General features: G+C 72.4%; 39 protein-coding genes and 1 tRNA gene (1 of these 40 only partly in view). 12 read left to right on the forward strand and 28 right to left on the reverse strand.

Annotated elements, in window-relative coordinates; translation table 11 throughout:
- A protein-coding gene (locus ACWCXH_RS25900; RefSeq protein WP_449803869.1) for a flavodoxin family protein crosses the window boundary here: on the forward strand, positions 1-380 show its 3' portion. Its footprint begins 217 nt before the window's first position; only the last 380 of its 597 coding nucleotides appear in the window; the start codon falls outside the window, past its left edge; its stop codon occupies positions 378-380.
- A gap of 35 nt (positions 381-415) precedes the next feature.
- Here the strand turns inward: ACWCXH_RS25900 and ACWCXH_RS25905 are convergent, their stop codons facing one another.
- From ACWCXH_RS25905 to ACWCXH_RS25915, 3 genes are all read right to left on the reverse strand, one after another.
- A complete protein-coding gene (locus ACWCXH_RS25905) occupies positions 416-1,726 on the reverse strand; it encodes an MFS transporter (protein ID WP_449803870.1) in 1,311 nt (436 codons plus the stop codon).
- A gap of 505 nt (positions 1,727-2,231) precedes the next feature.
- Entirely contained in the window at positions 2,232-3,590 is a 1,359-nt protein-coding gene (gene mycP / locus ACWCXH_RS25910) for a type VII secretion-associated serine protease mycosin (protein WP_449803871.1), read from the reverse strand.
- Between the two features lie 1,776 nt (positions 3,591-5,366).
- Positions 5,367-5,870: a hypothetical protein gene (locus ACWCXH_RS25915; RefSeq protein WP_449803872.1), complete on the reverse strand. Its 504-nt coding sequence runs from the start codon at positions 5,868-5,870 to the stop codon at positions 5,367-5,369.
- A gap of 269 nt (positions 5,871-6,139) precedes the next feature.
- Here ACWCXH_RS25915 and ACWCXH_RS25920 point away from each other — a divergent pair, with 269 nt between their 5' ends.
- Complete coding sequence (locus ACWCXH_RS25920; protein ID WP_449803873.1) at positions 6,140-7,987, forward strand: FUSC family protein; 1,848 nt, start codon at positions 6,140-6,142, stop codon at positions 7,985-7,987.
- Here the strand turns inward: ACWCXH_RS25920 and ACWCXH_RS25925 are convergent.
- The 7 genes from ACWCXH_RS25925 to rsmI all read right to left on the reverse strand — a co-directional run bounded on the left by ACWCXH_RS25925 (position 7,984) and on the right by rsmI (position 16,092).
- Positions 7,984-9,798, reverse strand: a complete 1,815-nt coding sequence (locus ACWCXH_RS25925) for an ABC-F family ATP-binding cassette domain-containing protein (RefSeq protein WP_449803874.1) — start codon at positions 9,796-9,798, stop codon at positions 7,984-7,986. The two genes, ACWCXH_RS25920 and ACWCXH_RS25925, sit on opposite strands and share 4 nt — an antisense overlap.
- Positions 9,799-9,941: 143 nt before the next feature.
- On the reverse strand, positions 9,942-10,856 hold the full coding sequence (locus ACWCXH_RS25930) for a 4-(cytidine 5'-diphospho)-2-C-methyl-D-erythritol kinase (protein ID WP_449803875.1): 915 nt from the start codon (positions 10,854-10,856) through the stop codon (positions 9,942-9,944).
- The gene (gene rsmA, locus ACWCXH_RS25935; RefSeq protein ID WP_449803876.1) at positions 10,853-11,755 is read right to left on the reverse strand and encodes a 16S rRNA (adenine(1518)-N(6)/adenine(1519)-N(6))-dimethyltransferase RsmA; all 903 of its coding nucleotides are present in this window, start codon (positions 11,753-11,755) and stop codon (positions 10,853-10,855) included. Before rsmA ends, ACWCXH_RS25930 begins: the two co-directional genes overlap by 4 nt.
- A 59-nt stretch (positions 11,756-11,814) precedes the next feature.
- A complete protein-coding gene (locus ACWCXH_RS25940; RefSeq protein ID WP_449803877.1) occupies positions 11,815-12,693 on the reverse strand; it encodes a TatD family hydrolase in 879 nt (292 codons plus the stop codon).
- Positions 12,693-14,330 carry a methionine--tRNA ligase gene (gene metG, locus ACWCXH_RS25945; RefSeq protein ID WP_449803878.1) on the reverse strand — a complete coding sequence of 546 codons (1,638 nt, stop codon included), beginning with the start codon at positions 14,328-14,330 and terminating at the stop codon, positions 12,693-12,695. Before metG ends, ACWCXH_RS25940 begins: the two co-directional genes overlap by 1 nt.
- Before the next feature lie 129 nt (positions 14,331-14,459).
- On the reverse strand, positions 14,460-14,885 hold the full coding sequence (locus tag ACWCXH_RS25950) for a hypothetical protein (protein WP_449803879.1): 426 nt from the start codon (positions 14,883-14,885) through the stop codon (positions 14,460-14,462).
- 346 nt (positions 14,886-15,231) lie between these two features.
- On the reverse strand, positions 15,232-16,092 hold the full coding sequence (gene rsmI / locus ACWCXH_RS25955) for a 16S rRNA (cytidine(1402)-2'-O)-methyltransferase (RefSeq protein WP_449803880.1): 861 nt from the start codon (positions 16,090-16,092) through the stop codon (positions 15,232-15,234).
- Positions 16,093-16,189: 97 nt separating this feature from the next.
- Between rsmI and ACWCXH_RS25960 the strand changes: the two genes are divergently transcribed.
- Together ACWCXH_RS25960 and ACWCXH_RS25965 are read left to right on the forward strand one after the other, a co-directional pair.
- Positions 16,190-18,061 carry a dolichyl-phosphate-mannose--protein mannosyltransferase gene (locus ACWCXH_RS25960; RefSeq protein WP_449803881.1) on the forward strand — a complete coding sequence of 624 codons (1,872 nt, stop codon included), beginning with the start codon at positions 16,190-16,192 and terminating at the stop codon, positions 18,059-18,061.
- 205 nt (positions 18,062-18,266) lie between these two features.
- The gene (locus ACWCXH_RS25965) at positions 18,267-20,039 is read left to right on the forward strand and encodes a penicillin-binding transpeptidase domain-containing protein (RefSeq protein WP_449803882.1); all 1,773 of its coding nucleotides are present in this window, start codon (positions 18,267-18,269) and stop codon (positions 20,037-20,039) included.
- A 52-nt stretch (positions 20,040-20,091) separates the two neighbouring features.
- Here ACWCXH_RS25965 and ACWCXH_RS25970 read toward each other — a convergent pair whose 3' ends face one another.
- From ACWCXH_RS25970 to ACWCXH_RS25995, 6 genes are all read right to left on the reverse strand, one after another.
- A complete protein-coding gene (locus tag ACWCXH_RS25970) occupies positions 20,092-21,507 on the reverse strand; it encodes a glycosyltransferase family 87 protein (protein WP_449803883.1) in 1,416 nt (471 codons plus the stop codon).
- 148 nt (positions 21,508-21,655) lie between these two features.
- Positions 21,656-23,218: an amino acid permease gene (locus tag ACWCXH_RS25975; protein WP_449803884.1), complete on the reverse strand. Its 1,563-nt coding sequence runs from the start codon at positions 23,216-23,218 to the stop codon at positions 21,656-21,658.
- A 188-nt stretch (positions 23,219-23,406) separates the two neighbouring features.
- Positions 23,407-24,918 (reverse strand): penicillin-binding transpeptidase domain-containing protein, encoded by a 1,512-nt coding sequence (locus tag ACWCXH_RS25980; protein ID WP_449803885.1) that lies wholly within the window; start codon positions 24,916-24,918, stop codon positions 23,407-23,409.
- Complete coding sequence (locus ACWCXH_RS25985) at positions 24,918-26,318, reverse strand: FtsW/RodA/SpoVE family cell cycle protein (RefSeq protein ID WP_449803886.1); 1,401 nt, start codon at positions 26,316-26,318, stop codon at positions 24,918-24,920. The genes ACWCXH_RS25980 and ACWCXH_RS25985 overlap by 1 nt, the downstream gene beginning before the upstream one ends.
- 323 nt (positions 26,319-26,641) lie before the next feature.
- Positions 26,642-27,322 (reverse strand): ABC transporter, encoded by a 681-nt coding sequence (locus ACWCXH_RS25990; protein WP_449803887.1) that lies wholly within the window; start codon positions 27,320-27,322, stop codon positions 26,642-26,644.
- Positions 27,319-28,161 (reverse strand): ATP-binding cassette domain-containing protein, encoded by an 843-nt coding sequence (locus ACWCXH_RS25995; protein ID WP_449803888.1) that lies wholly within the window; start codon positions 28,159-28,161, stop codon positions 27,319-27,321. The genes ACWCXH_RS25990 and ACWCXH_RS25995 overlap by 4 nt, the downstream gene beginning before the upstream one ends.
- Before the next feature lie 180 nt (positions 28,162-28,341).
- On the opposite strand from ACWCXH_RS25995, the gene ACWCXH_RS26000 reads away from it, so the two are divergent.
- The 3 genes from ACWCXH_RS26000 to ACWCXH_RS26010 all read left to right on the forward strand — a co-directional run bounded on the left by ACWCXH_RS26000 (position 28,342) and on the right by ACWCXH_RS26010 (position 31,046).
- Positions 28,342-29,664, forward strand: coding sequence for a VWA domain-containing protein (locus tag ACWCXH_RS26000; RefSeq protein ID WP_449803910.1), 1,323 nt, complete (start codon positions 28,342-28,344; stop codon positions 29,662-29,664).
- 2 nt (positions 29,665-29,666) lie between these two features.
- Positions 29,667-30,542 (forward strand): peptidase, encoded by an 876-nt coding sequence (locus ACWCXH_RS26005; RefSeq protein WP_449803889.1) that lies wholly within the window; start codon positions 29,667-29,669, stop codon positions 30,540-30,542.
- A 72-nt stretch (positions 30,543-30,614) separates the two neighbouring features.
- A complete protein-coding gene (locus ACWCXH_RS26010) occupies positions 30,615-31,046 on the forward strand; it encodes a universal stress protein (RefSeq protein WP_449803890.1) in 432 nt (143 codons plus the stop codon).
- Between the two features lie 3 nt (positions 31,047-31,049).
- On the opposite strand, the gene ACWCXH_RS26015 is transcribed toward ACWCXH_RS26010, so the two are convergent.
- From ACWCXH_RS26015 to ACWCXH_RS26060, 10 genes are all read right to left on the reverse strand, one after another.
- Entirely contained in the window at positions 31,050-32,660 is a 1,611-nt protein-coding gene (locus ACWCXH_RS26015; RefSeq protein ID WP_449803891.1) for a DUF2079 domain-containing protein, read from the reverse strand.
- Positions 32,661-32,662: 2 nt separating this feature from the next.
- Positions 32,663-33,970, reverse strand: a complete 1,308-nt coding sequence (locus tag ACWCXH_RS26020) for a glycosyltransferase 87 family protein (RefSeq protein ID WP_449803892.1) — start codon at positions 33,968-33,970, stop codon at positions 32,663-32,665.
- Positions 33,971-34,246: 276 nt separating this feature from the next.
- Positions 34,247-34,320: transfer RNA gene (locus ACWCXH_RS26025), tRNA-Ala, on the reverse strand.
- 82 nt (positions 34,321-34,402) lie between these two features.
- Positions 34,403-35,407, reverse strand: coding sequence for a divisome protein SepX/GlpR (gene sepX, locus ACWCXH_RS26030; RefSeq protein ID WP_449803893.1), 1,005 nt, complete (start codon positions 35,405-35,407; stop codon positions 34,403-34,405).
- Positions 35,408-35,557: 150 nt separating this feature from the next.
- Complete coding sequence (locus ACWCXH_RS26035; protein WP_449803894.1) at positions 35,558-36,166, reverse strand: GNAT family N-acetyltransferase; 609 nt, start codon at positions 36,164-36,166, stop codon at positions 35,558-35,560.
- Positions 36,167-36,180: 14 nt separating this feature from the next.
- Positions 36,181-36,684: a MogA/MoaB family molybdenum cofactor biosynthesis protein gene (locus ACWCXH_RS26040; RefSeq protein WP_449803895.1), complete on the reverse strand. Its 504-nt coding sequence runs from the start codon at positions 36,682-36,684 to the stop codon at positions 36,181-36,183.
- A gap of 100 nt (positions 36,685-36,784) precedes the next feature.
- Complete coding sequence (moaC, locus tag ACWCXH_RS26045) at positions 36,785-37,225, reverse strand: cyclic pyranopterin monophosphate synthase MoaC (RefSeq protein WP_449803911.1); 441 nt, start codon at positions 37,223-37,225, stop codon at positions 36,785-36,787.
- Positions 37,226-37,390: 165 nt separating this feature from the next.
- Complete coding sequence (glp, locus tag ACWCXH_RS26050; RefSeq protein WP_449803896.1) at positions 37,391-38,734, reverse strand: molybdotransferase-like divisome protein Glp; 1,344 nt, start codon at positions 38,732-38,734, stop codon at positions 37,391-37,393.
- Between the two features lie 25 nt (positions 38,735-38,759).
- Positions 38,760-39,680 (reverse strand): UTP--glucose-1-phosphate uridylyltransferase GalU, encoded by a 921-nt coding sequence (gene galU, locus ACWCXH_RS26055; protein WP_449803897.1) that lies wholly within the window; start codon positions 39,678-39,680, stop codon positions 38,760-38,762.
- A gap of 51 nt (positions 39,681-39,731) precedes the next feature.
- Positions 39,732-40,625: a GGDEF domain-containing protein gene (locus tag ACWCXH_RS26060; protein WP_449803898.1), complete on the reverse strand. Its 894-nt coding sequence runs from the start codon at positions 40,623-40,625 to the stop codon at positions 39,732-39,734.
- Positions 40,626-40,708: 83 nt separating this feature from the next.
- Between ACWCXH_RS26060 and ACWCXH_RS26065 the strand changes: the two genes are divergently transcribed.
- Positions 40,709-41,284 (forward strand): 5-formyltetrahydrofolate cyclo-ligase, encoded by a 576-nt coding sequence (locus tag ACWCXH_RS26065; protein WP_449803899.1) that lies wholly within the window; start codon positions 40,709-40,711, stop codon positions 41,282-41,284.
- A 52-nt stretch (positions 41,285-41,336) separates the two neighbouring features.
- Here the strand turns inward: ACWCXH_RS26065 and ACWCXH_RS26070 are convergent, their stop codons facing one another.
- Complete coding sequence (locus ACWCXH_RS26070) at positions 41,337-44,054, reverse strand: penicillin acylase family protein (protein WP_449803900.1); 2,718 nt, start codon at positions 44,052-44,054, stop codon at positions 41,337-41,339.
- A gap of 261 nt (positions 44,055-44,315) precedes the next feature.
- On the opposite strand from ACWCXH_RS26070, the gene ACWCXH_RS26075 reads away from it, so the two are divergent.
- From ACWCXH_RS26075 to mscL, 4 genes are all read left to right on the forward strand, one after another.
- Positions 44,316-45,800, forward strand: coding sequence for a potassium/proton antiporter (locus ACWCXH_RS26075; protein ID WP_449803901.1), 1,485 nt, complete (start codon positions 44,316-44,318; stop codon positions 45,798-45,800).
- 325 nt (positions 45,801-46,125) lie between these two features.
- Positions 46,126-47,469: an MFS transporter gene (locus tag ACWCXH_RS26080; RefSeq protein WP_449803902.1), complete on the forward strand. Its 1,344-nt coding sequence runs from the start codon at positions 46,126-46,128 to the stop codon at positions 47,467-47,469.
- A 146-nt stretch (positions 47,470-47,615) separates the two neighbouring features.
- On the forward strand, positions 47,616-47,924 hold the full coding sequence (locus tag ACWCXH_RS26085; RefSeq protein ID WP_449803903.1) for an FmdB family zinc ribbon protein: 309 nt from the start codon (positions 47,616-47,618) through the stop codon (positions 47,922-47,924).
- 540 nt (positions 47,925-48,464) lie between these two features.
- Positions 48,465-48,884 carry a large conductance mechanosensitive channel protein MscL gene (gene mscL / locus ACWCXH_RS26090; protein ID WP_449803904.1) on the forward strand — a complete coding sequence of 140 codons (420 nt, stop codon included), beginning with the start codon at positions 48,465-48,467 and terminating at the stop codon, positions 48,882-48,884.
- 60 nt (positions 48,885-48,944) lie between these two features.
- On the opposite strand, the gene ACWCXH_RS26095 is transcribed toward mscL, so the two are convergent.
- Positions 48,945-49,184 (reverse strand): hypothetical protein, encoded by a 240-nt coding sequence (locus ACWCXH_RS26095; RefSeq protein WP_449803905.1) that lies wholly within the window; start codon positions 49,182-49,184, stop codon positions 48,945-48,947.
- Positions 49,185-49,348: the final 164 nt, after the last annotated feature.

Consider the following 49,348-nt stretch of genomic DNA (forward strand, 5'->3'; position numbering starts at 1 on the left):
CCTTCCACGTCTTCGCCGAAGCCACCAGCAAGCGCTGGTTCGGCGACGCCTGGCTGGACAAGGTCGCCGCCGGCTTCACCAACTCCGCCTCCAAGAGCGGCGACAAGGCCAGCACCCTCGGCTTCTTCCAGACCCTCGCCGCCCAGCACGGCATGAACTGGGTCAACCTCGGCCTCAAGCCCGGCTGGAACGCCACCACCGCCAGCGAGGACGACATCAACCGCCTCGGCTTCTTCAACGGCGCCGCCGCGTCCTCCCCGTCCGACGCCGGCGCCGAGGCCGTGCACAAGGCCGACATCGCGACCGCCGAGCACCTCGGCGAGCGCGTCGCCAAGCACACCGCCGTCGTCGTGGCCGGCCGCGCCGCCCTCGCGGGCTGAGTATTTTCTTCTCTCCATCGACTACGCCCTGTCGACTACGCCGCCGGATCCGCCCCGAGGAGGGGCGCCCGGCGGCGTTCGCCGTCCAGGTCGCCCAGCTCCACGCCGGACGTCTCCGGCAGCAGCCACAGGCACAGCAATGCCACGGCACCCAGCCCCGCCGCGTACCAGCCCGCCGGCTCCGCCGTCCCGTACGCCTCGGTCAGCCGCGTCGCCACCAGCGGGGTCGTCGCGCCGCCGACCACCCCGCCGAGGTTGTACGTCAAGGCCGCGCCCGTGTAGCGCACACGAGTCGGGAACAGCTCCGGCAGGAACGCCGCCAGTGGCCCGAACAGGCACCCCAGCACGACCATCGCCCCCGCGAGCGCCACGAACACCAGCGGCCGGCGCACCGTTTCCAGCAGCGGGAACAGCACGAGCGACCACGCCATCGCGAGCCCCGTCGCCCCCATCAACGTCCGCCGCCGCCCCCAACGGTCACTACGGCGCGCGCTCACCCACACCGTCGCGCCCATCCCCACGGCGCCCACCAGCAACATCGCCAGCACCAGCGTGCTCGGCACCCCGAGCCCGGCCGTCGTGTACGCGAGCGCGTACGTGGTGGTCAGGTAGAACAGCGTGTACCCCACGGTGATGACCCCGCACCCCACGAGCACCGTGCGCCAGTGCCCCCGGAGCACCTCCACCACCGGCAGCCGTTCACGCTGTTCGGCCGGCTGAAACATCGGGCTCTCCTCAACCCTCAACCGAACGAACAACCCCACCGCCACCAACCCCAACGAGGCAACGAACGGAACCCTCCACCCCCACTCCCTGAACGCCCGTTCATCCAGCCCGAGTTGGAGGATGAGAAACCCCGCGTTCGCGAGCACGAACCCGATCGTCGGCCCCAGTTGCAGAAACGCCCCGTACCACCCCCGCCTCCCCGCCGGCGCATTCTCCGCGATCAGCAGGGCCGCCCCACCCCATTCCCCGCCCAACCCGACGCCCTGACACACCCGCAGCACCACCAACACCACGGGCGCCCACCACCCCCACATCGAGAACCCCGGCAACACCCCGACCGCCGCAGTCGCCAGCCCCATCAGCAGCAGCGACACCACCAACGTCGTCTTCCGCCCCCGCCGGTCCCCGAAGTGCCCGAACACCACGGCCCCCAACGGCCGCGCCAGGAACGCCACCGCGTACACCGAGAACGCCGCCAACAGCGCCCCCACGGACCCCAGCCCAGGAAAGAACACCTCCCCGAACACCAACGCCGCCGCAGTCCCATAAACAAAGAAGTCATAGAACTCGATCGCCGTCCCGATCAGCGCCGCACCCGCAGCCCTCCGCACACCACCCATAACCACCCACCCTGACCACCCACCCCCACCCCCGCCCAGCCCCCACCCGAGTGACCCGGGCGCACGAAGCTGAGTAGGACTACTCATGCACACGACCCGCGCCCCTGGCAGACTTCCGAAACCACAACAACAGTTCGAGCAGGGCTCATTCTGCTGGGCGGAAGGCTGCGGGCAGAGCGCCCAGTTCATCGCTAGCCAGATCCCGGCCGAGACCACGAAGATCACCGAGGCATGCAGTCAAGCCGCTTCCGGTCTGCAGGGGGCTACTTCGCCCAAGTGGTAGCCGCCTTGCCGCAGCCGGTCACCACCATTACCGAGAACGACAGCGACAGCTTCTACTTAAAGAACGACGCCCCCTCCGAGGAGGACGGTCGCGTGAACACCGGCACCGAAAAGAAGTTGTCGGGCTGCCGTTGGAGCGGCATCCAGACTACTTTGCGGCGTTCTGTTCCCAGATTGAATCCATGGGGTTCAAGCCGACCCCTGACTCCGCCCTGGCTGCCGACTACCTCGCGTCCGGGTTCTCTCCCGGCGGTACTGGCGGCTCGTACGACGGCGGAGACATCGGCACCGGCGGCACGAACTCAGCCGGCTGATCCACCACTCGGCGCTTCCGCGCCACGAGGAACACCACAACACCCACCACCAGTACCAACCCGACCAGCCCGGCGAGCGCGATCGGCAGCACCGCACTGCCCGAATCAGACGCCTTGTCCGCGCTGGACGCCGCCGACGGCGAACCGCCATTGGCGGATGCCGCCGGCGCTGCAGCGGGCGACGTGGCCGGGGCGGAAGGGGCAACGGACGACGGCGAAGCCGAGGGCAGCGGAGCCGTCTTGCTCGGAATCGGATACACATCCGCCGGCCCCGGATCGCCCGGCGCGGTCAACGCAATGCGGGGCCGTACGGTGCCATACCCGACACCGTCATTGCGGTTGGAACCGTCCGTCGGCTTACCCGCCGTGTTGATGAGTACTCGCAGGACCTGGTTTGCCGTCCAGTCGGTGTGCACAGCCCACACCAATGCCGCCGAGGCGGAGACCAACGCAGTCGCAGCGGACGTGCCATGGCCCTTGCAGTAGCCCGTAGGCTCAGTGCAGGCCTGGATGATGCCCATCCCGGGTGCCACTAGATCTACCTGCGGCCCCTGCTGGGACTCAGCAGTTGTCGTTGAGTTCTTATCGACGGCTCCAACACCGACGACGTATGGCAAACCGCCCGGATACTCGACCAGATTCCCGTCCTGTGCACTGTTCCCGACACTGGCGATGACCAGCGAGCCCTTCGCCGCCGCACGTGCAAGCACGCCGTTCAGCTTCGCCACGCTGTCGGGGGACGTCGCAGCTGCGGCCATTCCCTGTGAGATATTGATGACCTTTGCACCTTGATCGACCGCATAATCAACGGCCTGTCCAATCTGATCAAGAAAGACAGCCGAGGAAACCGCATGCCCCTGGATACCGCCGTTGATCTTCACTGGAAGGACTTTGGCGCCTGGGGCCAGGCCATAGGCACCCGTGCCCCCCATGCCCTTGCCTGACCCGGCGATAAGGCTCGCCATCGCCGTACCGTGGCCGTCGGAGTCAGCCCCAACCCCACCAGGCAATCCACTAAAGTCCTTTCCAGGCAACAGTTGCCCGACCAAGTCCGGGTGATCGAACTTGAATCCACCATCAATCACGGCAACTGTGATGCCTAGCCCGGTCGAGACCTTCCACATCTCCGGCGCATGCATCGCGTCCAGATGCCATTGATCATCACGAATCGGACCATCCGCAGCCGCTGAAGCCACGACCTGGCCAACCACAAGACTGGCTGCCAGGAACGCTCCGGCGAAGACCCGCCCGGGCACTTGTCTATTCATCCGCCGCATCACAACTCCTCGCCTGTCTCCCCGTCAGCCGAGCGCTGTGCCCCGGACAGGTCTGCCCGGCCGTCGGGATCTCCCAACGGCCGGGCAGTCACTCCAGTTCTACTCAACCACGTTCGGGTTGCTGTGCGGTGTACCGGTGGTCCAGGTCTCCTCGTCTTCACGCAGATAGTCGGCCCGCTGGCGGCGGTCGCCGCCATTCCTCCCTGCCCCGCCCCCGTGCATGCCCGGTGCCATCATGCCGTTCTGGCCGGAGCGGGCCGCCCCCTCGGCGGCCCCAGCCCGCCTGCGCAGGCCGGTTCCACCAGGAGTGAATTCACCACTGACGGATGGGCCTTTGTGTCCTCCAACAATCCCGCCAGGAGTCGAGGTCAGACCTCGGCCTCGTGTGCCCCCACCCGAACCGCCTACTCCATGGCCAGTCATCCCGGGGTGCATGCCACCCGTCCCAGGCATGCCGGATGCCCCTGCACGACCCGGCTGGGCCTCACGCGAACCGAAGACGGTCCCGGTGGGCAGCCCAGGCGTACCAGTCTTCCCAGGAAGGGAACCGCCGTCGAAGGGGGCTGGACGACCGGGAACCGAACTGCCGCTCTTACCTGTAATCGAGCCACCACTCCTCGCTGGAACCGCCCCGCTCTTCGCCGGGAAGCCACCCGCCGGAACCGGACCAGCGATCGGGAAACCGGGGTTGCCTCCGCCGCGCCCGGGCCCACCCGAGCGCCCTGGGGACCCTCCCAGACCGTCGAATGGCAGGTTCCCACCATCGACGGGACTGACCGAACCATTCTGGCCTGGCAGGGACGGAACGGTCGGCAAGCTGTCGAGGCCTGTACCAGGACGGTCGATGGGAACCGATGGGGCCGACGACGGGGTTGAGGCACCTTGCTCCTGCGGCAGCGGTCCGTATCCGCCGCCGTGCGAAGGGATCGGATCGATGTGCCCCAGCGCATCCGGTCCCTGCGTGCCCGACGCTGGCTGGCGGAGCGCCATCGAGCCGCCGCTATAGCTTCCGCCCACGGGGGAATAGGCAACACCTTCACTGCCACTGCTCCCACTCGGGCGACGGACGACGCCGCCCGGGTGTGCAGATCCCCCACCACCTCCCGAGTAGCCAACGAGGCCCTCCCGATGCTGATCTTGACCCGGCGTCCCCGGCAGGCTCGGTTCTTCCAGCGAGTTCAGCGTCGCGCCGGCGGCAGAGTACGCCTGTGCCAGCTTCTCCATCTGGCGGATGGCTTCCTGGTGTTCTCCGTCGATAGTCGCCTTTGCCATTGCGGCCCGATCGTCACTGATCCAATCTCCATCGCGCTTCAGAGACTGGCCCAAAATCGGCGAGCTCCCATCAGACGGCGGCCCATGTCGCTGACTCATGGCCGTGGCAAGCAAGGTGATTTCCACTCGCGGAGGTTCGGGAACGGCGACCTTTGCGAGGCTGAGCGCCTCACCGGCCTGGTGCATCGCATCGCCAGCCTTGCTGGAGTAGTCGCCGAGCAGTGCAGCCGACTCCTGAAGGTTGCCGGCCCAGGTCTTGAAGCTCTCTGCAGCAGGCCCTTCCCAGCTGACCTTCTCGACGTGCGACTTGAGCGCTGCGCTGAGGTCCTTCAGGACCTGACCAGCCTCCTTCAGCTGATGGCCACGGCTCCACACCACCGACGCATCCGCATTCCGGACCATGTCCCTGAGCTGGGCGTGGTCATAGCCGTCGAAGTTCGTTACGCCTGCCACTACTTGCTCCCGCCGTCAGTCAATCTGGCGCCTGCATTGCCGTCACAGCCCCTGGGTGCTCTTGAGCGCCGACCTGCCTGCCTCCGCCGCCTGGGCGCCGCCGCCCAGGTTCGTCGCCGCAGCCTTGTGTGCGGCAGCGGTTGTCTCCTCGTTGCCCGCGTAACTGCCGACTGTCTTCGCGACCGCCGTCTTCATCGCCTCGATCTGGGCGGCGAAGTCCGTGTGGAGCTTGACGAGTTGGGTGTGCACCTTGTCGTAGGCAGCCATCAGCGCGACCGACTCCACCACATGGTCGCTGTACGCGCCGCTGATCAGAACCTTCCCCGTCAGCTTCTGCTCCTGCAGCTTGCCGGGCGCCGCCGCCGATCCTTCCATCGTCTGCAGCAGCGCCTCGATCTTGTTCGCGAACGTCGTGAGCGTGTCGAGCTCCACCTTGACGTCGTGCTTACCGAAGGCAGTCACCAGGTCGGGAACGCTGGGCAACTCCAGCGGTACAGCAGGATCGTCCGACTTCGGCCTCGGGCCCGGCGGAACCTCACCCGGCACAGCACACCACCTCTTCCCCCGCTGCGGATGGCGATCCGCAACACATCGTCAACTTCCCTGCCTCGCAGTCGCAGTCGGTAACCAGGCGACCCCGTTTCGCAGCTTACCGGCGGGGCGATCGTAGCCAGGACCCCTGTCAGCCTTGCCCCGCCTGGACGCGATCGGTACGAACGGGCCCCGCCCGACCCGGTAGACTCGCGGCGTACGCCCCGATCTGCCGCGCAATGTCGCACAGCAGCGACCCCCGGCCGCAGAACGGACGTGATCGCATGCCGTCGCAGACCCCCGCCACCGCCTGGTGGGCTCGCGCCGTCCGCCCCTCCCGGCCTCCGCTCCCCCTCGCGCTGATGGTGCGCGCCGCCCTCGGGATGGCGGTGCCGCTCACCGCCGGCCTCCTGGCCCACCGGCTCGACCTCGGGGTGTTCGCCGGGCTCGGCGCGATGCACGCCACGATGAACGACCGCGCCGAACCGAACGGCCTCCGGGCTCGGCGGATCGGGACGGCCGTCCTCGCGTCCGCGCTCGGGATGCTGATCGGAACGGCCCTCCAACGCGCACACGTGGACGCCGCCGCCCTCGGCATCGCGCTGACCGTCACCGCCTTCGCCGCCGGCGCCCTGAGCGCCACCGGCCCGCGCGGCTCTGCCGCCGGGATGCTGCTGCTGGTGTCGGCGGCGCTCGGCAGCGGCATGCCGCTGCCCCGTCCCTGGTGGGCGGCGGGGCCGATGATGCTCACGGGCGCGGCATTCATCTTCGCCCTCGGCCTGCGCCCCGCCGCCGACCCGCGCAACCGCGCGCTCGCCGCCGCGTACGACGCGCTCGCCCGCATGCTGGCCGATCTCGGCACGCCACAGGGTGCGGTCTCACGCCGGGTGTTGACGGCACGGCTGAATCAGGTTCAGGACCTGATGACGAAGAAGGAGACCGATCCGCGGTACGACGCCGCCCTCGCCGCCACCGAGGCGGCAACCGGCCTGCTCTGGGCCCGTCGCCCCGTCCCGCCCGAAGTCGCCGACGTCCCTGCCCGCCTCGCGCGCGCCATGGAGCACAACGGCGGCGAGGTCGACGTCCCGGCCTGGCACCCCGACACCCCCGCCCGCCAGGCCCTGGACGCCGCCCTCCGCACCGCCGCGGACACGGTGGCCGGACGGGACGTGGAGATCAGCACCGCGCCCGCACCCCCGCCCGACCCGTGGCGGCTGCGGGCGAAGCTGCTGTCCCGTGCCTCGACCGGGTACGGCCTGCGCGTGGCGCTCTGCATCGCCGTCGGCCAGGCCGTCACCGCCAACTACCCGCTCAGCAAGAGCTACTGGCTCCCGATGACGATCGCGTTCGTACTCAAGCCGGATCTCGGCTCGGTGTTCCTTCGCGCGGTGAGCCGCTCGATCGGCACCGTGCTCGGCGTCGCGCTGACCGCGGCCGTCGTGAGCGCCACCACCGACCAGTGGATCCTCACCGCCATCGCCGCGCTCTGCGTGGCCCTGCTCCCGTACGCGACGGCGGCGCACTACGGGCTGACCACCATCGCCATGACCCCGATGGCGCTGATCCTGCTCCAGCTCGGCGGCCAGAGCAGCGCGGCCGAGTTCTGGCCGCGGGTGCTGGACACGGCCCTCGCGAGCGCGATCGTGCTGCTCTTCGGCTACCTGCTGTGGCCGGAGCGCCCGCGCCACCGCATCGAGCCCCGCCTGGTCGACGCGGCGACCGCGCTCCGGGCCTACCTGGACTCGGTGGCCGGTGACGCCCGCCGCGCCGAGGTGTGGCTGCGCCGTACTGCCTACCGGTCGCTCGCGGACGCCCGCCAGGAGGTGCTGCAGGGGCTCGCCGAACCGCCGCCCACCGGCCGGCTCGCCGAGCAGTGGCTGCCGGCGACGGCGGCGCTGGAGCGGCTGGCGGGCGCGGTGGCGGCGTACGCGGCGCAGATCCGGTACGGCGGCCGGGTACCCGACCAGGAAGAGGTCGACCGGGTCCGCCGGGCCCTGGACGACCTGACCGCCGCAGCCCGCGCGCACCGCCCGCCGACGGCCGCGGCACCCGGCCCCACAAAGCCGCACGACCCGACGCGAAGCGCGCTGGGTCGTGCGGCGGACGAGCTCGAAGTCCTACTCGCCGGCTAAACCTGCTCGGCCAGCTCCAGCCAGCTCATCTCCAGCTCCTCCTTCTCCTCCCGGACGGCGCGCAGCTGCGCGTCCAGCTCCGCGACCTTGGAGAAGTCGGCGGCGTGCTCGGCGAGTTGGGCGTGCAGCTTGGACTCCTTCTCGTCCAGCTTGGCGATCTGCCGCTCCAGCTTCTGCATCTCCTTCTTCGCCGCCCGCAGGTCCCCGCCGGACAGCCCGGAAGCAGCGGGGGCGGCCTCAACCACGGGAGCAGCCGCGACCGGAGCAGCGGAGGCTGCCATCCGGGCCCGGCGCTCCAGGTACTCGTCGACTCCCCCCGGCAGCATCCGCATCCGCTTGTCGCCGAGCAGCGCGTGCACGACGTCCGTGGTCCGCTCGATGAAGAACCGGTCGTGGCTGATGACGATCATCGAGCCGGGCCAGCCGTCGAGCAGGTCCTCCAGCTGGTTGAGCGTCTCGATGTCGAGGTCGTTCGTCGGCTCGTCCAGGAACAGCACGTTGGGCTCGTCCATGAGCAGCCGGAGCAGCTGGAGCCGCCGCCGCTCGCCGCCGGAGAGGTCGCCGACCGGCGTCCACTGCTTGTCCTTGCCGAAGCCGAACTGCTCGCACAGCTGGCCGGCGCTCATCTCCCGGCCCTTGCCGAGGTCGACGCGCGATCGCACCTGCTCGACGGCCTGGAGCACGCGGGTCTCCGGGTCCAGCTCCGCGACCTCCTGGGACAGGTAGGCGAGCCGGACGGTCTTGCCGACCTTGATCACACCGGAGTCCGGCTGCACGTCGCCCTCGGAGGCGTACGCGTCGCGCAGGGCGCGCAGCAGCGAGGTCTTGCCGGCGCCGTTGACGCCGAGCAGGCCGATCCGGTCGCCGGGGCCGAGCTGCCAGGTGAGGTTCTCCAGGAGCAGTTTCGGGCCGGCCTTGACGGTCACGCCCTCCAGGTCGAAGACGGTCTTCCCGAGGCGCGCGTTCGCGAACTTCATCAGCTCGGACTTGTCCCGGGGCTCCGGCACGTCGGCGATCAGGGTGTTGGCCGCCTCGATCCGGTAGCGCGGCTTGGAGGTGCGGGCGGGGGCGCCGCGGCGCAGCCAGGCGAGCTCCTTGCGGGCCAGGTTCTGGCGCTTCTGCTCCTCGACGGCCTCGATCCGGGAGCGCTCGGCGCGCGCGAAGACGTAGTCGGAGTAGCCGCCCTCGTACTCGTGCACGGTGCCGCCCTGGACGTCCCACATCCGGGTGCAGACCTGGTCCAGGAACCAGCGGTCGTGGGTGACGCAGACCAGGGCCGAGCGGCGCTTCTGCAGGTGCTCGGCGAGCCAGTTGATGCCCTCGACGTCGAGGTGGTTGGTGGGCTCGTCGAGGACGATCAGGTCGGGTGAGCCGAGCAGCAGCTTCGCGAGGGCGATCCGGCGGCGCTCGCCGCCGGAGAGCGGGCCGATGACGGTGTCCAGGCCGTCGGCGAAGCCGGGCAGGTCGAGGCCGCCGAAGAGGCCCTCGATGATGTCGCGGATGCGGGCGTCGCCGAGCCACTCGTGGTCGGCCCGGTCGGCGATCACCTCGTGCCGGATGGTGGCCTCGGGGTCGAGCGAGTCGTGCTGGGTGAGGACGGCCAGCTGGAGGCCGCCGTTCCAGGTGATCCGGCCGCCGTCGGGTTCCTCCAGCTTGGCGAGCATCCGGATCAGCGTGGTCTTGCCGTCGCCGTTGCGCCCGACGACGCCGATCCGGTCGCCCTCACTGACGCCGAGGCTGACCCCGTCCAACAGGGCGCGGGTGCCGTAGACCTTCGTGACGGACTCGATGGTGGCGAGGTTGACGGCCACGTGTGCTGCGCTCCTGGGTTCGGCGGTCGCGGGGCGGTCCGCCGTTCACGGCCGGGCGCCCCTGTCGGGGACGCCCCGATCTCCCCAGCCTAATAGGCCGGAACGAGCACCCTCACCCCCGTTTGCGCGACCGCCGCCCCCGTTTACGCGACCGCCGCCCCCGGCACGGGCCCGTACGTCGCGTGTGCCGTCCGGCAGGTACCGGACGCGCGCAGCGCCGCGGCGACGGCAGCGGCGCCGTCCGCGTCCTTGGCGAGGAAGGCGCAGGTCGGCCCGGAGCCCGAGACGAGCGCGCCGAGCGCGCCGGCATCGGTGCCCGCCCGCAGCGTGTCCGCGAGCGCGGGCCGCAGCGAGAGGGCGGCCGGCTGGAGGTCGTTGGCGAGCGCGGCGGCGAGGGCGACGGCGTCCCCCTCGGCCAGGGCCGCGAGCAGCGCCGGGTCGGCGTCGGGGGTGGGGACGTCGGTGGCGCTGGACCCGGTGCCGGCCTCGTCGCGGAGGCGGTCGCACTCGCGGAAGACCGCCGGAGTGGAGAGACCGCCGTCGGCGACGGCGAAGACCCAGTGGAAGGTGCCCTCGACCGGGAGCGACTCCAGGATCTCGCCCCGGCCGCGGCCCAGCGCGACGCCGCCGAGCAGGGCGAAGGGCACGTCCGAGCCGAGTTCGGCGGCCAGCTCCAGCAGCGTTTCGAAAGGCGTGTCCAGCTTCCACAGGGCGTCGCAGGCGACCAGTGCCGCCGCGCCGTCCGCGCTCCCGCCCGCCATGCCGCCGGCGACCGGGATGGCCTTGGCGATGTGCAGGTGCACCCCGGGGTCGGCGATGCCGTGGTGGGCGGCGAGCAGCCGGGCGGCGCGGGCCGCGAGGTTGCTGTCGTCCAGCGGGACGACGGCGGCGTCCGGCCCGGAGCAGGTCAGCGTGACGCCCTCGCCCGGGGCGGCCGTGACCTCGTCACCGAGCGCGACGGCGAAGAACACGTTGGCCAGGTCGTGGAAGCCGTCGGCGCGCAGCCCGCCGACCCCCAGCTGGACGTTGACCTTGGCCGGCACCCGTACGGTGATCACGCGGAGTCCTTCTCGCTCTGCTGGGGCTTGTGCTCGGCGATCGCGGCGAACTGTTCCACCGTCAGCATCTCGCCGCGCAGCTTGTGGTCGATCCCGGCGGCCGCGAGCGCCTGCTCGGCGCCTGCGGCGGAGCCGGCCCAGCCGGCCAGGGCGGCCCGGAGGGTCTTGCGCCGCTGGGCGAACGCGGCGTCGACCACCGCGAACACCTCCTCGCGGCTCGCGCTGGTCTTCGGCGGCTCGCGGCGGATCAGCGAGACGAGCCCGGAGTCGACGTTGGGGGCGGGCCAGAAGACGTTCCGCCCGATGGCGCCGGCCCGCTTCACGTCGGCGTACCAGTTGGCCTTGACCGACGGCACGCCGTACACCTTGTTGCCGGGCTTGGCGGCGAGCCGGTCGGCGACCTCGCTCTGCACCATGACCAGCGTGCGCTCGATGCTGGGGAAGGTGGCCAGCATGTGCAGCAGGACGGGCACCGCCACGTTGTACGGGAGGTTGGCGACGAGCGCGGTGGGCGCCGGGCCGGGCAGCTCGGTGACCTCCATGGCGTCGCTGAACACCAGGTCGAAGGAGTCCGCACGGCCGGGCATCCGGGCGGCGACGGTGTCCGGCAGGTGCTGCGCCAGCACCGGGTCGATCTCGACCGCGGTGACGTGCCGCGCGACCTCCAGCAGCGCGAGCGTCAGCGATCCGAGCCCGGGCCCGACCTCGACCACGGAGTCCTCGGCCGTCACCCCACCCGCCCGGACGATCCGCCGCACGGTGTTCCCGTCGATGACGAAGTTCTGCCCGCGCTGCTTGGTCGGCTTCACGCCGAACGCGGCCGCCAGCTCCCGGATGTCGGCGGCGCCCAGCAGGTGGCTGTCGGCATGGCTGTCAGAGGTGGGGTCGGTGGTGCTCACGCGCCAAGGATACGGGCGCGGGAGGACCTCACAGTTCGACGACCTCGGCGAGGTCGATCTCAGTACCCGAAGGCCCGCGCCGTGTTCTCCGCGATCGCTGCCGACAGCTCGTCCTCGTGCAGCCCCAGCGTCGCCGCCATCGACCGCACCGTGACCGGAATCAGGTACGGCGCGTTGGGCCGACCCCGGTACGGGTGCGGGGTGAGGAACGGCGCGTCCGTCTCGACCAGGACGCGGTCGAGCGGGGTGACCGCGAGGGCGTCGCGCAGCGGCTGGTTGGCCTTGAAGGTGACCGGCCCGGCGAAGGAGAGGTACCAGCCGTGCTCGGCGCACACCTTGGCCATCTCGGCGTCGCCGGAGTAGCAGTGGAACACCACGCGCTCCGGTGCGCCCTCCTCCAGCAGGACGGCGATGACGTCCTCGTGGGCGTCGCGGTCGTGGATGACCAGGGCCTTGCCGTGCCGCTTGGCGATCTCGATGTGCCGGCGGAACGACTCCTTCTGGATCTCCACGCCCTCGGGCCCGGTGCGGAAGTAGTCGAGGCCGGTCTCGCCGACGGCGCGCACCTGCGGCAGCGCGGCGAGCGCGTCGATCTCGGCGAGGGCCTCCTCCAGCGCCGCCGCGCCGCCGGCCGGGCGCTGCTGCCCGGACCAGCCGTCGGGGTCGCCGAGGAAGATCCGCGGCGCCTCGTTGGGGTGCAGCGCGACGGCCGCGTGGACCTGCTCGAACTGGGCGGCCAGCTCGGCGGCCCAGCGTGAGCCGGGCACGTCGCAGCCGACCTGGACGACGGTGGTGACCCCGACCGAGGCCGCGCGGGCCAGGCCCTCCGCGGGCGTGCCGGACTGCATGTCCAGGTGCGTGTGCGAGTCGGCCACCGCCACCGCCAGGGGTTCCGGCAGCGGCGGCGGGGTCGACCGGTCGTCGTCCTTCTTCGGCATCAGGAGGCGGGCTTCCCCTCGGCGGGCTTCTCTTCGAGGCGCGGGAAGAGGATGTCGCCCTTGGTGACGGTGGCACCGACGGGCAGACGGCCCCAGTCGGCCACGGTGGCGACGGTCTGCGCGGACAGCGCACCCAGCCCGGCCGCCTCCGCCCCCAGCGAGGCCCACAGCTTCTCGGCCGTGGACGGCATCACCGGGTTGAGCAGGACGGCGGTGGCGCGCAGCGACTCGGCGGCGGTGTAGAGGATGGTGGCGAGGCGCGCCCGGCCCTCCTCCGAGTCGTCCTTGGCGACCTTCCAGGGCTCCTGCTCGGTGATGTAGCCGTTGACCTGCTTGACGAACTCGAAGATCGCCGCGAGGCCGCCCGCGAAGTCGAGCTCCTCGCCGATCTTCCGGTCGGCCGTGGCGACGGCGGCGGAAAGGCCCGCGGCGACGGCCTGCTCGGCCTCACCCGGAGCCGCGGCCGCCGGCAGCACACCGTCGAAGTACTTGCCGACCATCGCGGCGACGCGGGAGGCCAGGTTGCCGAAGTCGTTGGCGAGTTCGGAGGTGTACCGGGCGGTGAAGTCCTCCCAGGAGAACGAGCCGTCGGTGCCGAACGGGATCGCACGCAGGAAGTAGTACCGGTAGGCGTCCACGCCGAAGTGCGAGGTGAGGTCGGTGGGCGCGATGCCGGTCAGGTTGGACTTGGACATCTTCTCGCCGCCGACCATCAGCCAGCCGTTGGCGACGACCCGCTTGGGCAGCGGCAGCCCCGCGGCCATCAGCATGGCGGGCCAGATGACCGCGTGGAAGCGCAGGATGTCCTTGCCGACCAGGTGGACCGAGGCGGGCCACAGCTCGGCGAAGCGCTCCGGGTCGCTGCCGTAGCCGGCGGCGGTGATGTAGTTCTGCAGCGCGTCGACCCACACGTAGAGGACGTGCTTCTCGTCCCAGGGCAGCGGCACGCCCCAGTTGAAGGTGGAGCGGGAGATCGAGAGGTCCTTCAGGTCCTGCTCGACGAAGCGCAGCACCTCGTTGCGGGCCGAGGCGGGCTGGATGAAGTCCGGGTTGGCGGCGTAGAACTCCAGCAGCTTCGGTCCGTAGGCGGAGAGACGGAAGAAGTAGTTCTCCTCCTCCAGCCATTCGACCGGCCGCTTGTGCACGGCGCAGAGCTTCTCGTCCTCGGTGGCGCCGTCGAGCAGTTCGGCCGGGAGCTTGAACTCCTCGCAGCCGACGCAGTACGGACCGGAGTAACCGCCCTTGTAGATCTCGCCCTTGTCGTACAGGTCCTGGACGAATTCCTGCACGCGGTCGGTGTGCCGCTGCTGGGTGGTGCGGATGAAGTCGTCGTTGGCGATCTCCAGGTGCTCCCAGAGCGGCTTCCACGCCTCCTCGACCAGCTTGTCGCACCACTCCTGCGGGGTCACGCCGTTGGCCTCGGCGGTCCGCATGATCTTCTGACCGTGCTCGTCGGTGCCGGTCAGGTACCACACCTTCTCGCCGCGCTGGCGGTGCCAGCGGGTGAGGACGTCGCCCGCCACGGTGGTGTACGCGTGGCCCAGGTGCGGGCGATCGTTGACGTAGTAGATCGGGGTGGAAACGTAGTACGCCGGGGCGCTCGCCCCGGTGGTGCTGTGGTCTGCAGTGGCCGCCATGGTCGGAAAGCTTAGTCGTGCACGGGAGCGACCCTCGACCGTGTTCCAGGGGCGAGACAGCGGGACGCGGGAGCACCGGGGCCGCCCTCGGCCCTCACGGGAGGGCGGCCCCGCTGCGCACCCCCGGTGTCAGCCCAGCAGCCGCGACCAGAACCGGGCCCAGCGTCCGCGCGGCTTCACGGGCCCGGGCACCGCGGGCGCCCCGGCCGGCTCGGCGTGCGCCGGGTAGCCGGGGGCGTGCTGCCAGGGCTGGTCGGCGACGGCCACCCGGCCCTCGCGCATGATCCGGACGGTGTGTCCACCACACCCCGGGCAGGTCGGCTTGAGCAGCGGGGACGGTACCCGGACACCGTTGGCGTGGTACTCGAACACGACGTGGCCGTCCCTGGCGACGTGGTGCTCGATGTCGTACGCCTGCTCCCACCCGTACCCGCACTTCAGGCACGCGAAGGAGTAGGCCTCCCGTACGGTCTCGACGGGAGTGTGCGGCCGTCCGGCCAGGCCGGGGTCGCTCAGCGCGTTGCCACCGAGGGGGCTACCGATCATCTCGCTCATAGCCGTCTCCCAGCGCCCGCCGAGCGCCCGCCCGGCTGGGTCTTTCCATTCCAGGAAATGCCCGGACCGCCCCTGGCGATGCCCTGCTTGTGAAGACTTGGATGCGGGTTGGGGATCCCTATACGGAACGTCGGATCCTTTGCGGGAACCGCGGCCAAAGCTTCAGCTCAGTGGGTGTTTACCGGGGCCTTCATTCCAAGGTACGACTCACCGCCCGCCACGCAACCCCCGGGAATTCACCCCTTTATCAAACCGGCGTCCGCCGGTCCTTCTTCCCGGCTCCGAACCGTATCTCCCCGCCCGGAGCCGTCCTTCTCCACCGCCTGAACCCACACCCCGGAGCGTCCTACTTCCCCGCCCCGGAACCGCCCCTCTTCGCCGCGACGACCGCGTCGAACACCTCGCGCTTGGGCAGCGACAGCTCCGCCGCGACGGCCGCGATGGCCTCCTTGCGGTGCTCCCCGGCCTCCTCCCGGACGGCCACCAGCCGGGCCAGCTCGGCCGGCGTGAGCTCCTGCGGCGCGGCCGGCGGGGCCCCCGCGACGACGACGGTGATCTCGCCCTTGACGCCCTCGGCCGCCCAGGCCGCCAGCTCGCCGATCGGGCCGCGCTTGACCTCCTCGTAGGTCTTGGTCAGCTCCCGGCACACCGCCGCGGGCCGCTCGGGCCCGAACGCCTCGGCCATCGCCGCCAGCGCCTCGGCGATCCGGTGCGGCGCCTCGAAGAAGACCATGGTGCGCGGCTCGGCGGCGATCGAGGCGAGCTGCCGGGCCCGGTCGCCGGTCTTGCGCGGCAGGAAGCCCTCGAAGGTGAAGCGGTCGACGGGCAGCCCGGACAGGGCGAGCGCGGTCAGCACCGCGGACGGCCCGGGCACCGCGGTCACCTTGACGTCGGCCGCGACGGCCGCGGCGACGAGCCGGTAGCCGGGGTCGGAGACGGACGGCATGCCGGCGTCCGTGACCAGCAGCACCCGGGCGCCGCCGAGCAGCGCCTCGACCAGTTCGGGGGTGCGGCCGACCTCGTTGCCCTCGAAGTAGGAGACCACCCGCCCGGCCGGGGTCACCCCGAGCGCCTGGGTCAGCCGGCGCAGCCGCCGGGTGTCCTCGGCCGCGATCACATCCGCGGTGGCGAGTTCGGTGAGCAGCCGGGGCGGGGCGTCCGAGACGTCGCCGATGGGGGTGCCTGCGAGAACGAGTACTCCTGTCACGGACCCCATCCTTCCAGCCCGCGCGCTTATGGTGACGAACCGGGCAGCTTCCGAGGGACCGGACACGCGTACGGACACCGCCCCTACGATGTGGCGGATGAACGGCGACACGGCGGCGCAGACGCCCACTGGCACAGACCACTCCGCGCAGGGCGGCGGCGGCGCGGCGGACCTGCCGTCCGGTGCCGTGCCCGCCGCCGTCCCGGCCCCGCGCCCGCCCGAGACGGACCGGCCGGAGGCGGACCGACCGGAGGGGAACCGACCACAGGAGGATCAGGCCGACCGGCCCGCCGCCTGGCGACAGCGCCTCGCCGGCTTCGGCTACGCGCCCCGCCCGGCCGCGCCGCTCGCCGAACGCCTGGTGCCGCCGATGCCGGACGGGCCCGGGGTCACGCCGGACGACGTCCCGCCGTCACCGCTGCTGCTGCGCCTCGGCGTGTCCGTGCCGCCGGCCCTCTGGTCGTGGCTGTGCCGCTGGTCGGGCTGGCTGGGCCCGGTCGCGGTGGCGCTGTTCGCCGGGATCCTGCGGTTCACCGACCTCGGCCAGCCGCACGCGATCATCTTCGACGAGACGTACTACGCGAAGGACGCGTACGCGCTCTGGCACGGCGGCTACGAGATCAACTGGCCGGACGGCGCCAACGACCAGATCATGAAGGACGGGACGGCCCCCTACCGCCCGATGGCCGGCTACGTCGTCCACCCGCCCGTGGGCAAGTGGATCATCGGCTTCGGCGAGTGGGTGTTCGGGATGAACCCCTTCGGCTGGCGCTTCGCGGTGGCCCTGCTCGGCACCATATCCGTGCTGATGATCGCCCGGATCGCCCGCCGCCTGTTCCGCTCCACCCTGCTGGGCTGCGTGGCCGGCCTGCTGCTCTCGGTGGACGGCCTGCACTTCGTGCTCAGCCGCTCGGCCCTGCTGGACCTCGTGGTGATGTTCTGGATCCTCGCCGCCTTCGGCTTCCTGATCCTGGACCGGGACCGCGCCAGGGCCCTGCTGGCGGCCAGGCTCGACGGCGTCGCGAACGCCGCACTCGCGCAGCGGGTGCACCTGGGCTGGCGCCCGTACCGGATCGCGGCCGGCGTCTGCGTCGGACTGACCTGCGCGACCAAGTGGAGCGGCCTGTACGTCGCGGCCGCCTTCGGCCTGATGACCGTGCTGTGGGACGCGGGCGCGCGCCGCCTGGCCGGCGCCCCGCGCCCGTACCTCGCGGCGCTCACGCGGGACGCGCTGCCCGCCTTCGTCTCGATCGTCGTGGTCTCGCTGGGCGTCTACATCACCTCGTGGTGGGGCTGGTTCGCCAGCAGCAGCGCGCCCGGCCAGGGCGGCTGGGGCCGCGACTGGGCGGCCGGCCGGAGCACCGACTACCCGTGGATCCCGGAGGGCCTGCGCGCCCTGTGGCACTACCACTCCACGATGTACGACTTCCACACCCACCTGACCGACCCGCACACCTACCAGTCGAACCCGTGGAGCTGGCTGGTGCTGGGCCGGCCGGTGTCCTTCTACTACGAGTCCCCGAAGACGGGCCAGGACGGCTGCACCGCGGCCGAGTGCGCCCGCGAGGTGCTCGGCCTCGGCACCCCGCTGCTCTGGTGGGCGGCCTGCGTCGCCCTGGTGTACTGCCTGTGGCGCTGGGCGGCCCGGCGGGACTGGCGGGCCGGTGCGCTGCTGTGCGGCCTGGCGGCCGGCTACCTGCCCTGGTTCGAGTACCAGCAGCGGACGATCTTCCTCTTCTACGCGGTCGCCTTCGTCCCGTTCCTGGTGCTCGCGGTGACGATGATGGTCGGCGCGATGATCGGGCCGCCCGGCGCCTCCCGGGACCGCCGGATCATCGGCTCCGCGTCGGCCGGCCTGCTGATCCTGCTGATCGTCTGGAACTTCCTGTTCTTCTTCCCGCTGTTCTCCGGGCAGACGATCCCGATGGACGACTGGCGCCAGCGGATGTGGTTCAACAGCTGGATCTGAGCCCGCCGGCCCGTCCGGCCGTCCGGTTCTGCCACCCGGTCCTGTCATTCGGTCCGATAACCGGTACGGAGGCCGTCCGTATGCGATGTTCGACACGTACCAGAACCGTCACAACTCCCGGGCGTTTCGTCGGCGCACCGAGTCGGCCTGCCTAGGGTGGGGGTCAGTACCGCGTTAGTCGCCAGACCCTTGGGGGAGCAGCACCATGCACAAAGGCGCGAAGATCGGCATCATCACCGGCGTGTCCGTCGCCGTGCTCGCGGGCGGCGGCTACGGCGCGTACAGCCTGATGGGCAGCTCGACCGACTCCGGGTCGGCCAAGAAGCCCCGCACGGTGGTCGCCGAACCCCCCTCCGCCGACCAGGCGGCCGGCGGCGCCAAGGACTTCCTGGCGGCCTGGGCGGCCGGCGACGTGGCGAAGGCCGCCTCGCTGACCGACAACCCGGACGCCGCCACGGCCGCACTGACCGCCTTCCGGGACCAGGTCAAGCCGAGCGCGCTGACCCTGACCCCGTCCGGCCCGGCCACCCCGCAGGCCTTCGCCTCGGCCACCGGCACCCCCACCCCGGCCAAGCCGTCCGGCGCGCCCTCCGCGTCCGCGACCCCCTCGGCCACCGGCACGCCCGGCGCGAGCGACTCGCCGTCCGCCGCCGCCACCCCCGCGCCCGCCGGCGTACTGATGGGTTTCAAGGCGCGCGCCGAGTTCGAGGGCACCGCCCGGGTCTGGGACTACAACGGCTTCCTCAGCGTCGTGAAGATGAGCGACGACACCCCGGCCGTGCACTGGGCGCCGAGCGTGATCCACCCGCACCTGTCCGGGAACGAGACGATCGCCACCCAGCAGGTCTTCTCCCCGCCGTCCACCGTCGTGGACCGCAACGGCAAGGCGCTGCAAGGTGCCTCGCTCACCCCGGCGCTGATGGCCACCCTGCAGGACAACGCCCACAAGCTGCTGCCGCCGGACCCGAACAAGGACCAGGACGCCGGCAGCGCGGTCGTCATCAACGACCCGTCCGGCAAGGCCGCCCCGGACAAGCTGTTCACGATCGTCGAGCCCAAGCCGGGCAAGCCGTTCAAGGTGACGATCGACAACGCGATCCAGGCCGCCGCCGAGAAGGCGATGACCGACCTGGGCGGCAAGCAGGGCTCCATCGTCGCGATCGAGCCGAGCACCGGCCAGGTGCTGGCCTTCGCCAACGCGCCGGCCACCGGCCAGAACCGGGCCTTCCTGGGCCTGCTCGCGCCCGGCTCGACGATGAAGATCGTCACCTCGACGGCCCTGCTGGAGACCGGGATCAACCCGGACTCGAACGTGGCCTGCCCGGAGAAGAGCAGCAACCCGGTCGCGATCCCGAACGACTTCGCCGGTGCCTTCCTGACCAACACGCTCCAGCAGGACTTCATGGTGTCCTGCAACACCGCCTTCATCAACCAGGGCCTGACCAGCCTGAAGCCCGAGACGCTGGCCTCCACCGCCAAGGACGTCTACGGCATCGGCCTGGAGTGGAAGACCGGCCTGCCGAACTCCGACGGCAAGATCCCGCCGACCCCGGGCAGCAAGGACGAGCAGGCCATGAACTACATCGGCCAGGGCAAGGTCCAGATGAACCCGCTGGCGATCGCCTCGATCACCGCGACGGTCCAGAGCGGCGCCTTCAAGCAGCCCATCCTGGTCGCCGGCCTGCCGCAGCAGGCGGCCGCCCGCCAGATCTCGCCGGACGTCGCCGGCAAGCTGCGCACGATGATGAACGCCACCGCCACCGGCGGCACGGCCCAGGCCGTGATGGCCGGGATCACCGACAACGCGGGCGCCAAGACCGGCTCCGCCGAGGTCGCCGGCGCGTCCACCACCAACAGCTGGTTCACCGCCTACCGCGGCAACATCGCGGTCGCGGCCGAGGTGCAGGGCGGCGGCCACGGCGTCGACGCGGCCGGCCCGGCCGTCGCCTCCCTCCTCAAGGCGTTCGGCAACCGCTAGGCGGACGCCTCCCCCCTGAGGCGGTCGGCGCCCGCCGGGCCCCGGAGCCCGCTCAGCCTCGCGGCAGGGCGGGCTCCGGCCGTTCCGGTGTGCGCGGCTGCCGCCGGGCCATGGCGGGTGGCCGGCTGACCCACCGCCGGGCCGCGAGCCGGGGCCAGATCACCAGGACCACCGGCAGCGCGAGGTACCCGAAGCGCCCGGCCGGGGCCAGCGTGAAGGCGATCGCGAGCCCCGCCGCCAGCAGGTCGGCGGCGCCGATCGCCGACACCGGTGGCCGGGCCAGCACCCAGATCGCCACCGCGACACCGCCCAGGGTCATCAGCGTCAGCGAAACGGTGTGCCCGGTCGGCCCGAAGCCGGCCAGCACCTTGCCGGGCAGCGGACTGCCGGCCGGGGTGCGGATCGCGGTCATCCCGAGCGGGAAGAGCACCACCTGCTCGCGCAGTGCGTCCCCCCTGGCCAGCACGGACGGCAGGAGCACGGCCAGGCTCGCGCCGACCGCGATCAGCCCGGCCCGGGCGGCCGGGCGCCGCCCGTACAGCCGCCACAGCAGCAGGACGGCGACGGGCAGCGCGGGCCAGGCCGTCCACTTGAGGGTGCAGGCGAGGGCGAGGACGAGCCCCGCGCCCACCGTCCGGTCGCGCTCGGCGAGGGCCATGGCCAGACAGCAGACGCCGATCAGCGGCAGGTCGACCCCGCCGACGGCGAGGGCGAGCGCTATGAGCGGCGAGGCGGTGAGCACGGCGAGCGGCAGCAGCGGGGCGCGGTCCCGGGACGGCCGCAGCAGCCGCCAGCTGGCCAGCAGGCAGGCGAGGAAGGTGAGGGCGAACCAGATCCGGGCGTCCCCGGCGACCCGGGTGAAGGCGTCGCCGCTGCCGAGCAGCTGGCGCGGCATTCCGAAGAGGGTCATCGCCGGCAGGTACGGGTTGTAGTCGGTGACCACGACCGGGTGCTGCAGGTAGGGGCTGCCGGTGGTGAGCAGCAGGTGGGCCGAGCGCTCGACCACCATCACCTCGGACTGGTGGCGGCCCTGGAGGGCGAGCAGCGCGAGCGGTGCGAGAACGGCCCCGAGCAGGGCGACCGCAGCGGCGGAGCGGGCCGCGAAACGGCGCGGCAGGATCAGGCAGAGCAGCCCGGCCAGGGCGTAGGCGGGGGCCGCGATGGTGCCCCAGAGGCGCTGGTTGGGCAGGTCGGAGACGAGCGGGAAGGCGGCCGCCCAGCCGGCCGCGACGGCGCAGCCGAGCAACTGGACGCTGCGGAGGGAGGCGAGTCTGGCGGGGTCGATTCTCTCGGCCGTGGGCGGAAACGTGTTCTCGCGGCGCTGGCGGGGGACGGCTCTGGAGACCAGGCCGCGCAGGGGGCGGTCGGATCTGGAGGGCGGTCCGACCGGTTGGGGGGCCGGCGTTCTGGAACGGCCGGTGAACCGGCCGCGCGGGCGGGAGAAGCCGGGCGTGCGGGTGCTCACCATGGTGGAAGGTTATTGGTGGGGGCCGGACGCTGTCGCCACCGGGATCGGTCGAGCGTCGTGATTGACACCGGAAGGGCCGCCCGGTGTCGCACCGCCGGGCGGCCCTTCGTGTGCGCCGGAACCGGCTGGGACCGGTTCAGGAGACGGCTCAGCCGGTCCGGCTGTCGACCGGGTCGGCCTGCTGCTCGTGCGCGCGCTCCAGCTTGGAGTGCTTGATGCTGTAGCCGAAGTAGACGACCACGGCGACGGCGAGGGCGATCGCCCCGGCCCGGAAGGTGTCGGCGTGCAGGCCGGTGATCAGGTAGCCGCAGAAGCCGACGCTGAGCAGCGGCACGACCGGGTAGCCGGGCACCCGGAAGCCGCGCGGCAGGTCGGGCTGGGTGCGGCGCAGGACGATGACGCCCACCGAGACGACGGAGAAGGCGATGAGGGTCCCGAGGCTGGTGATGTCGGCCAGGACGTCCAGGGGGACGAACGCGGCGAGCGCGCCCACGCCGACGCCGACCACGATCGTGTTCCAGATCGGGGTGCCGGTGCGCGGCGAGAGCTCGGCGAAGCGCTTGGGCAGCATGCCGTCGCGGCCCATCGAGTAGAGGATGCGGGTCTGGCCGTAGATCACCACGAGGGTGATGCTGAAGATCGAGACGATCGCACCGACCGCGAAGACCATCGCGGGCCAGCTCTGGCCGGTGATGTCCTGGAGGATCTGGGCGAGGCCGGCCTCCTGGCCGTCGAACTTCTGCCACGGCTGGGCGCCGAGGCCGGCCAGTGCGACCAGGATGTAGAGCAGGGTCACCACGACCAGCGAGATGATGATCGCCAGCGGCAGGGTGCGGCGGGGGTTCTTGACCTCCTCACCGGCGGTGGACACGGCGTCCAGGCCGATGAACGAGAAGAAGATGCTGGACGCCGCGACCTGCACGCCGCCGATGCCGAGCGGCATGAACGGGGTCAGGTTGCCGGAGTGGAAGCCGGTGATCGCGACGCCGATGAACAGCAGCAGGATGAGGATCTTGATCCCGACCATCGCCGCGTTGACCTTCACCGACTCGCTGACGCCGCGGATCAGCAGGAAGCAGACCATGGCGACCAGCAGCAGCGCCGGAAGGTTGAACCAGTGGGTGCTGTCCGGCGCGCCCGACAGCTGCTCGGGGATCTTGACCCCGAAGGCCAGGTCGAGGAACTTGTTCAGGTACTCGGCCCAGCTCACCGCGATCGCGGAGGCGGACACGCCGTACTCCATCAGCAGGCAGACGCCGACGCCGAACGCGACGCCCTCGCCGAGGGTCGCGTAGGCGTAGGAGTAGGACGAGCCGGAGACCGGGATCGCGGAGGCCATCTCGGCGTAGCACAGCGCCGTGAGGCCGGCCGTGACGGCGGCGATGACGAAGGACAGGATGACGGCCGGGCCGGCCGACGGCACCGCGGTGTTGAGCACGAAGAAGATGCCGGTGCCGATGGTGGCGCCGATGCCGATCGAGGACAGCTGCCAGAGTCCGATGGAGCGGCGGAGGTGGATGCCGGAGCGTCCGCCCTCCTCCGGCGCGCCGGCCGGGAGGGCGTCGCGGCCCTCGCTCTCGGCGAGCAGTGACGACACGGGCTTGCGTCGCAGCAGACGCGCACCAAGGGAGTTGCTGGCCAAAACCGCGGTCCTTCTAGGCAGGGGAGGGTGTCCTAGCGGTCGGTCACCGGATGCGATACGGGGCGTCATCAGGGACCAACCGAACAAAGATGGGACAGTACCCCGCGAATGCACCAGTGTCGCAAACGAACAGTCCCGATCCGCGCATTGTACGAATCGGCGAATAAGGCATCACAAACCGGACACTTCGCACGCGGCGGATCTTCTATAGGGCAGGTAAAGCAGCAGCTCAGCGGCCCTGGTCGAGGTGCCGCCCCTCACCGCCCGAGCACCGCCTGCATGACCGAACGGGCGACCGGCGCCGCCAGCGCGCCACCGGTGACGTCCGTCGCGTCACTGTCCGCGATCACCACGGCGACCGCCACCGGCGGCACCTTGTCCGAACCGGCCGGCCTGGCCCAGGCGATGAACCACGCGTACGGCGTCCCGCTGTTGTCCACCCCGTGCTCGGCGGTGCCGGTCTTCCCGCCGACCACCGCACCCCCGATCCGGGCGCCCCGCCCGGTGCCGTTGTCCACCACGTCCGTCATGAGCCTCTGCACCTGCGCGGCCACCTCGGGCGCCATCGCCCGTTTGTAGACGGCCGGCTTCATCAGCTGCACCGTCGCCCCGTCGCTCTTCGTCAGCTTGTCCACAAGCTGTGGACGCATCACGGTCCCGTTGTTGGCGACCCCGGCCGCGACCATCGCCATCACCAGCGGGGTCGCGGCCGTGTCGAACTGCCCGATCGAGGAGAGCGCCAGCTGCGACGGGTTCATCGTGGTGTCGAAGTTGGAGCGGGACGGCCGCACCGGCATGTCGAGCCGGGCGTCGTTGAAGCCGAAGTTCCCGGCCATCGCCACCATCGCGTCCAGCCCGGTCCGCACGCCGAGGTAGCCGAGCACGCTGTTGCAGCTGTAGGCCATCGCGGTGTCCAGCGACTGTCCCGGCCGGTCGCAGGCCGGGGTGTCGTTGACCAGCGGCGTGGTCGTCCCGGGCATGACGTACGGGAAGGGCGCGCCGGTCGGCGCGTTGATGTCGGTGACCACCCCGCCCGCCAGCGCGGCGGCGGCCGTCACCACCTTGAAGGCCGAGCCGGGCGGGTAGGTCTGGCGCAGCGCCCGGTTGAGCATCGGCTGGTCGGGGTCGGTCTGCAGCCGGTTCCAGGCGATCTGGTCGGCCGAGGCGGAGCCGGCGAAGCTCCCGGGGTCGTAGGAGGGTGTGCTGGCCAGCGCCAGGATCCGCCCGGTGGCCGGCTCGATCGCGGCGACCGCGCCCTTCTGGTCGCCGAGCCCGCGCACCGCCGCCTCCTGGGCGGCCCGGTCGAGCGTGGTGTGGACGTCCCCGCCGGGGTTCTGCTTCCGCGCGACGGCGTCCCACACCGCCCAGCCGGCCAGGCGGCTGTCGGTGCCGGTCAGCAGGTCGTCCTCGATCCCCTCCAGCTGGGTGTTGCCGTACGCCTGCGAGGCGAAGCCGGTGACCGCCGCGTACGTCGGGCCGTCGGTGTAGGTGCGCTTGTAGTCGTACCGGCCGCCGGTGGGCGCCGACCCGGTGACGGCGTCCGCGCCGACCAGGATGTTCCCGCGCGGCTGCGTGTACCGCTCGATGGTGAGCCGCTGGTTGGCGCTGTTGTGGTCGAGGTCCTTCGCCTCGAAGACCTGCACCCGGGTGGCCTGGACGCACAGCGCCGCGATCAGCAGCAGGCAGAAGGTGCCGGCGCGGCGGCCGGTGACGGAGATGCCCGGTAGCCCCTGCGGCCCGTTCCCCCGGGGAGGCCGGACGCGCGCCATCAGGCGTCCCCCTTGACCGGCCCGCGGGCGGTGTCGCTCATGCGTCCGGCTCGCTTCGCTTCACCGGGCGCTTCGCGGCACGCGCGCCCGTCATCGATTCGCTCGCTGCGCTCGCTCATCCTCACCAACAGCGCGACGATGATCCAGTTGGTGACCACCGACGAGCCGCCCTGGGCGACGAACGGCAGCGTCATCCCGGTCAGCGGGATCAGCGCGAGCACCCCGCCGGCCACCACGAACACCTGCAGGGCGACGATCGCGGCCAGCCCGATCGCCAGCAGCCGCCCGAACGGGTCGCGCAGCGTGATGCCCGTCCGGAACCCGCGCGAGACCAGCAGCGCGTACAGCAGGAACACCGCGACCAGCCCGGCCAGGCCGAGTTCCTCACCGATCGTCGCGAGGATGAAGTCGGACTTGGCGGCGAAGCCGATCAGCGCCGAGTGCCCGTTGCCGAGGCCCGTCCCCAGCTCCCCGCCCCACGCGAAGGCGAACAGCGACTGGGCGATCTGGTTGGCGCCCTTGCCCGCCGCGATCGAGCCGAGCGGGTCCAGCCAGTCCGCCACCCGGCTGCGCACGTGCCCCTCGAACCAGCCCACCGTCACCGCGCCGACGGCCGCCAGCCCCAGCCCGATCGCGATCCACCCGGTGCGCGCGGTCGCGACGTACAGCATCACGACGAACAGCCCGAAGTACAGCAGCGACGTCCCGAGGTCCGTCTCCAGCACCAGGACGCCGACGGACGCGGCCCAGATCAGCAGCACCGGCCCGAGCACCCGCCCGCGCGGCAGCTGCCAGCGCCAGACCTGCCGCCCGGTGAGCGCGAGGGCGTCCCGGTGCACGGCCAGGTAGGCGGCGAAGAAGACCGCCAGGAGGATCTTGGCGAACTCCCCCGGCTGGAAGGAGAGCGGCCCGAGGACGATCCAGATCCGCGAGCCGTACACCGGCGGGAAGAAGATCGGCAGCACCAGGAGGACGAGCGCGGCCAGTGCGCCCAGGTAGGCGTACCGGCGGATCCGCCGGTGGTCGCGCACCACCAGGAGCACCGCGGTGAACAGCGCCATCCCGAGGCCGGACCACAGCAGCTGGGTGGGAGCCGCGCCCGGGCCGGGGGTCGCCCGGTCGAGCCGGTAGATCACCACCAGCCCGATCCCGTTGAGCAGCACCGCGATCGGCAGCAGCAGCGGGTCCGCGTACCGCGCCCGCCACCGGACGACGGCGTGCGCCGACAGGGCGAGCACGCCGAGCGCGACGCCGTACCCGGCGGCGTCGGCGGGCACCGTGCCGTCCAGGTTGACGCCGACCTCGACGTAGCCGAACACGGCGATCAGCACGGCGGCCAGCACCAGCACGAGCTCGGTGGTGCGCCGGGTCGGCCCCGGTCGGGCGGCGGTTCTGGTCACGGCGGAGGGTGTCGCCACGGACCGTCCTGGGAGTGGGGATGCCGGGCGGGGCGGGCCGGGGAGCGGCCCGCCCCGTGAACGGGTGTACTAGGCGGAGGCCGGCGCGGTCCGCGCCCGCACCGCCTCGGCGGTGGCGAGGTCCGGGCAGGCGATCGCGAACAGGTTGCTCACTTCGGGTCCTTCCAACGAGCCGGACGTGCCGGCCGGGTGCCGGCGCCTTCGCCCCGGTTCGTCACCCTAACGAGCGCTATCCATATCTATCGGCTCTTCTTTGCGGTGTGTCCGTCATTGTCCCGAATCGCTGACTCACCGCCGGTGCCGGCTCACTCCGGTCGCCGCCCGGCCAGCGCCGCCGAACCCACCGCCACCGCCACCAGCAGCCCGGCGGCCGACAACAGTTCGAGCCACGGCGCGCCGACCCGGCCGGTCCGGGCGGCGGCGACCAGGCCGCGCACCGCCGTGTTCGCCGGAACACCGGGCGCCACCAGCAGCGCCGTCGCGAGCGCCAGCGCCGCCGGGATGCCGTACTGCGCCCGTGCGAGCACCGGCCGGTTGCACAGCGCCCCGACCAGCACCCCCAGCAGGACGCAGACCACCGAGGTCAGCAGGCCGGCCAGCAGCGCCGCCCCGACCGGCGGCTGATCCACGTTCGGGTTCGCCACCGGCCCGCTCGCCCACCAGAGCCCCGCCACCTCACCCACCGCCAGCACCAGCCCCACCGTCAGCGCCGCCAGCAGCGCACCCAGCTGGGCCCGGGCCGGCCCCGCCGCCGCGACCAGGCACGCCCGCGAGGCCGGCGGCTCGGCGTTCAGCGTGCTGCGGACGTACCACGCGCACACCGGCACCAGCACGGCCGCGCCGTAGCCGAGGTCCCCCAACAGCGGATCGCCCGCCGTCACCTCCAGTACCAGCAGCAGGGTGTACGCCAGGAACGGCGGCAGCCAGGCGTGCCCGCGCAGCAGCAGCTCCAGGTGGTACCGGGTCAGCGCCCCGACCTGCCTCATCGCTCCCCCTCCCGACGCCGGACGGCCAGCACGCTCACGGCCGGACGGCCGGTCAGCAGGCTGCGCAGCAGCGCGTCCGAGTGCGCCGCCGACACCGTGAGCCGTACCGCCGTCCCCGCCAGCGCGGCGAGCTCCGGCGCGCCGGGCAGCCGGGCGGGCAGCGGATCGCCGTCCGGGACGTCCACCTCCACCTCCATCAGCGGGCCGCCCGTCCGGACGGCCGGATCCTGCGCGCGCCGCAGCCCGCCGTCCGCGCCGACCTGGTACGCGGCCGTGGTCAGCCCGGCCAGGCGCGCCGGGTCGTGGTCGACGAACAGCACGGCGCCGCCGCGCGCCGCCCGCTCGGCGGCGGCCTCGTCGAGCACCGTCCGGGCCGCCGGGTCGAGTCCGGTCCAGGCCTCGTCCAGGAGCAGCACCCGTGCCTCGGCCAGCAGCGCCTGTGCGACCGCGACCTTCTGACAGGTGCCCTTCGACAGCCGGCTCAGCGGGGTGCCCGCCCGGTCCGCGATGCCGAACCGCTCCAGCCACTCCCCCGCCCTGCGCCGCGCCTCCGCGGCCGGCAGCCCGTGCACCCGGCCGACCCGCAGCAGGTACGCGGCCGCGTCGAACGGCAGCGCCGGCGGGAACCGTTCCGGTACGTACGCCGCCGTCCCCGGCCGCACCACCCGCCCGGTGCTCGGCCGCTCGATCCCCGCGGCCAGTTTGAGCAGCGTCGACTTGCCCGTCCCGTTCGCCCCGGCGATCCGCACCAACTCCCCCGGCCGGACGGCCAGGTCGACCCCGCGCAGGACCCACCGCCCGCCCCGCCCGTACCGCTTCCCGACGTCCGTCAGCTCCACCGCGCCCCCTCGCCACCCGTCCGGTCCGCAGGGAAGGCTAACCGCCGCGCATAAGCGCCGCGTGAGCCCGGCGCCCGCGAAACCCCACCCGCGCGCGGGAGTTCACGCGGGGTTGCGCACCGTCACGTTGCGGACTCGTTTGGCCATGGCGAACTGATGATCCCTAGGATCGGCCGCGTGATTACCGGACGACGACGACCAACGACCAGGCTGGGCAGCCTGCTCGCCGCCGCGGCGATAACGGGCGCCTCGCTGCTGCTCGGCCTGCCCGCCCACGCCGACGAACCCTCGGGCGGCTCCGCCCCGGCTCCCCAGGAGGCCCCCAAGGTCGACCTGATCCTCGATGTCAGCGGTTCCATGAACGCCGCCGACATCCAGGGCAAGAGCCGCATCTCGGTGGCCCAGCAGTCCATCGACGAGGTGATCGACGCCCTGCCCGCGGAGACCGACTTCGGCATCCGCACGCTCGGCGCGACCTACCCCGGCACCGACAAGACGGTCGGCTGCCAGGACACCAAGCAGCTCTTCCCGGTCGGCAAGACCAACAAGGTCGAGGCCAAGACCGCGGTGGCCACCCTGCGCCCCACCGGCTTCACCCCGATCGGCCTGGCGCTGCGCGGCGCCGCCCAGGACCTCGGCAAGGGCGACGCGACCCGCCGGATCGTCCTGATCACCGACGGCGAGGACGACTGCGCCCCGCCGGACCCGTGCGACGTGGCCCGCGAACTCGCCGCCCAGGGCATCCACCTGGTCGTCGACACCCTCGGTCTCGCCCACGACGACAAGACCCGCCAGCAGCTGCTCTGCATCGCCAGCGCGACCGGTGGCACCTACACCGACGTCCGCAGCCAGGACCAGCTCACCAACAAGGTGAAGCAGCTGATCGACCGCAGCGACGACACCTACACCGTCAACCCGGTCAAGACCGCCGGCACCGACAAGTGCGACAACGCCCCCGTCCTCGCCCCCGGCGTCTACAGCGACCGCGAGAAGTTCTCCGAGCACCGCGTCTACAAGGTCCCGGTCAAGTCCGGCCAGGAGCTGCGCGCCTCGGTCAGCGTGTCCCTGGACCGGGCGGTCGCCCGGGACTACGGCGTCCTGCTCCAGGCCACCAGCACGACCGGCCAGGAGCTGGTCCGCGGCACCGACGCGGACAACGGCCGCAACGACGTGGTCTCCACCGGCCTGCGCTGGTCCACCGACGACTCCAAGGGCTACGTCACCACGAAGCCCACCGCCTCACCGAGCGAGAAGCCGACGACCACGGTCTGCCTGGTCGTCAGCAACTCGCTGGCCCCGCAGCCCGGCGTCCAGGCCGACCCCGGCCTGCCGGTGGAGCTGACCGTCGACCTGGCCTCCGCCTCCCCCGCCCCCGAGGGCGCGGCGATGGGCCTCGGCCGCGGCTGGATCCTGCTGCTCACCCTCACCGGTGCCGGCCTGCTGACCGGCCTGGTGTCCGGCTGGATCGCCCGCTGGCGAATCGCTGTCTGGCGGGAGAACTGATCATGCGTAGGACTCTCCGCGGCATCCTCGCCGCCGCAGCCCTCCTCCCCGCCCTCGCGCTGGCCGCCCCGGCGGCCTCCGCCGCCTCGCCGTCCCCCTCGCCGAGCGCGAGCGGCACCGCGGCCCCGGCGACCAAGGCCGGCACCTCCTTCCTGACCGCCGTCAACCTCTCCCCCGGCCAGGACGCCAACGTCGCCGCCTCCACCGGCGACTACCTGTACTGGGCGTTCGGCGCCGCCGAGGGCCAGACCCCGACGGTCTCCGTGACCGTCAACCTCGCCCCCGGCAAGGACCGGCACGACTCGCAGACCTGGGCCGTCGAGGTCTTCGACGGGCTGCGCCGCCGCCAGGCCTGCACCGCCGGCACCCAGGACGCGACCGGCGACCAGAACACCACCTCGCTCGCCCTGAGCTGCACCCTGCGCGAGGTCCGCACCTGGGCCGAGCCGTGGTCCGGCGACCCGCTGCCCGGCACGTACTACGTGAAGCTCGCGGTCACCGACGTCCCGCAGCCGGACCTCGGCCTCCCCGCCTCTGTCCAGCTGCACGTCGCCACCAAGGGCAACGCCGACAACGCCCAGCCGGAGGGCGGCGAGCTCAAGGCGCCGCTCGTCCCGCCGGCCGGCGGCGGCGCGAGCACCGCCAAGGCGGCGGCCCCGGTGCAGCAGGAGGAGCACTGGTACACCGGCTGGTTCTCCGGCTGGAACAGCCGCTGGTACTGGACCATCGGCGGCGGCGCCCTGGCCGCCATCGCCGGCGTCCTCGGCTACCACCTGACCCGCCACCCGCGCGGCCGCCGACCGGGCCGCTACGGCTCCGTGCCGCCGCAGGGCGGCACCCACCAGCCCGGCCCGTACGCGGGCTCCGAGCGCCTCTGACGCACCACCCCCTTCCCGAGGGCCGGCCGGACACCCGTTCCGGCCGGCCCTCGGCCGTCCTACGGTGGAGGCATGGTCCGGCAGCCCGACGGCAGGATCGTGGTCGGCGTGGACGGCTCCCCGCCCTCACGCGCCGCCGTCCGCTGGGCGGCCCGCCTGGCCGGCCTCACCGGCGCCCCGCTGGAGGCGGTCACCGTCTGGGACTTCCCCTGCCTGTACGGCGAGCGCGGCCTCGTCCCGCCCGCCCTGGACGGCTTCGGGCCCGAGCGCCGCGCCGCCGAGATCCTCGACGAGACGCTGGCCGCCTGCCCGACCGGCCCCACCGTCCGCCGCCACCTCGCCGCCGGGGCGCCCGGCCCCGCCCTGGTGGCCGCCGCCGAGGGGGCCGCCGCCCTGGTCGTCGGCAACCGCGGCCGCCATGACCCGCCCGGTGCCCCGCTCGGCACCGTCACCCAGTACTGCGTCCACCACGCCGCGTGCACCGTGGTGGTCGTCCGGGCCTGAGCGTCAGCCGCGGAACAGGTTGTGGCCCACGTCCGACGGCACCTTGTCCTGGACCGGCTTGCTGTCCTTGCCCGGCACGTGCTCGCCGGGGATCGGCGCGGTGCCCTCCCGGTGCAGCAGGACCACACCGTCCTCGGCCCAGATCTGCCGGTACCCGTGGTCCAGCAGCAGCTGGATGCGCTCGGCCTGCTGCTTGTCCGTCTCGAACGGGAACGACCGCTTGTTCGACCGGGTGAGCACGTACTCGCGCCCGCGCGGGGTGCCGTCCACCAGCACCACGTCCGTCCGGGCGGTCAGCCGCGGCGCGATCTGGTTGTCCGCCTCCACCGACGCGCCGTCCGGGATGAGCGCGGCCGCCCGGACGAGCGCGGCCTCGCTCGCCTTGGGCTGCCAGGACGACGGCACGGCGAGCTGCGCGAGCCCCAGCGGCACGGCGGCGACCAGCGCGCAGCCGGCCGCGGCCAGGCCCAGCACGCGGGCCCGCCGCGCGGTGCGCTCCTCGGCCATCAGCCGGCCGACCACCTCGATGGCCGCGGTGAGCAGGATCGGCCACAGCATGGAGTCGTAGTGGCGGGCGATCGACCAGTGGTTGGGGTTGCTGGAGAGGATCCGCTCGGCCAGCAGCGGCACCGCGCACAGGACGGTCGCGGAGCGCAGCGGCAGCAGGAACATCGTGCCGAAGAGCCAGAGCAGCAGCAGTGGCTTCAGCGGCTGGTCGAAGGCCGCCTGGACCAGCAGGAGCGGGTTGCCCAGCAGTTTGTGCAGGGCGTCCCCGGCGTCGTTGCCGATCGAGCCGTAGTTCCAGTAGTAGCCCGGCTCGCCGCCCATCGCCGGGATCAGCCACTTGATCGCGACGGCCGAGGCGAGCGGTCCGCCCACCAGCAGCCCGATGCCGGTGCACCGGCCGGCACGGTCCCCCGAGCCGCGCAGGCGCAGCAGCAGGACGAGCCCGTACGCGCCCACCATCAGGCCGAGGTCTTCCTTGGTGCAGCACAGCAGGACGGCGGCCAGGGCCACCGTCCAGTACCTGCGCGCCAGGCCGCGCTCCAGCATCAGCAGGGTCAGCGGCACGGCGAAGGCGACCTCGTGGAAGCCCACCCGGGAGGCGACCAGCAGCGGCCACCCGAGGGCGTGGGCGATGCCGGCCAGGTCGGCGGCGCGCCGGGCGGTGGCCGCGTCGGTGCCGGCGAAGCAGTGCACGGCGATCCGCCGGATCAGCGGCACCCCGGCCGCGAAGAGCAGGGCCTGCCCGATGATCAGCGACCGCGGGTCGTCCCAGATCCAGTACAGCGGGGCGAGCAGCGCGAGGACGGGCGAGAAGTGGTCGCCCAGGAGCGAGAAGCCCGGCGGGAACTCGTGGTGGTAGCTCTTCAGCGTCGAGACGGGCAGCCCGAAGTGGGCGTAGCCCCGGATGCCCTGGTCGAAGATGCCGAGGTCGAAGCCGCCGAGCGCGACCGAGGTCCAGCCCTGCATGCCGATGGCGCACATGACGGCGAAGCAGAGGGCGCTGAGCAGCACGGTGCGCCGGGCCGGGGTGCCGAGCAGCGCCGACCGTATGCGGGCGCTCGGCGCCTCGGCGGGGGCCGGTGTCGTGGACCGGGTGTCGATGGCCATGGTCACGCCTGCTTCGTCAGGGCCGCGTCCGCCGGGATCTCGGCGCGGCGGAGCACCGCGTCCGCCTCGGCCCCGAGGTCGACCCGGCTGCGCAGGCGGTTCAGCCGCAGCGCCACGACGACCAGGAGGGCGATGCCGAACGGCGCGTAGACCGAGGAGGGCAGCTGCCAGTACCAGGCGACGCCGAGTCCCCAGCGGTGCGGCACGGTCCACATCGCGTGCGAGAGGAACACCACCAGCGCCACCCCGAGCAGCACCCGCCGCGCCGTGGTCCTGGCCTCCACGGCCAGCAGGGCGAGCAGGGGGATGCACCACACCCAATGGTGGGTCCAGCTGATCGGCGACACCAGGAGCGCGGTGAACGCGGTGCACAGGGCGCCCCACACGTCGGCGCGCCGCAGGGAGCGGGAGCGCCCGGCCAGGACGGCGACGGCGAGGCCGAGGACGCCGACGGCCGCACAGGCGGCCAGCCCGACGGGGCCGGGCTCGTTGCTGCTGAGCAGCCGGCAGACGGCACCCCGCAGCGACTGGTTGTCGGCGATGACGGTGACCCCGACCCGGCTCGGGTCCCACAGGTACTTCGTCCAGAACCCGAAGGACGCGTCGGGCAGCACGAGCCAGCCGACCAGTCCGGCCGCCACGAAGGCGCCCCCGGCGACCAGCGCGGCCCTGATCCGGCCGGTCAGCAGCAGGTACACCGCGAAGAGACCCGGGGTGATCTTGATGGCCGTGGCCAGACCGATGCCCACGCCCTTGGCGCGGCTGCGGTCCGGGCGGGTCAGGTCCCACAGGACCAGGCACAGGATGCCCAGGTTGACCTGCCCGTACTGGAGCGTGGTGAAGACCGGCTCCAGCCAGACGCCGAATCCGGTCGCGAGGAGAACGGCGGCCGCACGGTGCCGTGCGGCGGGCCGGCCGACCAGCCGGAAGGAGAGGTGGGCGGCGAGCGCCAGCAGGCCGAGGTTGACGAACTGCACCAGGACGCGCAGCGTGCTCACGTCGAACCAGGTGCTCGGCACGAAGAGCATCGCCGCGAACGGCGGGTACGTGGCGGGCAGGTCCCAGCCGGGCAGCCGCATCGCGTACAGGTCCTGGCCGTGCACGACGGCGGCGCCCTCGGCCCGGTAGACGAGCATGTCGACCATGGTCTGACCGTGGAAGTGCCGCACGACGGCGTACACCGCCAGGGAGAGCGCCGCGACGCAGCCCGCGACGATCGTGCTCCGAGCCGGTCTCCCGGGGGCTTGGGTGGCGCCGCGGTCCTCCGCGTCCGTCTGCCGTGCCCACCGTTTCAGACCGAACTCGCGCACCGCGACGGCACCCCGTTGAGATAGACCAGATCGTTCCCTCGTCAGCGTCTGGGCCAACCCACCATAACCGACCCCTCCGAGGCCGGACCGTGGCTCGGCCCGCTCCCGCCACCGCCCGCGCGCAGCCCTCCGGCGGATCATGTGACCTTCTTCACAGCGCGATTCCGAGACCCGACCGATCGCCAGAACACCTGCCCCTGCGGGGAGTTGACCCCCGCGCCCCCACAACGCAGAAGCCCCGCCCGGTCTTACCGACCGGGCGGGGCCCTTGTTGGGTGGAGCTGAGGGGATTCGAACCCCTGACCCCCTCGATGCGAACGAGGTGCGCTACCGGACTGCGCCACAGCCCCAACGAGAAAGAACTCTAGCACCTTTCGGAGGGGGTCCGTGACCACCCTCCGGATCACGGTGCCGGTCGGGGGCCGCGGCCGGTCACTCGTTGGCGGCGCGCGGGCGGGACTCGGGGGCCGGGGGCTCGGCGTACTGGTCGAAGAGCGGGGTGTTGCGCGACTCCGTCGGACGCCCGGCGGTCCACGTGCCCGGCGCCGACAGGTCGAGGCCGCGGGAGACCCGCGGGGCGACCGGTGCCGTCACGTAGGTCGGCAGCGGGACGGGCACCGGCTCCCAGGAGTCCGGGCCGGCGGCGCCGCGCTCGCGCATGCCGTCGACCCACTCCTCGTGCTCGGTCGCCTCCGCCTCCGCCAGCGCCGAGGCCGACGGCACGCCGGCCGGGGCCTCCTCGGGATCGGTGGCCAGCCGCAGGTGCGGACGGCGGGCGGCGCCCGGCTCGGCGGCCGGGGCCACCGGCTCGGGAGGGGCGACGACCGCGGTCTCCGCGTCCTCGGACACCCGGGCCTCGGTGCGCTGCTGCTCGCGCTTGCGCAGCCGATCGGCGGCCTGCGCGGCGCGGACCCGGTCGAGCTTCACCTCGTACCGCTGGCGCTCCAGCTTGCGCAGGTGGCCGATGTAGAGGGTCAGGAGGACCGCCGGGACGGCCGGCACCCACAGGAAGGCCAGTCCGGCCACCGCCGCGACCACCGCGCCGAGCGCGAAGGCCAGGAAGAGGACGGTGACCATCCGGCGCCGGCGGGCCAGCAGGAGCGCCCGGCGCTCCGCCCCGGCCTGCTGCTCGGGGGCCGGCCGCTCGGGGCGCTCCGCCAAGGGCTCCGGTTCCCGGTCCGCGGGGTCGCCGGAGACGGCCTCGTCCCGTGCGGGAGGGCCGTCGCTGCTCTGCTCGCCGTCACGCGGTTCGTCGCCCAGGGCCCGGGCCACCCGCCGTTCCAGCGCCGAACGCCCGGCCAGCAGGCGGATGGCGGTGCTGAAGCGTTCCGTCGGGCGCGCCTCGTTGAGTTCGTCCTGCCTGCGAAGCCACATGGGCACCAGATAGGCGGCCCAGGCCCCTACGATGACGGCGTAGATAAGGCCGCTACTGCTCACGATTCACACCGTACGGGCGACGGGGAAGGCCTGGCAGCAATTTGGCGCGGCGTGTCGTGTGATCAAGCTGATTCTCCGACTATTTTGACGGTATTTGTGCCCGTCCGTCGCCGCGGTGATGCCATATCGATATTTGATTCGAACATGTATTCAATTATCGGGCTCGGCAGCGGAACTGAGCTCCCGCCAACGCTCCAGCATCCCCTCGGGAACCTCCTCGGCGGTCAGCGCGTACACGAGGTGGTCGCGCCAGTCACCGTCGATGTGGAGATAGCGCGGGCGCATTCCCTCCGGACGGAAGCCGAGTTTTTCCACCACCCGGCGGCTCGGGCCGTTCTCCGGTCGGATGCAGACCTCGATCCGGTGCAGCCCGAGGTTGCGGAAACAGTGGTTGACCGAAAGCGCCACGGCGGTGGGCATGATGCCCCGGCCGGCCACCGCCTCGTCGACCCAGTAGCCGACGTTGGCCGAGCACATCGAGCCCCACGTGATGCCGCCGACGGTCAGCTGCCCGACCAGCCGGCCCTTGTAGAGCACGACGAAGGGCAGCATCCGCCCGGCCGAGGCCTCACCGCGCAGGAAGCGGACCATCTGCCGGAAGGTCGGGCGCGGCCCGGCGGCCTGGCCGGCCGGTCCGGGCGGCACGGTGGCCTCCCAGCGGCGCAGCCAGTCCCGGTTGCGGCGGCTGACCTCCTGCCACTCGCGCTGGTCGCGGGCCCGGATCGGGCGCAGCGCGACGTCCCCCGCGTGGAGCTCCACCGGCCAGCCGGCGTTCAGTGCGCTCTCCCGGGTGCCGCGTCGTCGGGCCGGGGGTGGTCCCCGCCGCCGAGCTGGTCGACGGCGTGGGCGAGCAGCGGCTCCAGGACGGCGAGGCCGTCCCGGACGCCGCCGGTCGACCCCGGCAGGTTGACGATCAGGGTACGTCCGGCGAGGCCGGCCAGCCCGCGGGAGAGGGCCGAGGTCGCCACCCTGTCGCGGCCGTACGCGCGGATCGCCTCGGCGATGCCGGGGACCTGCCGGTCGATCACCCGGGCGGTCATCTCGGGGGTGAGGTCCATCGGCGAGATGCCGGTGCCGCCGGTGGTCAGCACGACGTCGTAGCCGGCCGCGACGGCCTCGCGCAGGGCGGCCTCGACCGGCTCGCCGTCGGGGACGACCCGGGGGCCGTCCGCGGTGAAGCCCATCGCGGTCAGTCCGGCGACCAGCAGCGGGCCGCCCTTGTCCTCGTAGACGCCCGCCGAGGCGCGGTTGGAGACGGTCACCGCCAACGCCTTCATGCGCCCACCTCGCTTCGCTCGGCAGGCGCTTCGCGCAACCCGCACCTCTCGATGGTTCGCTCTCCCCCAGCCTCCGGCCGGGGGCACCCCCGTCGCTCGCTCACTGCGCCGCCTCCGGGGCGGACCAGTCGCCGCTCTTGCCGCCGGTCTTGCTGAGCACCCGGACGGACTCGATGGTGGCGCCCTTGTCCACCGCCTTGACCATGTCGATGAGGGTCAGCGCGGCTACCGTGACGGAGGTCAGCGCCTCCATCTCGACGCCGGTGCGGTCGGCGGTCCGCACGGTGGCGGTGATCTCGACCGCGTCGTCCGCGACGGCGAGGTCGACCTTCACGCCGGAGACGGCGATCGGGTGGCAGAGCGGGATCAGGTCGGGCGTCTTCTTGGCGCCCATGATCCCGGCGATGCGGGCGACCGCGAGGGCGTCGCCCTTGGGTACGCCCTCGCCGCGCAGCAGTTCGACCACCTTCGGGGAGACTCGGACCCGGCCGGCCGCGACGGCGGTGCGCGCGGTGGTGGCCTTCTCGGAGACGTCGACCATCCGGGCCGCGCCCTGGTCGTCGACGTGGGTGAGGCGGTCGCCGGGGGGAGGTGTCGTCACGGGGGCTCCAGGGGCGCGCAGATCGAATACCGCGCTACCGTACAGCTCCCCCGCCCCGCCGCGTGGGAGGGGCCGGATCACGGGACGGGACGGGCCCCGGGAGCCTCACGCGTCGAGCAGGACTACGTCCACCTCGCTGCCGGCGGGCAGCTCGGTGACGTCCTCGGGGACGGTGATCAGGCAGTTCGCCAGCGCCAGCGCGCCGACCAGGTGGGACTCGGCGCCGCCGACCGGCTCGACCGTGCCGTCCGCCGCGTACCGCCCGCGCAGGAACTGCCGCCGCCCTACGGGGGAGCGCAGCGCCGACGGGCAGAGCGCGCGGACCACCGGGCGGTGGATGTCGGGGGCGCCGAGCATGGTGCGGATGACCGGCCGGACGAACAGCTCGAAGGAGATGTAGGCGCTGACCGGGTTGCCGGGCAGGGCGAGCAGCGGCACGCCGTCCGCGCCGCCGATCCGGCCGAAGCCCTGCGGCTTGCCTGGCTGCATCCGCAGCCGCCGGAAGTCGACATCGGCGGCTGCGCCGTAGGACTCGAAGACCTCCTTGACCACGTCGTACGCGCCGACGCTGACGCCGCCGCTGGTGACGATGAGGTCGGCGCGACCGAGCTGGTCCTCCAGGACGGCGCGCAGCCGGGCGGCGTCGTCCGGGACCCCGCCGACCCGGTAGGCGATGGCGCCGGCCTCCTGGGCCGCGGCGGTGAGGGTGAAGCTGTTGGAGTCGGGGATCTGCCCGGGGCCGACGGGCTCACCGGGCTGGACCAGCTCGCTGCCGGTGGACAGCACGACGACCCGGGGGCGGGGGCGGACCTTCACGGTGGCCCGGCCGATCGCGGCGAGCAGGCCGAGCTGGGTGGGGCCGAGCCGGGTGCCGGCCTCCAGGACGCGCGAGCCGGCCGCGACGTCGCTGCCGCGGCGGCGGATGTGGGCGCCCTCGGCGACCGGGCGCAGGACCCGGACCTCCTCGTCCTCGACGGCCGCGGTCATCGCGTCGGCCGCCTCTCCGGTGCCGGTGCCGCCGTCGGTCCACTCGACCGGGGCGACGGCCTCGGCGCCGGGCGGGACGGGGGCGCCGGTCATGATCCGGGCGGCCTGGCCCGGCCCGACCCGGGGCAGCTCGCCGGCGCCGGCCGCGATGTCGCCGACCACGGCGAGCACCGAGGGGTACTCGGCGGTGGCGCGGGTGGTGTCGGCGGTGCGGAGGGCGTAGCCGTCCATCGAGCTGTTGTCGAAGGGCGGCAGGTCGCCGGCCGCGAGCACGTCCTCGTCGAGCCGGCAGCCGCGGGCGTCGAGCAGGCCGAGCTCGATGGCGGGCAGCGGGGCGACGGAGGCGAGGACGTCGGCGAGGTGCTCGTCGACGGTCCAGAGCCGCGCAGCCGCCGGCGCCGGGTCCGCGGCGGCGTCGCAGCAGGCTGCGGCGGCGCTGTGGCTGTGCTCGGACCCGGTCATCGGCGGCTCGCTCTCTGTCGGTGTGTCAGTCCTGCAGCTCGGAGGCGACGAACTCCCGCAGCCAGGAGCGGAACTCCGGGCCCAGGTCCTCGCGCTCGGAGGCCAGTCGGACGATGGCGCGCAGGTAGTCCGCGCGGTCGCCGGTGTCGTAGCGGCGGCCCTTGAAGAGGACGCCGTGCACCTGGCCGCCGGACTCCGGGTCGCGGGTGGTCAGCTCGCGCAGGGCGTCGGTGAGCTGGATCTCGCCGCCGCGGCCGGGCGGGGTCTCGCGCAGCACGTCGAAGACGGACGGGTCGAGGACGTAGCGGCCGATGACGGCGTAGTTCGACGGGGCGTCGGCGGTGTCGGGCTTCTCGATCAGGTCGGTCACCTGGAAGACGTCCTCGCCGAAGCCGTTCGCCTTGACGGCGGCGCAGCCGTACAGGTGGATCTGGGAGGGATCGACCTCCATGAGGGCGACGACCGAGCCGCCGAGCTCCTGCTGGACCTCGATCATGCGGGCCAGCAGCGGGTCGCGCGGGTCGATCAGGTCGTCGCCGAGCAGGACGGCGAACGGCTGGCCGGCGACGTGCTGCTCGGCGACCGAGACGGCGTGGCCGAGGCCCTTCGGGTCGCCCTGGCGGACGTAGTGCATGTTGGCCAGTTCGACGGACTCGCGGACGCGGCGCAGGCGGTCCTCGTCGCCCTTGCGGGCGAGCAGCTCCTCCAGCTCGTAGGCACGGTCGAAGTGGTCCTCCAGCGCGCGCTTGTTGCGGCCGGTGACCATCAGTATGTCGGACAGCCCGGCGGCGGCGGCCTCCTCGACGACGTACTGGATCGCCGGCTTGTCGACGACGGGCAGCATTTCCTTCGGCGTGGCCTTGGTGGCCGGGAGGAAGCGGGTGCCCAGTCCGGCCGCGGGTACCACGGCCTTGGTTACCGGAATTCGAGTGTTGGTCGTCGTCATGCGTAAACCTTACTAAGGCACGTTTTCACCCGTCCGGGCGCGGTCGGACGACTAGGGGAGCCCGTCGCCGGGGCCGGCCACGGTGGCAGGCGTCTGGGAAATGACCGGCTGGACGAGGGGGTCCCCGCCGGCACAGGGCGACAGACTACCCGGCTTTCCCGAACGGTCACGTTCGGCAGTCGGGCCGTCCTGCGTGCCGGAAGCGACGGGTGCGCGGCGCCCGGCCGGCAGGCTTCCGCGCCAGCAGTCGCCGCCCGCCGAGCGGGCCTCGGCGAGCGCCCGGTCGGCGGCCCGGAGCAGGACGGCGGCGTGGGTGCCGTCCTCGGGGAGCACGGCCACGCCGACAGCGGCGGTGAGGCCGTTGCCGCGCGCCGGGCGGGGCTCGCGCGGGCCGGAGGACCAGTCGAGCAGCAGGTGCCGGCGCACCGACCAGACCAGCCGTTCGGCGACCTGCGCGGCGCCCTCGGCGCCGGTGTCGGGCAGGATCACCAGGAACTCCTCGCCGCTGTACCGGCCGAGGGTGTCGGCCCGGCGGATCTCCATCGCGAGCCGCTGGGCGAGGTCGCGCAGCACCGCGCCGGCCCGCGCCCGCCCGTGCTCGGCGACGATCGCGTCGAAGCCGGCGATCTCCAGCAGCAGCACGGCCAGCGGGCGCGGCCCGACCTGCTGGTCGGCGTGCTCGGCGCGGCGGGCCCGCTCGAGTTCGCGGTCCAGGGTGAGCTGGAGGTGCCGGTAGTTCCACACTCCGGTGAGCGGGTCGCAGGAGGCGGTGCGCTCCAGCTCGGCGCAGCGGCCCTCAAGCTCGGCGACCCGCTCGTGCAGCAGCGCCTCCCGGTCGGCGGCCTCGCCGTGCGCCCGGCGCAGCCGCAGGCCGAGCACGGCGGTGCCGGCCAGCGCGGGGACGCTCAGCGCGGCCAGGGTGTGGACCAGCAGCGGGGTGGGCAATCGGGGCGCCCTTTCGCGTGTCAGGCTCTGCCCGTCGGAGGCGGAAGCCGTGGAGGAGAGCTGAGGAGATCCGGGGAGATCCCATGCACAACGAGAAGAGCGGGCTGAGGACACGGCTGCTGGCCGATCGCCGCGCACTCACCGGGGAACAGCGCGCGAAGGCGGCGCGCGCACTGGCCGCGCACGCCGGTGGGCTGGCCGCACCGGGTGCCACGGTCGCCGCGTACGTCTCGGTCGGCGCCGAGCCGGGGACGGGGCCGCTGCTGGACGCGCTGCGGGCGAGGGGCGTGCGGGTGCTGCTGCCCGTCCTGCTGGCCGACAACGACCTGGACTGGGCGGCGTACGAGGGCGCGGATGCACTGGTCCCGGCCGGGCGCGGGCTGCTGGAGCCGGTCGGGCCGCGGCTGGGGCCGGAGGCCGTCGTGCGGGCGTCGGTGGTGCTGCTGCCGGGGCTGGCGGTGGACCGGCGCGGGCTGCGGCTGGGCCGCGGTGGCGGCAGCTACGACCGGGTGCTGGCCCGCCTGGAGCGGGCCGGGGCACGGCCGGTACTGGCGGTGCTGCTGTACGAGCACGAGCTGCTGGCGGAGGTGCCGGCCGAGGCGCACGACCGTCCGGTGGACGTGGCGGTCACGCCGTCGGGGCGGCACTCGCTCGGGTGAGACGGCGGCGGCCCCGCTCGCCGTGCGAGCGGGGCCGCCTTCCCTCAAGGCATCAGCCGTTGGTCAGGACCAGCTTGTGCTTGGTCGCCTTCTCGACCGCGTCCGGCGTGTAGGCCCAGGTCAGCAGCTTGCCCTTGAGCCAGAGGTCGGTCTGGTCGTTGTAGTTCTCGTGGAAGGCGTGGCCGGAGGCGCCGCCGACGTTGACCCAGCGCGAGGAGTCGAAGTCGCTCAGGTCGACGACCATGCGCATCGACGGGATCCAGTCCACCTGGTAGCCGGCCGCCGCGTTCCAGCCCGCCGCGTCGACCGCCGCCGAACTGCCGGAGAGGCGGTACGGGCCACGGTTGAGCAGCTTGTGCACGAGGCCGGAGGCGATCGACGAGTCGTCGGTGCCCATGGTCTGCTCGCGCAGCGTCAGCTTGTGCAGGCGGCCCCAGCTCCAGGTGGAGACGTCCTTGCTGAGCAGCGAGGTGAGCTCCTGCCGGGCGTTCTTCATCGCCTCCTGGAGCAGGTTGTCCAGGCCCTTCTGCTCCTTGTGCTGCGAGTCGATGTACGTCCACCACGAGCTGTCGGGCTTGTCCAGCTGCTGGCGCACGACCTCGGTCCAGCGGTCCCCGCCGTCCGGCTGGGCCTTGCTCGGGTCGCGGGTGCCGCACTCGGTGACGATCTTGCTGGAACTGTCCGGCTTGGTCGGGTCGTCCTGCTGGCGCACCAGCAGGCAGTTGCCCTTGGCCCGGATGTCGGCCGGGAACTTCTGGCCGAACGCGAGGGTGAGCAGTTGGCGCCAGACCGCGTTGTAGTACGCGGCGGCTGCCGAGTCGGCGTCCTGGTGGTAGTTCCAGTCCTTCAGGAGGTCCTGGGCCTCGCGCACGTACGGGTCGTCGATCTGCTGCTTGAGCAGCAGCGGGACGAGCGTCTTGGCCATGATGCCGGTGTTGTCCAGCTGCAGGGTCTGCATGTCGTCCGGCGAGATCTTGCCGTTGTTCTTGAGCAGGCCCTCGATCTGGTCGGTGATCTCCTTGGCCCGGGTGCCGTACTCCCAGTCCTTGGTCAGGCTGTACTTGTACGTCGGGTCCACCACGGCCTGGTTGGCGGTGACGATGTAGCCGGAGGACGGGTTGAGGCTCCACGGCAGGGCGTTGAAGGGGACCGAGCCCTTCCACTGGTAGGAGGAGTCCCAGCCGGGGGCCGGCATGGTGCCGTCGCCCTTGCCGCGGACCGGGATGACGCCGGGGGCCTGGTAGCCGATGTTCCTGGCGTCGGCGTAGATCAGGTTCTGCGCGGGAACGGCGAAGTCCTTGGCGGCGGTCCGGAAGTCGTCCCAGTTCTTCGCCTTGTCCAGCCCGAAGACGGCGTCCATGGTGTTGCCGGGGCTGAGCGCGGTCCACTGCAGGGCGACGCCGTAACCGCCGGTGCCGCGGTCGGGTGCGGCGGTGCCGTTCGGGGCGTACTTGCCGACGTTCTGCTGCTCGGTGCTCTGGTCGGAGATGAGCGGGGCGCCGGTCTGGGTGGTGCGGACGGTGATGGTGCGGTCCTCGCCGCCGGCGACCTTGATGGTCTCCTTGCGGAGGTCGAACTTCGTGTCCTTGCCGTCCACCTGGTAGGTGTCCGGGCCGGTGACCTTCTCCAGGTACAGGTCGGTGACGTCGGCGCCGAGGTTGGTGAAGCCCCAGGCGATGTCCTTGTTGTGGCCGATCACCGCACCGGGCATGCCCGCGAAGGTGAAGCCGGTGACGTCGAACTGGCAGGCCGGCGAGGCGGTGCGGCAGTGCAGGCCCATCTGGTACCAGACCGAGGGCAGGCCGGGGCCGAGGTGCGGGTCGTTGGCCATCAGCGGCTTGCCGGTCGTGGTGTGCGTGCCGGCCACCACCCAGGAGTTGGAACCGATGCCCTGGCCCGGACGGCCGAGCAGCTGCGGCATCGCGTCGACCCGGTCGGTGAGGCCCTGGAGGAGCGCCTTGGTGGTGGCCGCGCCCTGCGCGGTGGCGGCGGCGGTGCCGGGGCCCGGCTGCGTGGAGCCGTCGGCCGGGCGGTAGGTGTCGCCCGCGACCGTGCCGGTCTTCACGATCGTGCCGTTGCGGCCGTACGGGTAGTCCGGGTACAGCTCGGCGATCTTGTCGGGGCTGAAGTCCTGGGCCAGCAGCGAGCGGTCGATCTCCTCCTGGAGGTTCCCGGAGAGGTTCCAGGCCATCGCCTTGAGCCAGGCCACCGAGTCGACCGGGGTCCACTGCTCGGGCTTGTAGCCGCCGTTGACGACGCCCAGCATCGTGTACTCCACCGAGGCCTTCTCCCCGCCGGGGTGCTCGGCCAGCCAGGCGTTGACGCCGTCGGAGTACGCCTGCAGGTACTTCTTGGTCTCCGGCGACAGCTTGGTGTCGAACTCCTTCTGCGCCACCTGCCGCCAGCCCATGGTGCGGATGAAGGCGTCGGTGTCGACCTGGGAGTCGCCGAACATCTCGGAGAGGCGGCCGGCGGTGATGTGCCGGCGGACGTCCATCTCCCAGAAGCGGTCCTGCGCCTGGACGTAGCCCTGGGCGCGGAAGAGGTCCTCGGCGGTGTCGGCATAGAGCTGCGGGATGCCGTTGGCGTCCCGCTTGACGTCGACCGGGGCGCTCAGGCCCGCCACCTTCACGGTGCCGTCGACCGTCGGGAAGGACGCGCGGACCGCGGCGGTCCCGCGGTAGCCGCCGTAGCCGACGCCGGCCACCAGCAGCACGACCAGCACGATCACGATCAGACGGGCGCGCCGGAACTTCTTCGAGCGGGGCATCTGGGTCCTTGCGGTCCTCGACTTCGGGGCGGGCGGGGTGTCCAGGGCCTTCGGCCGTGACAGGGCACCACATTAGGCCGAGTCCGTGGGACGGCGTGCACGGGGACGGCTCGGAACGGCGGCTGCGCGAGGAGACCGACTAAAGATATGGCAAAATGTTAGAATGAGTAACGATCCGCAAGAGGAGTATTGACGGCTTCTTGACGGGTCCCGCACTACGAGACACCCCGCCCGCCCCCAGCCTGCCCGAGGTGCCCCTGCGTGAACGTCGACCACCTGAACCAGCTGCTTCTCGAGTTCTCCGCGATCCTCCTGGTCGCGGTGGTCGCCGTGCGGATATCGACCCGATCAGGGCTACCCAGCCTCCTCGTCTACCTCGGCATCGGTGTCGCCCTCGGCCAGGACGGCATCGGCATCACCTTCAACAACGCCGAGCTCACCCAGGTGCTCGGCTACGCGGCCCTCGTGGTGATCCTGGCCGAGGGCGGCCTGAAGACCAGCTGGAGAGAGGTCAAGCCGGTGATGCCGGCGGCCACCGTGCTCGCCACCGCCGGCGTCGGGGTGAGCGTGTTCGTCACCGCCGCGGGCGCGCACTGGCTGGTCGGGCTGGACTGGCGCACCTCGATGCTGCTCGGCGCGATCGTCTCCTCCACCGACGCCGCGGCCGTCTTCTCCGTCCTGCGGATGGTCCCGCTGCCGCACCGGCTCACCGGCCTGCTGGAGGCCGAGTCCGGCTTCAACGACGCGCCCGTCGTCATCCTGGTCGTCGCCTTCGCCACCGCCGGCGAGCTGGACTCCTGGTACGTCCTGATCGCCACGATCGTCGCCGAGCTCGCGATCGGCGCGGCGGTCGGCCTCGCGGTCGGCAAGCTCGGCGCGTTCGGGATCAAGCACGTCGCCCTGCCGTCCTCCGGCCTCTACCCGATCGCCGTCATGGCGCTGACCGTGCTCGCCTACGCGGGCGGCGCGCTGCTGCACGGCTCCGGCTTCCTCGCCGTCTACATCAGCGCGGTGATCCTCGGCAACGCCAAACTGCCGCACGGCCCGGCGGTGCGCGGCTTCGCGGACGGCCTGGCCTGGATCGGGCAGATCGGGATGTTCGTCCTGCTCGGCCTGCTGTGCACGCCCGAGACGATGGGCGACTCGGTGATCCCGGCGCTGGTCGTCGGCGCGGTGCTGGTGTTCCTCGCGCGGCCGCTCTCGGTGGTGCTCGCGCTGACGCCGTTCCGGGTGCCCGCGAAGGAGCAGGCCCTGCTGAGCTGGGCCGGACTGCGCGGGGCGGTACCCATCGTGCTCGCCACCATCCCGGTGGTCTCGGGCGCGCGCAAGGCCGAGGACGTGTTCAACATCGTCTTCATCCTGGTCGTCGTCTTCACCCTGCTCCAGGGTCCGACCCTGCCCTGGGTGGCCAGGCAGCTGCGGATCGGCGAGGGTGCGATGGGCCAGGACCTCGACATCGAGTCCGCGCCGCTGGAGAAGCTGCACGGCCACCTGCTGTCGGTCGCGCTCTCCCCCGCGTCCCGGATGTCCGGGGTGGAGGTCGGCGAGCTGCGGCTGCCCAAGGGGGCGGCGGTCACGCTGGTCGTGCGGGAGGGGAACTCCTTCGTGCCGGACAAGGCGACGGTGCTGCGCGGCAGTGACGAGCTGCTCGTGGTCACGACGGACGAGGTCGGCGAGGCGGCGGAGCAGCGGCTGCGGGCCGTGGACAAGGGCGGCAAGCTCGCGGGGTGGCTGTCCGGGAAGTGAGGTGTCCGCGGGCCTCGGGGGCCTCGGCGGGGCTCGGGGGGCTCGCGGGGCTCGGGGGGCTCGCGGGCCGCTTCTGCCTGGTGGGATGGCTGGGCCTGGCTCATCTACGCGCGTAACTGTATGCTGGCCGAACCATCGTTTTGACCAACCCAGTATCTGCCTGATGCAGAGTTGGCGCGACCGCTCGGCGGCTGCGGCCCGGCTCTCGGCAACACGCCGGAGCGGCCCGGTATCTACCCCGGTCGACGCGCGAGAGGACGACTCTCGGCGCCGTCGGGGCCACCCCATGCCCTTGCCGCGCTACCAGGCAGCAGGAAGGACGACCGTGACGGCCCGCCGAACGGTCGACGACTCCACGGACACCCGCACCGCTCCGGACGCCGCACCCGCGCGCGTCGGATACGGCGCGCTGCTGCGCACGCCGGGTGCCTGGACGTTCCTGGCACCCGCGTTCGTCGCGCGGCTGCCCTACGCGATGCTCAGCATGGGCATCCTGATGCTCGTCACGGGCACCGGGGGCTCGTGGGGCACGGCCGGCACGGTCTCAGCGGTCGCCGCCGTCGCCCAGGCCCTGATCGGCCCGCAGACCGGCCGGTTCGCGGACCGCTACGGGCAGGCCACCGTCCTCGTCCCGACCGTCCTCGTGCACGCCGTCTCGGTCGCCGCGCTGATCACGCTGGCGAACGGCCACGCGCCGGCCTGGAGCCTGTTCCTGGCCGCCGTCCCGGCCGGCGCGAGCGTGCCGCAGATCGGCGCGATGGTCCGGGCCCGCTGGGTGGCCAAGCTCAGCGCCGAGGGCGCGTCCGCCTCCTCGGCCGCCAAGGTGAGCACCGCGTTCGCGTTCGAGTCCGTGACGGACGAGTTCACCTTCGTGGTCGGCCCGATCCTGGCCGCCAAGATCGCCACCTCGGTCAACCCCTCCGCGAGCCTGATCGCGGAGGCCGCGCTGACCTTCGCCGGCGGCCTGGTCTTCGCCGCCCAGCGCCGCACCGCGCCCGCCCGGATCCTGCCGCGGCCCGGGGCGCAGCGCGTCTCCGCACTCGCCTCGCCCGGCGTCCGGCTGCTGGCCGGGGCCATCCTCGGGGTGGGTGCCGTGTTCGGCGGCATGCAGGTCTCGGTCAACGCCTTCGCCGACTCGGTCGGTCAGCACGCCGCCGCCGGCACCGTGTACGGGATCTTCGCCGGCGGCTCGATGGTGGCCGGTGCGCTCTACGGCGCGATCGCCTGGCGGCGCGCGGTGCAGCAGCGGATGGTCATCAGCTACACGCTGCTGGTGCTGGGCTGCTCGACGCTGTGGGCGATGCCCAACCTGGTCACGCTCTCGATCGCGGGGCTGGTCTGCGGTCTGGCCATCGCGCCGACCCTGATCAGCGGTTACACCCTGGTCGAGACACTGGTCGCGGACGGTGCCAAGACCGAGGCGTTCACCTGGCTGACCGGTGCCATCGGCCTCGGCCTGGCGGTCGGCTCGATGGTCGCCGGGCGGCTGATCGACGGCCACGGGCCGTCGGCCGGGTTCCTGGTGCCGGCGATCGGCGCCGGGCTGGGGCTGACGGCGCTGGTCTCGCTGCGGCACCTGCTGACGCCGTCGGGCGGGCCGAGCACGGTGGTCGCGGGGTCGGGCGCGGATGCCGTCGAACCCCAGCTGGTGGGCGCCACCAAGGGCTGAGGGGCGCCGGGGCGGCCCCGGAGCGACGCCGTCGGGCGTCCGGACCGGGCCCATGTCACACCGGAGTCGCTGGACTCATCCAGCGGAATACCGCATCATTGACCATCGTTAGCACTCATCAGGCGCGAGTGCCAGGAGGAAGACAAGTGCCCACGTACCAGTACCAGTGCACCGAGTGCGGCAACGGCCTGGAGGCGGTGCAGAAGTTCACCGACGACGCGCTGACCACCTGCCCCGACTGCCAGGGGAAGCTGCGCAAGGTCTTCTCGGCCGTGGGCGTGGTCTTCAAGGGCTCCGGCTTCTACCGGACCGACAGCCGCTCGTCCTCCAGCAGCTCGGTGAGCTCCTCGTCCTCCGGCTCGTCGACGTCGCCCTCGTCGTCCTCGGCCTCGACGTCGTCCTCCACGGGCTCGTCCTCCTCGGGTTCGTCCTCCCCGGCTCCGGCCGCCAGCTGACTCCAGCACGCCGCGAAAGGCCCGTTGCCCCGCTTCACGCGAGGGCGGCGGGCCTTTTCGCCGTCCTCGCCCTCACTTGCCCCGTCACCGCCGACGGGCCGGATCAGCTCGGACGGGTGGACGAAGTTGTCCACAGGGCCGGGTTTTCCACAGGCTGCGGATAACGCCTTCCGCCTTTCGGCGCGGACGCTCATCGTGGGGTCACCAGAGACCGGCCGACCCCGGAGGTGGTTCCCGATGAACGCCCTCAGCTGTTCCGTACCACTCCCCGCGCCCGCAGTGCCGCCCCGCCGGGCGGTGCCGAGCTTCCGGCCGATCCGGCGCGGGGCCGGCGGCTGGCACCGTTGGCGGCACGCCGTCCGGCGGCGGGCCGGGGTGCCGGCGCTGGTGCTGCTCGCGGTGGCCGCGGCGCTCGCGCTCGGGCCCGCGCGAGCCGGATCGCCGCCGCCGTCGAGTGGCGCCCTGGGCCAGGCGGGTTGTCGATCCGGGGCTTCGGGTGATCACCCGTAACCGGTCGACGACTTCGTCGTTCGAGGCGGCATGAAGGGCTTCAAGGAATTCCTGCTGCGTGGAAACGTCGTCGAACTCGCCGTCGCCGTCGTCATCGGTGCGGCCTTCACCAACATCGTCAACGCCTTCGTCAAGGGCGTGATCAATCCGATCGTCGGTGTTTTCGGGACGAAGGACCTGGCGGCGTACAGTTCCTGCCTCAAGGGGCCCTGCGAGGTGAGCGCCACCGGTGCGGTCACGTCCGGGATCCTCGTCCTGTGGGGCTCGGTGCTCAGCGCCGTACTCCAGTTCCTGATCACCGCGACGGTCGTCTACTTCGTCCTGATCATGCCGATGAACCGGCTGGCCGCCAAGCGCAAGAGCCCCGACGAGGTCACGGAGGAGGTCGAGGCCAAGGAGGTCCAGCTGCTCACCGAGATCCGCGACGCCCTGGTCGCCCCGCAGCGCTGAGGGCGGCCTCCGCCCCCCGCTCTCCGTTCCGCCCAGTCCGTTCCGCCCAGGCCGTTCCGCTCAGTCCCCGTGGTGCGGCGGGCGCTGGCTCAGGTACCAGTCCAGCCCCCGCCCGCCCCCGCCCCCGGGGCGGTCGCCCCAGCCGGCGTCGGTGTCGTCCCGGGACTGCCGGTCCAGCGGGTCGCCGAAGATGAGGCGCGCCTGGGCCCGGGCCTTCTCCTGCGCCTTCTCCTGGGCCTCCGGCCGCTGCGCCGTCCGCTCCTGTGCCACCCGTTCCTGCCCTCGTCCCTGCTCGCTCACCCTGTTCACCCCGCTGCTCGCCCCGGTCGTCCTGTCCCTCCAGCCTAAGAGTCCGCGGCAGCCCGCCGGGCCAGGATGCGGGCACGACGGCTACTGGCCGCGGTACATCTCCGCCACCAGGAACGCCAGGTCCAGCGACTGGCTGCGGTTGAGGCGCGGGTCGC

This window comes from Kitasatospora sp. NPDC001660 (genome assembly GCF_053596725.1).

Coding starts and splice junctions, on each gene's coding strand:
- ACWCXH_RS25905 (WP_449803870.1), bottom strand. CDS start 1,726: ATGGGTGGTGTGCGGAGGGCTGCGGGTGCGGCGCTGATCGGGACGGCG.
- mycP (WP_449803871.1), bottom strand. CDS start 3,590: ATGAATAGACAAGTGCCCGGGCGGGTCTTCGCCGGAGCGTTCCTGGCA.
- ACWCXH_RS25920 (WP_449803873.1), top strand. CDS start 6,140: ATGCCGTCGCAGACCCCCGCCACCGCCTGGTGGGCTCGCGCCGTCCGC.
- ACWCXH_RS25940 (WP_449803877.1), bottom strand. CDS start 12,693: ATGCCGAAGAAGGACGACGACCGGTCGACCCCGCCGCCGCTGCCGGAA.
- metG (WP_449803878.1), bottom strand. CDS start 14,330: ATGGCGGCCACTGCAGACCACAGCACCACCGGGGCGAGCGCCCCGGCG.
- ACWCXH_RS25950 (WP_449803879.1), bottom strand. CDS start 14,885: ATGAGCGAGATGATCGGTAGCCCCCTCGGTGGCAACGCGCTGAGCGAC.
- ACWCXH_RS25960 (WP_449803881.1), top strand. CDS start 16,190: ATGAACGGCGACACGGCGGCGCAGACGCCCACTGGCACAGACCACTCC.
- ACWCXH_RS25965 (WP_449803882.1), top strand. CDS start 18,267: ATGCACAAAGGCGCGAAGATCGGCATCATCACCGGCGTGTCCGTCGCC.
- ACWCXH_RS25970 (WP_449803883.1), bottom strand. CDS start 21,507: ATGGTGAGCACCCGCACGCCCGGCTTCTCCCGCCCGCGCGGCCGGTTC.
- ACWCXH_RS25975 (WP_449803884.1), bottom strand. CDS start 23,218: ATGACGCCCCGTATCGCATCCGGTGACCGACCGCTAGGACACCCTCCC.
- ACWCXH_RS25980 (WP_449803885.1), bottom strand. CDS start 24,918: ATGGCGCGCGTCCGGCCTCCCCGGGGGAACGGGCCGCAGGGGCTACCG.
- ACWCXH_RS25990 (WP_449803887.1), bottom strand. CDS start 27,322: ATGAGGCAGGTCGGGGCGCTGACCCGGTACCACCTGGAGCTGCTGCTG.
- ACWCXH_RS26005 (WP_449803889.1), top strand. CDS start 29,667: ATGCGTAGGACTCTCCGCGGCATCCTCGCCGCCGCAGCCCTCCTCCCC.
- ACWCXH_RS26010 (WP_449803890.1), top strand. CDS start 30,615: ATGGTCCGGCAGCCCGACGGCAGGATCGTGGTCGGCGTGGACGGCTCC.
- ACWCXH_RS26015 (WP_449803891.1), bottom strand. CDS start 32,660: ATGGCCATCGACACCCGGTCCACGACACCGGCCCCCGCCGAGGCGCCG.
- ACWCXH_RS26040 (WP_449803895.1), bottom strand. CDS start 36,684: ATGAAGGCGTTGGCGGTGACCGTCTCCAACCGCGCCTCGGCGGGCGTC.
- moaC (WP_449803911.1), bottom strand. CDS start 37,225: ATGGTCGACGTCTCCGAGAAGGCCACCACCGCGCGCACCGCCGTCGCG.
- glp (WP_449803896.1), bottom strand. CDS start 38,734: ATGACCGGGTCCGAGCACAGCCACAGCGCCGCCGCAGCCTGCTGCGAC.
- galU (WP_449803897.1), bottom strand. CDS start 39,680: ATGACGACGACCAACACTCGAATTCCGGTAACCAAGGCCGTGGTACCC.
- ACWCXH_RS26065 (WP_449803899.1), top strand. CDS start 40,709: ATGCACAACGAGAAGAGCGGGCTGAGGACACGGCTGCTGGCCGATCGC.
- ACWCXH_RS26070 (WP_449803900.1), bottom strand. CDS start 44,054: ATGCCCCGCTCGAAGAAGTTCCGGCGCGCCCGTCTGATCGTGATCGTG.
- mscL (WP_449803904.1), top strand. CDS start 48,465: ATGAAGGGCTTCAAGGAATTCCTGCTGCGTGGAAACGTCGTCGAACTC.